The sequence below is a fragment of the Micromonospora sp. NPDC050417 genome (assembly GCF_044458865.1).
GTDB lineage: Bacteria > Actinomycetota > Actinomycetes > Mycobacteriales > Micromonosporaceae > Micromonospora_G.
Window position 1 is genome coordinate 55,218 of the sequence record NZ_JBITIH010000018.1, and the last position, 54,964, is coordinate 110,181.

A 54,964-nucleotide genomic window follows, 5' to 3' on the forward strand; every position below is an offset into this window, starting at 1 on the left:
CCGGGCGGTTTCCCGGGCCCGGGCGCCGAGCTGGCGTGCCGCCACGGGCTCGTCGATCAGGCGGGTCGCCGCCGCCAGCAGGGTGTCGACCCGGGTGGAGAGCACTCCCGCTTCGGGTGGCACCGCCGCCACCGCCTCGGTGGTGGCCAGAACGACCACCGGCATGCCGATCGCCATCGCCTCGATCAGGCTCAGGCCGAGCGACGTCCACCGGCACAGGTGCAGGTACGCCCGGCGGCGTCCGAGTTCGGCCTGCATCCGGCTCTGCGGCAGGTCGTCGTGGGTGGTCAGCCGGTCGGCCGGAAGTCCGAGATGGTCGCCGAGTCCGGTCACGCCCATGCCGAAGACGTCGAGCGGCGCCACCTCGGCGAAGAGCGGTAACAGGTCGGTGCCGGTGACCCGGCCCCGGCGTACCGGTTCGTTGATCACCACGGCGAGGCGGTCGAGTTCTCCGGTGTAGCTGGCGACCGGGTCGACGATGCCGTGCTCGACCACGGTCGTGCGGGTGCCGCCGGTGTCCCAGAAGAGCGAGTTGAAGTGGGTGACGTGCGCGATGAGCAGGTCGTCGCGGTCGGCCATCGGGTGCCGGCTGTTCGGCACCGCCCCCTCCTTGGGGGTGTTGTGCTCGACGAAGATCGCCGGTATGTCGCGTCCGATCCGCCGCCGCAACCAGGTGCCGGCGAGTTCGAACTCCTCCGGCCGCTGAAGGATCACCAGGTCCACATCGGCGTCGGCCAACTCCTGGGGGGTGACCTCCTCCACCGTGTCCGGCCAGGGATAGGTGCGCGCCCGCCCGAGCCCGTACGGACCCCGGTCCGGGGTGACCGGCACCAGGTAGCGGTGCTTGCCGTGTACGAACGAGGTGGTCCACGACCCGTGTACGTGCCAGAGCAGGATGTTCATGCGGCGCCGCCGTGGACCCGGGCGGGTGCGGCTCCGCCGTAGACCGGGGCGGGTGCGGCTCCGGAGATCGGCACCGGGTCGGCACCGGCACCGAGCAGGCGGACCGCCGCCACCACGCTCGCCGGCTCGACCGAGGAGAGGCACGGGTGCCCGAGCACCGGGCATGAGGTCGCCCGGGTGTGCCGGCAGCCGGCGGCGGCGTCACCGAGGCGCACCGTCGGCACCCGGTACGGGCCCCACTGTCCGAAGGAGACGGTTGGTGCGAAGAGGCTGATCACGGGCGTACCCAGGGCTGCGGCGAGGTGCGCGGGCCCGGTGTTGCCGACCACCAGGCACCCGGCGCGGGCGATGATCGCGGCGAGGCCGGTCAGGGACGTCTGGCCGCCCAGGTCGACGCCGGCCCGCCCGGCGACGCGGGCGCTCAGCGCCCCCTCACCGGGTCCGCCGGTGACCACGACCCGATGTCCGGCCTCCGCCAGCGCGGCGACGATCCGGGCGCAGAGTTCGGGCGGGCAGGCCCGCGCGGCGACCGACGAACCGGGGTGCACGACGACGTAGCCGGGTTCGGCGAGCGCCCCGTCACCCGGCAACGCGTCCAGACAATCGGCTCGCAGTCGCAGGGTCGGATCGTCGTCGGGAGGCAGCGGAAACCCGGCCGCGGCGGCGAGGGAGAGAGCGCGCTCGGTCTCCGGGATGCCCAACGGCACCCGGTGTCGTACGTCCAACAGTGAGCCCGGGTAGTCGTCGCTGATGGCCGAGATCCGCTCGACCCCGGCCATCCGCAGCACCAGCGCCAACGGCAGCGCCGACTGGTGGAAGGAGGTGAAGAGTACGGCCTCGTCCGCGCCGACCTCGGTCAGCCGAGCGGTCAGCCGGTCCACCTCGGCCCGGTCGACGGGGGTCGGTTGCGGGTCGATCCAGGGCAGTGGCCACTCGATCAGCTCGTCGATGCCGGGCAGCAGTTCGGCTGCCGCCCGCCCCCGGGGGCCGCAGAGCATCACCACCCGGTCGGCGCCGGCCGCCACCGCCCGGATCGCCGGCCCGGTGACCAGTACGTCACCGGCCGAGTCTGGCCGGGCCACCAGAACGCAACGCGGGCGCCCACGGTGGGCGCCCGCGGCCGGGGCGGCAGCCGCACCGATGTCCGCCCGCTCACCGCCACCGGCGACAAGTCTCTGACGTCGCAGGATCAGGTCGACGGCTCCTGGTAGGTCACCGGCGACCGCGGGCGCGGCGGCGACCTCCTCGGGTCGGGTCTGCGCCGTGGGGACGAGAATTCCGGCCGCACCGGCGGCCCCGGCGGCGGTCATGTCCGCGCCGATGTCTCCTACCAGGACGCAACGGTCGGGTGTGGTGCCGAGCGCACGGGCGGCATCGGCGACCATGGCGGGTGAGGGTTTGCGGCAGCGGCAACCGGCGACGCCGGGACCAGGCTCGGCGTGCGGACAGATCTGCCAGCTGTCGAACGGGCCGAGCAACTCCTCCACCCGGGCGTTGACGCGGTCGAGGTCGCTGCGGCTGAACCGGCCCCGGGCGATCCCTGACTGGTTGGTCACCACGCCGAGGCGCAACCCGGCGGCGCGTAACCGGTCGAGCGCTTCCCGGGCGCCGGCCACCGGGCGTACCAGCGTCGGGTCTCCGTTGTACGGGACGTCGTGCACCAGCGTGCCGTCCCGGTCGAACAGAACCGCCTCGAACAGCACCGGTGGACAGCCTGCTCCACCCGCCTCAGGTCGCCCCTGCGCGAGGCCGGCGATCGTGCCGCCTGACCTGCGCTGATGCGGGTCGACCTGATCGTTTCGCACGGGGGGCGGGTTCCCTCGGGCAGAAGGAGTAAACATCATTTCCGCCCGTCCACCGGACCGCCCAGCCCCGCCCTCCGGCGGCTGCTGCGGCCTGGCGCGCGGCTGCTTCTCGCCCACTACGCGCTCCGCACCGGTACCCGCGACAGTGCCGCGTTAACCGGATCGTGGCCGATCCGCCGTCGGCGCGTTGGACAGGGAGAGGGCAAAGTCGGTAGCGGGGTCGCGGATCGCCACTTTCCGTCACGAGCCAGTCGGGGCGGTGTGACGCATCTGACCGGGGGCGGCGCGAGTGTTCGGCTCCTGGCTACACCTGGATCACGCGGTGTCGCGACCGGCGATCGCGCTACAGAAGGGTGTAAACAGGATGTACGTGGTTGGCCCGGTGGTCGCACCGGGGTGGCCGGGTGATTACCCTCTCCCTGACCGCTGTCGGCAGAACGAGGATGTCTGTAATGATCGAGCCCGTCCAGTTGCCATCCCCTTGGCGTGATGAGCGGCTGACTGTCGTCGTCCCGACCTACAACGAGGCGAACAACCTGCCCGTGTTGGTCGAACGGCTGCTAGCACTCCCCCTGCCCGGGCTGAGCATCCTGATCGCCGACGACAACTCCCCGGACGGGACCGGCGACGTGGCGGACAAGCTTTCCGCCGAGCATCCCGACCGGATCCAGGTGGTGCACCGGCCCGGCAAGGAGGGGCTCGGACGGGCGTACGTCGATGGAATCAGCCGGGCGCTCGCCGGCGGCGCACGGTTCGTGGCCCAGATGGACGCCGACCTGTCGCACCCGCCGGAGGCGCTGCCCGGCATGCTCGGCGCACTGCTCTCCACTCAGGCTGGTGTGGTGATCGGGTCGCGCTACGTGCCTGGTGGACAACTCGACGAGGCGTGGCCGCTCTACCGCCGGGCGCTCAGCGGATGGGCCAACCTCTACGTACACACGCTGTTGCAGGTCCGGATTCGCGACCTCACCGCCGGCTTCAAGATCTGGCGGGCGGACGCGCTTCAGGCGATCGGCCTGGAGCGGGTGCAGTCCAACGGCTACAGCTTCCAGGTCGAGATGCACTACCTGGCGACCAAGCTCGGGCAGACCATCCTTGAGGTGCCGATCCGGTTCGAGGAGCGCCGGGACGGCATGTCGAAGATGACCACCGCCACCAAGATCGAAAGCGCGTTGATGCCGTTCCGGCTCCGTACCCGCCACCGCAACATCGCACCGTAGTTCCCCTGCTGGGATCCGTCCGACGCACGGGCAGGAGCCTGCCCCCGGTCGCCCCCGGGGCGGCCCTGCCCGCATGTGCCCGCCACCGCCCGACGCCGGCCACACCCCGTGGCTCTCCCCACCCCGGGGCTCTCGGAGCCCGGCCCCACAGCACCAACCAGGCGAAACGGCGTTTGTCACGGTCAGACCGGGGCATCCAGCGCGCCATGTACGAGGTACAGCAACTCATCGACGGCGTCTGGGGCAGCGGTCCCGACGACGGGGCGCTGGTGATACTCGACCCGGCCGACAACGCCGAGGTGACCCGGGTGCCGGAGGCGACCGAAGCAGAGGTCGCGGCGGCGGTCAAGGCCAGCCGGGTCGCTACGGCGCAATGGTCGTCCACCCCGGCGGCAGCCCGAGGCGCCGCCCTGCACCGGGTCGCGGACCTGCTCGAATCCTCCGCCGAACAACTCGCCGAGGCCCAGACCGCCGAGATGGGGCGGCCGATCGGCCTGGCCCGGGGCGGCGTCGAGGCCGCCGTCGGCACCCTGCGGCAGTACGCCGAACTCGGCCCGATCCACCGGGGGCGGGCACTCGCCGGCAACCCCGAGGCGATCGACCTGATGGCGGTGCAGCCACGGGGCGTGGTCGCGGCACTGACCCCCTGGAACGACCCGGTAGCGGTCTCCTGTGGCCTGCTCGGCGCCGCGCTCGTCACCGGCAACACGGTGATCTACAAGCCGAGCGAACGGAGCCCGGTCAGCGGTTGGCTCCTCGCCCGGCTCTTCGCCGCGCATCTGCCGGCGGGCGTGTTGTCGCTGCTCACCGGGGGCGCCAGGGTGGGTGCGGCACTGGCTTCGGCGGAGGTGGACGTGGTCGCACACGTCGGCTCGTCGGCCACCGGCCGGTCGATCGCCGCCGCGTGCGCCACCAGCGGGGCGAAGGCGCTGCTGGAGAACGGGGGCAGCGACGCGCTGATCGTGGACGACGGGGTCGACCCGGTCTGGGCCGCCGAACAGGCCGCACTGGGCGCCTTCACCAACTCCGGTCAGCTCTGCGTCGCGGTCGAACGGATCTACGTCCTTCGCCCGGTGGCGGACGCCTTCGTCGCGGCGCTCGTCCAGCGGGCCGAAGCGCTCCGGGTGGGCCCCGGACGGGACGAACAGACCGAGATCGGACCGATGGTCGACCGCCGACAGCGACTCCTGGTCGACGCCCAGGTACGGGCCGCCGTCGCCGACGGTGCCCGGGTGCTCACCGGCGGCATCGCACCGGACGGTCCGGGCGCCTTCTACCCGCCGACGGTGCTGGTCGACTGCACGGACCAGATGGCGGTGATGCGCGAGGAGACGTTCGGTCCGGTCGCGCCGGTGCTGGTGGTCGACTCCTTCGACGAGGCACTGTCCCGGGCGGCGCAGTCCCCGTACGGGCTCTGCGCGACGGTGCTCACCGGGTCGATGAGCCACGCCCAGCAGGCATGGAGGGAACTGCCGGTCGGCACCGTGAAGATCAACAATGTCTTCGGTGGGGCACCCGGTGGGGCCGCACACCCCCGCCGTGGCAGCGGCCAGGGCTTCGGGTACGGCCCCGAACTGCTCGACGAACTGACCGCGACGAAGGTGGTGCACATCGCCGCTCCGGGCGGGCCGACCGGACACTGGTGAACCGGCCGGCCCGCCACCGGAGAACGCGCTCGGACTAGCGACCCCGGGCCTTGGCCGTCGCCCGGTTGTTCGCCTTCTGGATCGCCCCGACCAACTCCGACTTGTTCATCCGGGAACGACCCCGAACGTCCAGTTTCTTCGCCACATCCATCAGGTGCTCCTTCGAGGCGTTGGCGTCGACCCCACCGGCGGTCGGTGCCCGTCTGGCCGGACCACCACCGGCCGCCTGCTCGTCACTCGGACCCTTGCGCCCCTTCTGCTCCCAGTGGTCGCCGACCTTCTCGAACGAGTGCTTGACCGCCGCGTACGCGGTCCGGTGCGCGCGTTCGCCCTCGCCGTACGTCTCCACCGCCGAATCATGGGTTTTCACCCAGGTGTCCTGGGCCTTGTCCGGCGAGCGTCGCAACGTACTGGGAAGCACCTCACGTCCCGGCATGGTCATCCTCCTCGGTCTCGGAACAGCCCCGACAGATCGCAGGCCAACCCCCTTCCTTCCCGCGCCCCGTACGGGCAAACGCGTTTCCCCAGGTCTGGGCCGATCCGTTGGCGTTTCGGTTTACCCCTGGGGCGCCGGGGTAGCGCATAGGACATGGACCGGGGCAACAGCAAACACGGACCGCGGCTAGACGACGAGATGAGCCGGGAGGTAGCCAGCACGGTGAACAACACCGCCGGCTCCCGAGCCGAGGAGTGGCGTGAACCGGAACCGGCCGGCGAGGACCAGCCGGCATCGACCAGAGCGCCGAGCGCCGACACCCGCTCGGGCGCGCCGCAGGGGATGACCTCGGTCGAGGTCGAACAACGTAGCCAACTCGGCCGATTCATCAGCCTGTCGGCGCTCCCCGGGGACCGGACGACGCTCCTGCGCAGCGCCGAGGAGAACGAGGCACCGGACGAGGTGCTGGCCCAGTTGAACGGCCTCCCCCCGGACACCGAGTTCCGCACGGTATCCGAGGTGTGGGCGGTGCTCGGGCACGCGAACGAGACGCAGCGCTGGTGAGCCGCTGCGCGTCACGCGCCAGCGGACACCGACAGAGCAGGAAGGATGTCAGATGAGTGCGGTAACCGAATCCGTGGACGTGGCCGTCCCCGTACGGACCGCGTACGACCAGTGGACCCAGTTCGAGGACTTCCCCCGCTTCATGGAGGGAGTCGAGGAGGTCCGGCAGATCTCCGACACGATGACCCACTGGAAGGTCGGGATCAGCGGGGTCGAGCGCGAGTTCGACGCCCGGATCACCGAACAGCTACCCGACGAACGAGTCGCCTGGACCACCACCAACGGCACGAACCAGGCCGGGGTGGTGACGTTCCACCGACTCGACGACCGGCACACCCGGGTCACCCTCCAGCTCGACTTCGAGCCGCAGGGAATCACCGAGAAGGCCGCTGACAAGCTCGGCATGGTGGACCGCCGGATCAGGGGCGACCTGGAGCGGTTCAAGAACTTCATCGAGGCACGCGGCGGCGTCGAGACCGGCGCCTGGCGCGGCCAGGTGGACCGGCCGCAGCCGTAACCACGCAAGCGTCGTCACGGTGCCCGCCGGGGACTCGCCCCGGCGGGCACCGCCGGTTTGCCTCCCGGGCACCCGGGTACGGCCAGGGTATGACCGACAACGACAGTTCCGTCTGGCGCGACGAAGAACGCATCCCCCTGTCCGAGCTGGAACGCGCGATGGGCGCGTCGACGCCGGACGGCCAGGTGGACGACATGACCGGCAACGACGCGGGCGCGGAGTCGGCGTACGGTCACGGCGCCGAAGCGGCCAACGGGCACCCGTCATCCCGCGCCGACGAGGGCGAGATGACCGACCCGGATCGGGCGTACCGCCCCTCCACCACGGGTCGTAACGGCCCCTCCTGAGCGGTGTGTGCCACCTTGGTCCTGCGGCGCACACCTGATGTCGGGCGCGGCGGTCACGCCACCGCGTCCGGAACCCGGCGGCGGGTGGAGACGAGGTAGACAGCGAGCAGGATCAGCGACAGGACCAGCAGGGACGGCCCGAGCGCCTCGACGGTGACCCGGCTGAGCAGCACCCCGATGCCGGCCGGTAGCAGTGCCCCGCCGAGGCCGGCGGCGCCGATCTGGAGACCGATCGCCCGGTCCGCGTGCACCGCCCCGACCCGCTCGGCAGTGGTGAGGGTGAGCAACGGGAAGACCGGCGCGGCGGCGAAACCGATGATGGCCAGCCCGACGACCGCCAGCCCGGCCGGCCCGGGTACGGCCACCAGCGCGGAGCCCACGGCCATGCCGATCAGGCTGCCGCGCAGCACCTGCCCGCTGCCCAGACGCTCGGCCACCAGCCCCTGCACCACCCGACCGACGAAGAGGCTGCCCCAGTAGATCGAGACACAGATCCCGGCGACCGCCTCGCTGAGCCCCCGCCCCTCGGTGAGCAGCAGGAAGGCCCAGAGTCCGGCCCCGACCTCCACACCCACGTAGACGGCGAACGCGACCGTCCCGGTCCAGACCGCCGGTAGGCCGAGGGTCGCACCGATCCGCACCCGTGCCGGACGAGCCGGCGGCCCGGAGGCACCGTGCGCCGCCGGCACCGCGCTCCGCCGGTCGTCCCATGCCCGTACGGTGAACACGAACGCGAGGGCGAGCAGGACCTGGGCGGAGGCGACGATGCCGTAGCCCCAGCGCCAGGAGAGCCCGGCACCGATCACCGTGGTCATGATCAGTGGTCCGATCGCCACGCCAAGCCCGAAGAAGGCGTGCAGCCAGTTCATGTGCCGGGGGCCGAAAGCGCTCGCCGCGTACGCGTTCAGACCCGAGTCGACCGCACCCGAGCCGAGCCCGAGCAGCAGCGCGGCGCCGACCATCAGGGGGAGCATGGGCGCTCCGGCGTAGCCGCTGAGGGCGAGGCTCGCCAGCGCCGTGCTGCCGGCGAGCAGCCAGCCGACACCGACCCGGGCCAGGGTGAAGCCGGCCGCCACGCTGGAGGTGAGGTAGCCGACCGTACCGGCGGTGAGCAGGAGTCCCACCGACTCCGTCGGCACACCGAACTCCGCCCGGATCGAGGGCCAGCCGACACCGAGCAGGCCGTCGGGCAGACCGAGGCTGACGAACGCGAGATAGGCGAGGAGCAGCAGGGCGGGGCGCGGGGTGGTGGTCGACACAATGCGCGATCTTTCCGGATCGCCCCGGGGGTAAGGAAGGGCCCCTTGTTATCGCATTCTGTATAGGAAGGGGCCCTTCCTAACATCCAGGGAATCGGAGGATTGCCGCTTCCCCGTGTTGGGGTGCCGTACACCTCTAAACCGGACAGGTCAGTCAGAATCGGCCGATCGGGTGACGGCGGAGGCAGATCCGCCAGGCAGAATTCGTCAGATGCATCAGGGCCCCGGTTTTCTCTCCGCGCGTCAACGCCGCTGGGCATGGTTCGGCTTCCTGCTGACCGCGCTCCACGCGCCCCTCGCCGCCCAACTGCTCCCCGACGCCTCGTGGCTGTTCAGCATCGTGGTCGCGCTGATGGTGGCCACCGCGATCCTGGCCGACGACGCGATGCGCCGCCAGCCAGCGGAGCCCAGCGCCGCCGAATAGTTCCACCGGTCCCGGCACGAACCCGCCCGCGAGGTGCCGCTACCGGGTTCCGTCGTCGTCCGCGCTCACCGGCCGCTCCGGAGCCGGCGCCAGCAGGTCGGACGGATAGCCACCCAACTCCTGTGCCGCCGGTGCCGGTTGGTACGCGGTCGCGCCGTCCGAGCCGGTCTGCACAGTGGTGAACCCGTCCGAACCGGCCTGGAGGGTGGAGAGCCCCTCCGGCGCCGGCTCGTACGGCCCGGCCAGCCCGCCGGCCTCCGACCCGTACCCGGCAACGAGCTGGTAGTCGGCGGAGGCCGCGTCCACGCCCGGGTCGAAGGGGGCGAGTCCGTTCACCCTCGCCGGATCGTCCCCGATCAGAAGCGGACGTACCGGGTCGTAGCCGGCGAGACCGTCCGGGGCCGGGGAGGTCGGCATCTCCGCCAGGGGCGGGTCGGGAAAGGCCGGTACCGCCGCACGGGCGGGGATGGTGGGCTGTGCGAACGGCCCCAGGTCCCCGGGCCGGGGATAGGTCTCACGGTTGGCCCGGCGCAGCCGGGATTCACTGGCGAGACGGCTCAACCAGCGTTCCCACCGCACCTGCATCGGCTTGACCAGTCCCCCGCCGATCCCGACGACCAGGATGCCGCCCACGGTGGCGAGCAGCGTGACGAGCACCGGGCCGGTGACCCCGGTGGCGACCCCGGTCTGGACGAAGGCGGCGATCACGCCGAGCCCCACGACCAGCAGTGAGACCACGTCGGCGAGCGGGCGGCCGTACGTGACCGCGCCGATCGTGTCGCTGACCAGGTCGTGCACCGCGTTGGCGATCACCACCGACACGGCGACCACGACCAGCGCGACGAACGCCCGTGGCAGCCACGCCACCACGGCGGTGATGAGGTCATGGGCCGGGTTGGGGCCCCAGATCGCGAAACCGAGTTGCAGCGTGAAGAGCAGGATCAGGTAGTACCCGAGTCGGGCGAGGACGGCCGCGGGCCGGTACCGGGTCCGGGCGACCAGCCGCCCGAGGCCACCGCGTTGCACGATCTGGTCGAAGCCGAACCGGTCGAGAAGGCGCAGCGCCATCCGCAGCACGAACCGGGCCAGGAGCCAGCCCAGCATGAGAATGCCGACGCAGCCGATCAGCCGAGGCACGAAGACCAGCACCGAATCCCACGTCTCGGCGAGCTGGGCCCCGACGTCGACCCGCCGGAGCGCGAGGATCGTGGGCATGGTGTCCCTCCTGTCACCTGGACTACCGCTGCCCGCGTACCCGGACCGCCCTGGTTCATTCCGTACCCCTGACCTCACCCCCGTCGGCCGGTCGTCGGCTGCCGGGAAACGCCGCGACCAACTCCCGGAGCGGTCGATCGGCGGGGTGCTCGGCGGGGCCGGCTAGGCTGCTCGCATGCCAGGCTCGGTCGGGCGGGTTCCCGCTCCCCCCTCCCGTTGGCCCGGTCCGTCGTCGACACCGGGCAGCACGGCAGGACCCGAGGCGGCTGCCAGGGCCGGCGAACCCACGACCGGCGAACCCACGACCCGCGAACCCACGACCGGCGCGCCCGCGACCGGCCGCCCAGCGGAGGCCGTCTGGGCGCAGACACCACTCGGCCCGGTGGAGCAGTGGGCTCCGGCGCTGCGTTCGGTGCTCGACCTCGTCCTCTCCGCGCCGGTGCCGATGGCTCTCGCGTTCGGCGACGAACTCGCCCTGATCTACAACGACGGCTTCGCCGAGCTGATCAGGGACCGGCACCCGGCCGCGTTCGGCCGCCCCGCCGCCGAGGTCTTCGCCGAGGCGTGGGAACTGGCCGGGGTCGGCGAGGAGATCGAAAGGGTCTACCGCACCGGCATCCCCTACCTGGAGCGGGAGGGTGCGCTGCCGGTCGGCCGGGTACGCGGTTCGGACCAGGTCGACCAGGTGGTGCTGACCCGTAGCTACTCGGCGGTCCGGGACGAGCACGGGCAGATCATCGGCCTGTTGATGGTGATCGTCGAGACCACCCAGGTGACCCGGCGCCTACAGAGCCTGAGCGAGCTGGCAGTCGCCCTCTCCGGCACCCTCACCCTCGACGACGTGGCCCGGTCGGCCCTGCGCTACGCCCTGGCGTCGTTCGACGCCGACCAGGTCGGTATCGCCGTCGACGACGGCGCCGACTGGCGGGCCGTACGGCGGGTCCGGGGTGAGCTGCTGGACGAGGCGGACGAACGGCTTCCGCCGCTGTGGCGCAGCTTTCCCGCTGACTCGGCCGCCCCGCTGGTGGTCGCCGCCGCCACCGCCGCCCCCCGTTTCTGGGCGGACGGACGGCCACTGCTGCCGACCGCGATCGACCGGCACGACGAGAAGATCCGGGCGCTGGCCGTACTGCCGCTGCGTACGCCCTCGCTGGGCGGCGCCCTCGCGATCGGCTACCGCACCGCACACCCGTGGTCGCCGGCCGAACGCGCCCTGCTCACCGCCGGGGCGGAACTGGTGGCGCAGGCCGCCGAACGGGCCCGCCGGTTCGAGAACCAGCACGGCACCGCCCAACTGCTGCAACGCAGCATGCTGCCGGAACAGTTGCCGGACCTGCCCCGGCTGCGGCTCGCCGCCCGGTACGACGCCGGGGTGGACGGCAACGCGGCCGGCGGAGACTTCTACGACGCCTTCCCCCTCTCCGGCGGACGGCTCGCCGTCGTCCTCGGTGACGTGGCCGGGCACGACGTGCACGCCGCCGCGCTGATGGGCCAGGTCCGGGCGGCCCTGCGGGCGCTGGCGCTCAGCGACCCCGATCCGGCCGCCGTCCTCTCCGGCCTGGACCGCCTGGTCGGGAGCCTCGGTACGGAGGCCCGTCGGGACGAACTGTTCGTGACGGTCGTGTACGGGGTGGTCGAACCCGCCACCGGGCTGATGACGCTCGCCAGCGCCGGGCACCCGGCTCCGCTGCTGCGCCAGGCACCGGCCGGCGTCCCACCCACCGCCCGCTACCTCGACGTACCCCCCGGTGCCCCGCTGGGACTCGGCGGCAACCGCCCGACCAGCACGGTGCCGTTCGTGCCCGGCGACACGCTGCTGCTGTTCAGCGACGGTGTGGTGGAACGGCGGCAGCAGAGCCTGAGCGCGGGGTTCGCCACCCTCGCCGAGGCCATCGCCGGGGCGAGCAGCGGCGACCCCCGTACGCTCTGCGCGGTGGCGAGTCGGGCCGTGCCGGGACCGACCGAGGACGACGCCGCGGTGCTGGCGGTGGAGCACGCGTTGACGCCCAGCCGCTCGGCGTCGCTGGAGATGCCGGCGGAGCCGACCGCACCCGGGCGGGTACGGCAGTGGCTCACCGCCCAGCTCACCTCCTGGCGGGTGCCGGAGTCGGTGATCGGGGCGGCGGTGCTCTGCACCAGCGAGCTGACCACCAATGCGCTGCTGCACGCGGGCACGGCGGCCCAGGTGGAGATCGACCTCAGCCCGGAACGGCTGCTCGTCTCCGTGGCCGACCAGGGCACCCGGGGCACCGTGACCCCGACCCGGGCCGACACTCTCAGCAGTCGCGGACGGGGTCTCGGGCTGATCGAGCAGCTCAGCGACGCGTGGGGGACCGACCCGACCGTACGTGGTTCGACCGTCTGGTTCGAGATACTCATACCGGAGGGTGACCCGAGCGGTAACGGGTAGGGGGCGGCATGGAGATCGACAGACCCGCCGGGGTCCTGTTCGACGTGGATGGCACGCTCGTCGACAACGCGTACCTGCACACCGTGAGCTGGTGGGAGGCGCTGCGCCAGGCCGAGCAGGAGATCCCCATGGCAGCGATCCACCGCGCCCTCGGCATGGGCCCGCAACGGCTGCTGGAGCACCTGCTCGGACCGGAACGGGACCGGGACGCGGACGAACGGATACGGTACGGACACGACAGCCTCTTCGCCGAGTTCTGGGACCGGCTGAGGCCGCTGCCCGGGGCGGCGGACCTGCTGCGGGCGTGCGCGGCACGGGGGCTGCGGGTGGTGCTGGTGACCTCGGCGGACGAGCGGGAACTGCCGGCGCTGCGTGCCGCGCTCCTCGCCGACGACGTGATCGGGAGCATCACTACCTCGGTCGGCGCGGACTCGCCACCGGGAGCGGACCTGCTGGCGACTGCCCTGGACCGGGCCGGTCTGGACCGGGAGCGGGTGGTGTTCGTCGGTGACTCGGTCTGGGACGTCGCCGCCGCCGGCCACCTGGACATCCCCTGCATCGCGTTGACCTGCGGCGGCACCGGGCGCAGCGAACTCGCCGGGGCAGGTGCGGCGGCCGTCTTCGACGATCCCGCCGCACTGCTCGCCGGGCTGGCCGACTCCCCGGTCGCCGCGCTCGCCTGAGCGCCGCCGGGCGTCGCGGTCACCAGTCCATGTGCAGGCGTACGGTGGTCGACTCGTTGGTGGTGTGCACGTCGACCAGGTCGCAGAGGTGATTGACCAGCAGCAGCCCGCGCCCCTGTTCACTGGTGGGCGAGGCCGGGAGCCGGCCGGCCAGCCGATCGGTCAGCACACTCGTGCCGATCACTTCGCTGACCATCCCACTCGGCTCGGCCCAGACCCGCAGCACCGCCGGTTCGCCGCCGTGCACCACCGCGTTGGTGGCGATCTCGTTCGTGGCCAGGCGCAGGTCGGCGACCCGGTCGGGGGCGAGCCCGGCCTCGGTGGCGAGTGCGGTCACCAGCGCCCGCATACCGGCCATCCCGGCCCGGTCGAACAGGAGCGTGGACGGGGTCAACGCCGGCTCGGGCAGCGGCAGGTTGAACGCGTCGACCACCGCCTCCGGACTGCCGTAGCCGGCGCTGGACTGGCGTACTCCGGCCCGGATCAGCACCGGATGGGTGCTGGCCGCGTCCGCGATCACGTCGGCGTCCAGCCCCACCGCGTCGTACGGGCAGAGGATGCTCGCGGGCTGGTCGGCCAGGGCCAGGTTGACCAGTGCCTCGTGCTGCACACATCGCGGGTACGCGAGCGCACGCCGCTCGGGCCAGATCGGTTCGACGACGATCCGTACCCGGCTGGTGGGGTGCTCGGCGACGAAGGCGTAGAGAATCCCCGGGATGATCCACGACGGGTTGCGCCCGGCGATGCCCATGTCGAGGAAACGCACCTCGACCTCTCCGTCGGAGACCGTGTCGATCTCGTCGCGGAGCAGGTCGAGCCGGGGTTGGGGGACGACGACCAGAACCGGTTCGGCGCGGGTGACCCCGCCCGCGATGAAGGCGTACAGCCCGGCCCGGTAGTCGTCGTGACCGTGGTAGAACAGGGCTTCGTGGCGCAGGGCGCCGGACCGGGACACGGCGCGCGGCACAATGGTCATCCGTCGCACCACCGACGCAAGGCACACCCCCCGTTGTCCGTACCTTCGTTGGCACCATACGCGGGGTGGTCGGATCCGGCACACCGTGATCGGATAGCCGTCTTTTCCTACCAGGAGTGACCGTGCCGAAAACGTCTCATCGCTATGCGCTCTCTCTCACCTGGACGGGTGACCGGGGCAGCGGCACGAGCGACTACCGGGCGTTCAGTCGGGCGCACGAGGTGACCGGGCCCGGGTTGCCGCCGCTGCTCGGCTCGGCCGATCCGGTGTTCCGGGGCGAGTCCGGGCGGTGGAATCCCGAACAGTTGCTGGTCGCCGCGCTCGCCCAGTGCCATCTGCTGGCGTACCTGCACCTCTGTGCGACGGCCGGGGTGGTGGTCACCGGCTACGCCGACGAACCGGAAGGGGTGTTGACCCTGACCTCCGGTGGTGGCGGGCACTTCACCGAGGTGGTGCTTCACCCCCGGGTGACGGTCGCGGCGCCGGATCAGGTCGAGCGGGCGGTGGCCCTGCACCCGGAGGCGTACCGGCGCTGTTTCATCGCCAACTCGGTGAATTTCCCGGTCCGGCACGAGCCGGTGGTGTCGATCGGCTGACCGCGTCGTGGCGGGGTGCCGGGCTGGTGTCCGTGTCCGTGGGTGACGGACACCAGCCCGGCGGTGACAGGTGCTGGTCGGGCCCCTGACCGTCAGGGCGAACCAGGGCGGCTCAGGTCAGGGCGGGTCGGGTGGGTCAGGGCAGGGTCCAGCGTTGCGCGCCGCTGCCGTTGCAGTCGTAGATCTGCAACTGGGTGCCGTTGGTGGTGCTGGAGCCGGGGATGTCCAGGCAGCGCCCGGACTGCGGGTTACGCAGACTGCCGTCGGCCTGGACGGTCCACTGCTGGGCGCCGGTGCCGTTGCAGGTCCAGAGGTGGATCTTCGTGCCGTTGGTCAGCCCGCTGGCCTGTACGTCCAGGCACTTGCCGAGCCCCCGGATGGTGCCGTCGGTGCCGACCGTCCAGCGCTGGTTGGCCGCGCCGTTGCAGTCCCAGATCTGGATCCGGGTGCCGTCGGCGGTGCCGCTGGCGTTGATCTCGGCGCACTTGCCGAGGGCCTTGACCTCACCGGTCCTCGGCGTGGTGGGTCCGCCGGTGCCGATGCCGGGACCGACGAAGGTGTAGCTGTCGACGTCCAGGAAGGCCCCGCTGCCGCCGTTGAAGACCAGGAACAGGTCGTGGGTGCCGTCGTCGGGGCGGGTCACCGGGGCGGTGACCTCGACGTAGTTGTCCCAGCCGCCGGTGTTCGGCACGGTCACCCGGGCCACCTCCGGACCGGTGGTCGAGTTGTAGCGGAAGGAGACCGTGCCGCCGCCCCCGCCGCTGCTGACCCGGGCCTTCACCGAGTTGATGCCCTTCAGGCTCACCGCGTGGTGCTTGACCCACTCGCCGTTCTGGATGTCACCGAGTCGCTTGCCACCCTCGGCGGCGGCCTGGTCGATCACCTGCGGCCCGCCGAGCTGTACGAAGTGCTCCGCCTGCCACTGCTTGGGCCAGAGTGTGATGGTCTGCTCTCCGGTCAGCGGCACCGACCCGGTCGCGCCCTGGTCGGTGTAGGTGGCCCGGACCACGAAGAAGAGCACCGAGTCGGGGCCGGCGTGCACGGGGCCGGTGTTGAAGGTGGCGCCGCAGCCGGTGCCCTCACCCTCCTCGTGGGCGTGGTCCTGGTGGCCGAGGGCAACCCGGACGATGACTCTGGAGCAGTCGATCGTCCCTTCCTGCGGGTCGGTCGCGGTCGCGGTGACGGTGAAGTTCTGGCCCCAGTCGAACATGCCGCCGGCCGGGATCGCCGAGATGGTGACGCTGGGCCGGCTGTTGCCGACCACGATCGGCACCAGCGTGGTCGCGGAGCGGCCGGTGCCGTCGCTGACCGTCAGCCGGGCCCGCTTGTCACCGTTCGTGGTGTACGTGTAGGACGGGTTCGCCGCGGTGGAGTCGGTGCTGCCGTTGTTGTCGAAGTCCCAGGCGTACGTCAGCGGGTCGCCGTCCGGGTCGGAGCTGCCGGCGCTGGAGAAGGTGACCGCGAGCGGTGCCGGCCCGTTGTCCCGGTTGACGCTCGCCTGGGCGATCGGTGACCGGCCGCCCTGCACGTAGTTGATTTTGTACAGTCCGGCGTCGGCGGCGCCGGAGAAGTAGCCGCTGCCGTACTCCAGCAGGTAGAGCGAGCCGTCCGGGCCGAACTCCATGTCGATCGGGTGGACCAGGTTCATGCCCGCGAGTACGGGTTCGATGAGGGTTGGCGTACCGGTGGCGGGGTTGCCGTTGTTGAACTGGACCTCCTTGATCCAGTTGCGGCAGTACTCGGAGATGAGCAGCTTGTTGTCGTAGTACTGCGGCCATTTCACGTCCGAGACCAGGTTCGGGTCGTAGTGGTAGACCTCGGTGTGGTTCGGCGAGCCGCAGCCGCCGGGGTTGTCCAGGGCCGGCCATTCCCGGCTGCCGCCGTGCTGCTCCCAGACCAGGGCGGGCTTGGCCGGCGGCAACTGCGCGATGCCGGTGTTGCGCGGGGAGTTGTTCACCGGACCGGCGGTCCCACCGCAGGGGAACCAGCTCCGGGGCGCGTTCGCGGCGAAGTCCCAGTCGTTGTAGGCGACGTTCGGACCACCGCAGTACGGCCAGCCGTAGTTGCCGGGACCGGTGGCGCGGTTGAACTCGTCGTAGGCGGCGGGACCCCGGTTCGCGATGGTGGCACCGGCGTCGGGGCCGACCTCGCCCCAGTAGAGGGTGTTCCCGGCCCGCTTGTCGACCCAGACCCGGTACGGGTTGCGGACCCCCATCACGTACACCTCGGGGCGGGTACCGGCGGTGCCGGCGGGGAAGAGGTTCCCGCTCGGCACGGTGTACGTGCCGTTGTTCTCCGGGTGGATCCGGTTGATCTTCCCGCGTAGGTCGTTGGCGTTGCCGCTGGTGCGCTGCGCGTCGTACTGGGGGTCGCGGGAGGGCCGTTCGTCGATCGGCGCCATGCCGGCGCTGTCGCCGCCGGAGTTGGTGTTGTCGCCGACGGCGAAGTAGAGGTTGCCGGCGCTGTCCCAGCTCATCGAACCGGCGGAGTGGCAGCAGAGGTTCCGTTCGGTCGGCCACTCGATCAGCATGTCCTCGCTGGCCGGGTCGAGCACGTTTGTGCTGGTATTGAAGGTGAACCGGGAGATCCGGTTGACCAGCGGGGTCACCTTCGGCGAGTAGAAGAGGTAGACCCACCGGTTGCTGGCGAAACTGGGGTGGAGGGTGATGCCGATCAGGCCGTCCTCGAACCGGGCGTCGAGCTGCACGGTCAGGGCGACGGTGGTGACCCGGGTGGTGGGGTTGTAGAGCCGTACCTGGCCGCCGCCGGCGGTGGTGCCACGGTTGATGTAGAGCACTTTGCCGTCGGGGAGTACGGAGAGTTCGATCGGTTCGCCCATGGAGAGGCCACCGTCGAGTGTGACCTTCTCGAAGGCCGAGGTGGCCGGCGGCGCCGCGGCGACGACGGGGGCGTCGGCGGGGGCTGCCGGGGCCACGGCGGCCGGCGCGGCGGCTGTGGCGGCGCCGGGTGGCGCGGCCCCGGCCGGGGCGGCCCAACCGCCCAGGCCGAGCACGGTGAGCAGGGTGATGGCGCCGGCGAATGGTCGGCGGGGGATGCGTCGCACGAGTCCTCCACAGCACGAGGGGGGATCTCGGTGCCGCTCCCGCCGACCGGAGGAGACACCGCAGTGGAGCAGACATTAGCGTCTTTCACTGCGATAGCCCAGAAGTTTCCGATGCGTAACCAAAAGTTGGCGCCCCATCGACAGAAGTCGACAGACACAAAGGACGCCCACCTGGATCGGGCGACGAGAACATCCAGGTATGTCACTTTGAGCTGACACGGGGTCTTCACACGACGGCAACACCGCCGGTACGGTGGTCGATATCCATGGGAGCGCTTCCATGCACAAAGCTCGATCTCTAATTCGGATCCGAAACCACCCCACCTCCGGAAAGGAGCACCACATGCGCAGACGATCCGCGGTCACCACGGCCGGGGCCAGCGCCATCGTCGCGGCGCTCGCCGTCGCCTCCGTGGTCGGACTCGACCTGCTGCGACCACACGCCGCCGCTGCCGCCGACTCGGCGTTCTACGTCGACCCGGCCACCAACGCCGCCACCTGGGCCGCCGCCAACCCGGGCGACTCCCGCGCCGCCGTCATCCGGGACCGGATCGCCAGCGTGCCGCAGGGCCACTGGTTCGCGACCTACAACCCGACCACCGTACGGTCGCAGGTGAACGCCTTCGTCGGCGCCGCCGCCACAGCAGGCAAGATCCCGATCCTGGTCGTCTACAACATCCCGAACCGGGACTGTAGCGGCGCCAGCAGCGGGGGCGCCCCGAACCACACCGCCTACCGCCAGTGGGTCGACGAGGTCGCCGCCGGCCTGGCCGGGCGCCCGGCCAGCATCGTGCTCGAACCGGACGTGCTGGCCCAGATGAGTAGCTGCCAGAACGCCAGCCAGCAGGCCGAGACCAGGGCCTCGATGGCGTACGCCGGCAAGAAACTCAAGGCCGCCTCGGCCCAGGCCAAGGTCTACTTCGACGCGGCCCACTCGGCCTGGCTCGCCCCGGCCGAGATGGCCGCCCGCCTGGTCGCCGCCGACATCGCCAACAGCGCGGACGGCATCTCGCTCAACGTCTCCAACTACCGGACCACCGCCGAGTCGGTCACGTACGGCAAGAACGTCGTCGCGGCCACCGGGATCTCCCGACTGAAGATCGTCGTGGACACCAGCCGGAACGGCAACGGCCCGGCCGGTGCCGAGTGGTGCGACCCACCGGGGCGGGCGATCGGCACCCCCAGCACCACCAACACCGGTGACGCGGCGGTCGACGCGTACCTCTGGGTCAAGCTGCCGGGCGAGGCCGACGGCTGCATCGCGGGCGCCGGGCAGTTCGTCCCGCAGCGGGCGTACGACCTGGCGGTCGCGGCCGGTCCCCCGCCGACCACCACACCCCCGGCGACCACCCCACCGCCCACGACTCCCCCGCCCACCACACCGCCACCCACGACTCCGCCGCCGACCACTCCCCCGCCCACCACACCGCCGGCCGGCGGTTGCCGGGTCGTCTACACCCCGAACCAGTGGACCGGTGGATTCACCGCCGACCTACGGCTGACCAACGGCAGCACGGCGGTCAGTAGCTGGACCCTCACCTTCACGGTCGGCTCGACAGTGCGTCTGAGCAACGGGTGGAACGGCACCTGGAGCCAGTCCGGCACCCAGATCACCGTCCGGAACGCGGCCTGGAACGGCAACCTCGCGGCCGGCGCCACCACCAGCGTCGGGTTCCAGGGCACCTACAGCGGCACCCTGGCCGCACCGACCGCGTACACCCTCAACGGGGCGGCCTGCACCAGTTGACCCTTCCGGGAGGTAACCGGGCCCCGCTGACGAAACCGGGCAGCGGGGCCCTTCCGTGTCCCCGACCCGGCGCCGACCACAGGTTAGCGCCGCAGCCGGGCGGGAACCCATCACGTTGACGAAGGAGGCAGCTGATGACCACACCCTTGAACCCGAGCGGGCGAGCGGCGGTGCCGGGCCTGCCGTTCGGCGGCAGCTCCCTGCCGCTGGGTCCGAGCGGCGGGATCTCGATGCCGGGTGGCGGCGGGCCGGAAGCCGGTCGGACAACCGTGACCATGGCGTCCTATCCGGACTACTCCGGGGCACAGCAGGCCGTCGACTTCCTCGCCGACAACCGGTTCCCGGTCGAACGTACGGCCATCGTCGGGACCAACCTGGCGTTGGTCGAAACGGTGCTGGGGCGGTTGACGACGGCACGGGCGGCACTGGCGGGTCTTGCCACCGGTGCCTGGTTCGGACTCTTCATCGGCCTGTTGTTCGGCATCTTCACCGTCGGCAACTGGTGGGCGGTGATCGTCGCCGGTCTGCTGATCGGTGCCGCATGGGGTGCCATCTTCGGTGCCATCGCCCACGCCAGCACCGGCGGTCGACGAGACTTCACCTCGGCGGCCACACTGCGGGCGAGCGAGTACGCGGTGACCGTCGACGCCGACCTCGCCGACCAGGCCCGGAGCGTGCTGAGCCGGATGAACTGGCAACCAGCCGGCGCCCACTGACGCGGTGCCGACGAAGAACCCCGTCCACCGGACGGGGTTCTTCTCGTGCGTCCCCGCACCGGCGGCCCGAGATCAAGGCTGCTCCGGGCGCTGGTCCCGGATGGCCGCGTGCCGGATGAGGCGTCTCGTCTCCTCCTCAGGAGCGGTTCCGGCCGCCAGGAGGATGTCGGTGGCGGTGGCTCCCACCTGGGCCACGATGACGCTGCCGGAGAAACCGACCCCCTGCGCGTACGCCTTGTTCGCGGCGGTCACGGCGAGCAGCGCCAGTTCCCGGGCGCCCTCCGGCTTCAGCCCCTCCTTCAGCTCCTCCCGGAGCAGTCCCACGGCGTCGCCGAGATGTCGTACGGCCACCGCCAACCCCTCCGGCAGCCGCTCCGTCCCCTCGATTGCGGCAAGTGTCCGCCGCACCAGGGTTCCGGCGTCGTGGACGATCTTGTCGAGGTAGCGCAGGCTGGCGCTGTAGCGCAGGATCGCCCGTCGCTGGCGCCATCGCAACGGCGCGAACCGCACGGTCTCCCGCCCGCTGCGCAACGCGTCGTCGAGGTCACCCATGTACTCCCTGATCCGGGAGAGCCGGTCCAACACGGCGCCGGCCCGGGCCGGGTCACGGTCGGTCATCGCCGCTGCGGATTCGCGCAAATCCCCGGTCACCGCCTCGAACACCGCCTTCGCCGCCCGGTCCACCGCACGCATGGGGTTGAGCGGTATCAGCAGCGTGGCGACGACGAGCCCGGTCCCGCCACCGATCAACGCCTCCATGAAGCGGGGAATGACCGGATCGGTCATCTGCGGCTGGAAGGCGACCAGCAACACCGCCGTGGAGGCCGCCTGGGTCAGCACCGCGGCGCCGCCGCCGAGCAGCGTGGCGAAGAGGATGGCGAGTGCGACGATCAAGGCGATCTGGACGGAACCGACACCGATCCACTCCACCAGCAGGTCTCCCACGGCCACCCCGATGGCGATGCCGATGAGCAGTTCGAACGTACGGCGGACCCGTCCGTTCAACGAGACGGCAAGGGTGCTGATCGCCGTGACCGGCGCGAAGACCGGGACCGGGTTGCCCATCAGGTCATGGGTGAACAGCCACGCCAGCCCGGCGGCCACGGCGGCCTGTACGGCGACCAGAGAGGTGTCCCGAAGGTCCCGCACCCGTTGACATAGGACATGACCCGACCGTTCACGAACCGTCGTCATGGGGGGAGCTACCCGTACCGCCCTCGGATGAACCTCGTGAACGGGTACGACAGGCGCCGATCCGCCGACCGTCAACCGGTGGTTCGTGCCTACTCGTACCTGAGTTCCCCGGCCCTGATCTCGGCGCTGACCGTGTTCTCTGCTGGCGCGAGCGGGCACGCCCAGCGGTCGTCGTACGCACACGACGGGTTGTAGCCGTAGTTGAAGTCGAGACGGATCCGGTCCTCGGCCAGCACCGTGACGCCCCGCCCGAAGGTGCCCTTGACCGTGTCGGTGAGGTAGCGGCCCCCGCCGTACGACTCCGGACCGCAGGTGCCGTCGCGGAAGGGGAGGAACAGTCCGCCCCCGTACGCCTCGATCCACCAGAGGGTCAGCGGACCCCAGGGCGTCTGTGCCACGCCCACCCGGCGGTACGTGACCACCCCGTCGGGCCCACCGGTGTCGATCCGCAACCGCCCCTCGGCGGGACGGATCGGCACCTCGACGACCGCCTCCGGGTTCTCCGGGAAGTAGCGCACACCGGTGAACGACGGCCGCCGCCCGGGCGGGATCGGCGACTGCGGGTGCCGGGCGAAGAGTTCGTCGCGGGCGGCGCGGAAGCCGGCCAGGTCCAGGTCCGACAGGTAGAGCCGGGCCACCTTCTCACGCCAGTCGCTCAGCTCAAGTTCGTCCACCCGGCCCAGGCTAGCGCGGTCGCGGCACCGCCGGGCGGGTCACTCGTCGGTGGCCAACCGGGCGTGGAGGTGCTCGTCGTAGCGGCGTTTGTCGCCGTACCGGTGGGACTCGCGCAGGGTCCCCTCCAGCGCGTACCCGGTCTTCTCGGCGACCCGGCACGAACTCGGGTTGGCGACCGCGTGACAGAGCTCGATCCGGTGCAGGTTCAGCCGCTGGAACGCCCAACCGGTCACGGTCGCGACCGCGAGGGCGGCAAGGCCCCTGCCCCGGGCCGGGGCGACCGTCCAGTACCCGATCACGGCGTCGCCGTCGTAGATCCGGTGCAGCGAGATCGAGCCGAGCAGTGCCCGGGTGGAGGGTTCTGCCAGGGCGAACGAGGCGTGGTCCCCGCTCGACCAGTCGGCCCGGCGGCGGACCCACTCACGCGCGCCCTCCATGCCGGCCGCCGCGCTCGGCGTCGAATTCCACTGGGCGATCGCAGGTTCGCGCATCGCTGCCATCACCTCGGCCGCGTCGGTGAGCTCCCAGGAGCGCAGCAGCAGGCCGGGTACGGATATCTCCACGGGTTCCACGGTCGAGCAGTCTCGCATCCCCGGCCGACGGCCGTCCGTACTTTTCCGCCCGACACCTCCCCCGGAAAGATCGCTTCAAACCCGTACGACAGCTCTTTCCGAGCTAGCAATGTCCGCACGGACCTCGCGAGGATGTTTGTTTCTAATTTGAAAGAGTGCTACGTTACGACGGTGACCCAGAGCTTGAACAGCGCCCAGCTCGCCTGCTGGCGCGCCTACATCGAGTCCAGCCAGCGACTGTTCAACCAGCTTGAGGACGAGCTACGCGCGGCGAGCGACCTGAACCTCGCCGACTACCAGGTGCTGGTCCTGCTCTCGGAATCCCCGGGCCAACGACTCCGGATGGGCGAGCTGGCCGGCCGCCTGGTCTTCTCACCGAGCCGGCTGACCTACCAGATCTCCGCGATGGAGAAACGTGGCCTGGTCACCCGGCAGCCGTGCCCGGACGACCGGCGTGGCAGCGAGGCCGTGCTCACCGCCGCCGGCCTGCTCACCCTCCAGCAGGCCGCCCCCCAGCACGCCGCATCGGTCCGACAACACCTGATGGACGACCTGAGCGAGGCCGAACTCGCCGCCCTGACCCGGGTCTTCGAACGGCTCGGCGAACGGCTCTCCCCCACCCGATCCTCCTCCACCCCCACCACCAGCTAGGAGTACGACGATGCCCGCGAGCCGGTGAGGTCGACGGCCACCAGGGACCCGGTTCGACCCACACGCCGATCACCATCACCCACGTCACCGTCCAGCCCGGCGCGAGCGTCGACCTGCCCTGGCGCTCCGACTTCAACGCCCTCGTCTACGTACTCGGCGGACGCGGCACGGTCGGCACCGAGCGCCGGCCGGTGCAGACCGGTCAGCTCGCGGTGCACGGTCCCGGTGAGGCGCTTCGCTTCGGCGCGGACGCGGCACAGGACTCGCACACCCCGGCGCTCGACCTGTACATCATGGGTGGTCAGCCGATCCGTGAGCCGGTCGCGCAGTACGGCCCGTTCGTGATGAACACCCGCGGCGAACTGGCCAAGGCGTTCGAGGACTACCAGGCCGGCCGCCTCGGCGTGATCCCCGCCGCCCGCCTGCCGCACACCAACTGAACCAACCCGCCCACCCCGATTGCGTTAGGAAGGGCCCCTAGTACTACCGGAAGCGATAACAAGGGGCCCTTCCTTCGCCCTCAGGCGGAGACGGCGAAGATTCCCGCCACACCGAGCACCACCATCAACAGCACCGCAACCAGCGCTCCGCGTTCGCCTTCGACCGCCTGCTCGGGCTGGTCCGGCTGGCTGTCGACAACCTCGCTTGCCATGCTGTCCTCCCCTGTCCCTGTCTCGATCGGACGGTCTGGGCACGCCGGCGTACCGGGCTCACCGGGTCCTTGCGGATACGGGGGCGGTGCGCCGGCGTGCTACGGGTCGGCGCGAACCGCAGGGGTCCGGTCGATCCGTCGGCTGTCTTGCTGGCGGCCGGGAGGGGGCCCTCCAGGCACAGCGACGACAACCTGGGATCGGATTAGCCGTTCCGAGGGCATGGAAACCCGGACGAGGGACGAATTTCCCAGTTCTTCGTACGAGGCCACCCGAGGTGTGCAGGGCATGCCCGGTCTGTCCCCATAAGTACCCTGATGTCCAGTCTGATGAACAGTGGTGATGCCTGTGGTGGCGCCAATGGTGATGTCGGTGGGACACGTGACCTGGGAGAGCGCCGACGTTTACCGAATTTTCCGAATAGTTCATGTGTCAACTATCCGTCCTTGCCTCCATTTTGGACGCGCCGTAGCGTCGCGGCTACCCCACGTTCGCCGGTAACGGAGGCACCGCAAGTGACCGATCTCGTCGCGCCACAGCTTGTCGTGAACAGCCGGATGATCTACTTCGGCTGGTTGCCGGCGGACCCCGACGCGGTCGCGGCCCTGGTGCCGAAGGGGCTGAAGCCCGCCGCCAACCGGCAGGTCTTCATGAACCAGTACGTCGTCGACGACGCCGGCCAGACCTCCGGCTTCGGCGCCTACTCGCTCACCTACCTCGGACCCGACCTGGCCGACCTGGACGCCCCCGACGGCGTCACCCCGGGCCGCTGGTGGACCCACTACCTCAACTCCAGCCCGGTCGTGCGCGCGTACGCCGCCGAACGCGGCGCGCCAGCGAGCGTGGGCAGCACGACGATCGAGGTCAAGGGCCGGCGACTCGTCGCCACCACCGAGGCCGACGGCGTACCGGTGATCCGGACCACGGCCCGGGTCGGCCGGACCGGCGACGCGATCAACCGGGGCCAACTGCGCTACATCACCAAGGTCGGACGCAGGAAGGTCAGCGGGCTCTACCCCTTCGTGGCCGAGCCGGTCGACCCGTTCGAGATCGAGTCGCTGGAGTTCCTCGAACCGGAGCACTCGACCTACGCGCTCCGCCCGGCGAACCCACTGGAGATCACCTGGGGTTTCTACTCCCCCCGGTCATCGTTCGCGTACCCGGGCGGCGAGGGCACACTGCGCTGACCGCCCCGCTCAGGCGGGGCCGGTCGGCGGCAGCGGCCCACGCCACGGTGTGTCCGCCGACCGTCCCGAGGCCGCCGAGCGCTCGACCTGTCGTCGCTGCGCCGGTGGCAACAGATCCCACCAGCGCTGCCGCAACGTCGCCAACTCCGCCGGTGCGACCCGACCGGGCAGCCGCAACCGGGCCAGCCCACCGTCGGGAAAGACGTCCAGCCGGACGTCGGTCGCCGGACGCACCTCGGGCAGCGGAAACCGGTGCCGGGTGTCGGGCTGCAGCCGGACCCGGGGCAGCAGCTCGAACCAGGCCCGCTCGTCGGCGGGATCGGCCGACCGGGCGTCGATCCCGCGCAGGGACGCGGCGGCGGGCGCATTGCCCTTGAAATGACTCGTGTCGAGCTCGACCAGACGCACCCGGCCGGGTGCCACGAGGCGGACACGTACCCAGTCGTTGCCCGAATCCCGGCGCCGGGCGGTCTCCCACCCCTCCCCCATCACCCGGGCCAGACCGGGGGCGACGAGCTGGTGCGGAGAACCGTAGAACCGGTTGCTGCAATCGGTCACCCGGCCGCCGTACTCCAGCGCCGCGAGGTCGACCGAGCCGTCGGGGAAGAGCCGAGGATCCGGTACGACGGTCCCGTGCACCCGCAACCGGGCCACCCCGCCGTCCGGGTGGATGGTGAGCCGCACATGGGTGAACCGCCTCGGATCACGTACGGGGAACGGGTTCGCGGTGTCGCCGTGCACCGCCGAACGCGGCACGATCGAAATCCAGTCGGCGGCGGCCAACTCCTCCGCACCCGGGTAACCCTCCAGTCCGCACGCCTGCACGGAGACGTACGGCGGGAAGTTGCCGGTGAAGAAGGAGGTGTCCACCACCACCCCGGAGATCACACCGGCCGCGCCGAGCCGGACCACCGCATGATCGGAACCGGGTTCCCGGCGGCGTCGGGTCTCCCAGCCGTCGTACACCTGGCCCTTGGCGCCGAAGGTCTGCGCGGTGAACGTCGGCGGACCGGTGTTGACCAGGTTGTCCCGGGCGGCGAAGAACTCGTCGTTGGCGTCGACCACCGATCCGCCGAGCAGTCGGGAGGCGAGGTCGGGCAGCTCGGTGAAGTCGGCCATCAGGCCGGGCCCCGGCGCAGGAACCGTCCCCGGGGCGGCTCGCCCGGCCGAACCGGGTCGCCGCGCAGCCAGGTCGCGCGCACCTCACCGAAGAGCTTGCGCCCCGCGTACGGGGTGATCGGGTGACGGTGCCGGAGCAGCCCCGGCTCGACCGTGAACCGGCCCTCCGGTGCGAACGCCACCAGGTCGGCGTCGGCTCCGGGCTCGATCCGGCCCTTCGCCGGCAGTCCGGCGATCTGCGCCGGCCGCTGCGCCATCCACCGGACCACGTCGGCCAGGCTGTGCCCACGGGCACGGGCTTCGGTCCAGATCACCGGAAGACCCAGTTGTAACGACGCGACCCCACCCCAGGCGGCGGCGAAGTCGCCCCGGTCGAAGTTCTTCAACGCCGGTGGGCAGGGCGAGTGGTCGGAGACGACACAGTCGACGAGCCCGTCGGCCAACCCGGCCCAGAGCGCGTCCCGGTTCCCGGCGTCCCGGATCGGCGGGCAGCACTTGAACTCGGTCCCCCCGTCGGGCACCTCCTCCGAGGTCAGCGCCAGGTAGTGCGGGCAGGTCTCGACCGTCACCCGGACCCCGCCCCGGCGCGCCTGCGCGATCAGGGGCAGCACCTGGGCGCTGCTCAGGTGCAGGATGTGCACCCGCGCCCCGGTCCGCCGCGCGGCGGCGAGCACCGTGGCGACCGCCCGGGTCTCGGCCTCCGGCGGGCGTGAGGCGACGAAGTCCGCGTACCGCCCCGAGGTCGGCGCCGGTAGGAGCGACGCCGGGTCCTCGGCGTGCACCACGAAGAGAGCGTCCACTGTCTCCAGTGCCTGGCCGAACCCGACCGGGTCCAGCGGCGGGAACTCCGGCACCCCGGAGTCGGCCAGGAAGACCTTGAAGCCGAGCACCCCGGCGGCGTGCAACGCGGGCAGGTCGGCCAGGTTGCCCGGCACCGCACCGCCCCAGAAACCGACGTCGACGTGGCACCGGCCGGCGGCGGACCGACGCTTGGCGCGCAGCGCGTCCGCGGTGACGGTCGGCGGCAACGAGTTGAGCGGCATGTCCACGATGCTGGTGACACCACCGGCCAGGGCAGCCCGGGTGGCGGTGGGAAAACCCTCCCAGTCGGTGCGGCCCGGCTCGTTCACGTGCACGTGGGTGTCGACCAGGCCGGGCAGCAGGGCCAGTTCACCGAGGTCGTCCCCGGCCACCGCGTGGTAGTCCTGCACCGCGACGATCCGCCCGTCGCGCAGGCAGACCGCCGCCGGGCGCTCCCCCTGCGGCGTCACCACCCGACGCGAGCGCAGCACCAGGTCGTAGCCACCGTCGTCCCGCTCACCACTCATGCCCTCACCTTCCCGCTGGTCGTACCGCTGCGGCCTACAGCGCCGCCAGTTCGGACCGGTCGAAACCGGCCTCGTCGGGGTCGAGCGCGCCGCAGTCCAGTCCACGCAGCAGGAACCCGGCCAGTGCCCGCGCCGTCGCCGGCTCGTCCAGCACCCCGGTCGAACGCCGCTCCAGGTACGCCCGCAGCCGTCCGGCCGCCGCGACCCTGCCCTCACGGAAGAAGCCGTACGTGGCCGCGTACCGGGTCGGCAACTGCGCCGGGTGCATGTCCCAGCCCTGGTACAGGCCCTGTTCCAGGGATCGACGGACGAGTGCGGCGTGCAGCTCCCAGGCTGCCCGAACCTCGGCCGGGGTGCCGACCGGCAGCACGTTGGTGGAGCCGTCGGAGAGACGTACCCCGGTGCCGGCGGCGACCACCTGCATCACCGCCTTGGCGAAGTCCGCCACCGGGTGCGCCATGCTCTGCTGGGCCGCCGCGACCCCGATCGCCGCGCTGTAGTCGTAGGTGCCGTAGTGCAGTGCGGTGCAGCGCCCCTGAGCCGCCCCGATCATGCGGGCGACGGTGGCGGTGCCGTCCGCGCCGAGTACGGCCGGCGGTGTCTCCACCTGCACCTCGAACCGCAACCCGTGGGCGGGCAGCCCGTACGCCGCCTCCAGCCGCTCGCAGAGCAGGACCATCGCCTCCACCTGCACGGGGCTGCTCACCTTCGGCAGGGTCACCACGAAACCGTCCGGTGGTGTCCCGCCCAGCGCCTCCAGGAAGATGTCCAGGGTGCGTACGGCACGGCGGCGGGTCGGCCCCTCCAAGCTCTTGATCCGCAGTCCGGAGAAGGGCAGCGGGTCGGCCTTGCGCAACGCCGTCGCCGCCGAGCGCGCCACCGTGTCCTCGACCTCGTCGGTGGGCGTGCCGTAGCCGTCCTCGAAGTCGATCCGCAGGTCCTCGATCGGTTCGCGGTCGAGTTTGCGCACCACGCGTTCGTGCAGCTCGGGGCGGTACGGCGCCGGTGGGTGCGCCGCCAGCGCGGCGATGGCGGCGGCGCCCCACTCGCGTACCACCCCGGGGTGCATCCGGTTGGCCGGCAGGTAGACGGTGTGCACCGGCTGCCGGCCCTGTGCCGGCCCCGGATAGCGTCGGGTCAGCTCCGCGTCGACCGGCCCGAGCCGGGTGTCCAACTCGGCGTGGACCGCTGGGTCGAGACGGCTCATCGCCCCGGCCGTCCGTGCTGGTCGTGTCCGCGATCGTGGTGGGACATGGTCGGCAGCCTCCGTCCCGGGGTGACCCGGTGCAGTGGATCCTGAAGCCCACCGTAGCCGTTCGCGCCGGGCCAGTCAGCAGTCCCGAGCGTCATCCAGGTAAACCTTTCGATCAACGTGATCGACGCCGGCCCGGCGCGGAGCCCCGATGAGCAGGGCTGTGGCCGTTCCGGCGGTCACAAACCCGCGACCCTCGGCCCGAAATGCGCGACGATGACGGCATGTCGAACGAAGAAGCCGGCACGTACGTGAACCCCGGCGGGGAGTTCACCCGTGACCAGCGCTACATCGCCACCCGGATCACCGCCGACGGCCGGGACGGCTACCCGGTGGAGCCGGGCCGGTACCGTCTCGCGGTCGCCCGGGCCTGTCCGTGGGCAAGCCGGATGATCATCGTCCGCCGTCTGCTCGGGCTCGAAGACGTGCTGTCGATGGCCCTGGCCGGGCCGACGCACGACGTACGGAGCTGGACCTTCGACCTCGACCCCGGCGGCCGGGACCCGGTGCTCGGCATCGAACGGTTGCAGGACGCGTACTTCGCCCGCTTCCCCGGTTATGAGCGGGGCATCACCGTGCCGGCGATTGTCGACGTACCCACCGGTCAGGTGGTCACGAACGACTACACCCAGATGTCGCTGGACCTCTCCGTCGAGTGGGCCGCGTACCACCGGGCGGGTGCGCCCCGGCTCTACCCGGAGGAGCTGCGCGAGGAGATCGACGAGGTCAACCGGGTGGTGTTCAAGGACGTGAACAACGGCGTCTACCGCTGCGGTTTCGCCGGCTCGCAGGAGGCGTACGAGCGGGCGTACACGCGACTGTTCGACCGACTCGACTGGCTCTCCAACCGGCTCACGAACCAGCGTTACCTGGTCGGTGACACGATCACCGAAGCCGACGTGCGGCTCTTCACGACGCTGGTCCGGTTCGACGCCGTCTATCACGGCCACTTCAAGTGCAACCGGCAGAAGCTCACCGAGATGCCGGTGCTCTGGGCGTACGCCCGCGACCTGTTCCAGACCCCCGGCTTCGGCGACACCGTCGACTTCGACCAGGTCAAGCGCCACTACTACGTGGTGCACAAGGACATCAACCCGACCGGCATCGTTCCGTCCGGTCCGGAGCTGCGGAGCTGGCTCGACCCGCACGGTCGGGAAGCGCTCGGCGGTCGACCGTTCGGCGACGGCACCCCGCCCGGACCGGTTTCCGCCGAGGAGACCGTCCCGGTCGAGCACACCCCGTACGCCTAATTCCCGCTCCTCGCGGGTCCGGCTGCCGGTGGTCACCGCATCCACGGTGACCGCCGGCAGTCGGGGACGGTCAGCGGGCGGCGGCGGCCCGGTCCAGGTCGGCGCGGGTGAGCAGCGAGCGCAGCGCGATCCCGTCACGGGCCAGGGCCTCCGCGCCGCCCTCCTGCCGGTCGATGACGCAGAGCGCGTGCTCGATCTTCGCGCCGAGTTCGCGGAGCTGGCCGGTGGAGATGGCGATCTGACCGCCGGAGGTGACGACGTCCTCGACGATGAGCACCCGGGCACCGGCGACGTCGGCTCCCTCGGCCAGCCGGGCGGTGCCGTACTCCTTCGCGGTCTTGCGGACGAAAGCGCAGGGCAGTCCGGTGTGCCGACCGAGCGCGGTCACCACGGGGATGCCGCCGAGTTCCAGGCCGGCGAGCACCTCGGTGTCGGAGGGCACGAGCGCGGCCATCTCGGCGGCGAGGGCGTCGAGCAGGACCGGGTCGGCCTCGAACCGGTACTTGTCGAAGTATTCGTCGGCGACGCGGCCCGAGCGGAGCACGAACCTGCCGCTCAGGCGGGCGACGGCATCGACCCGCTGGGCAAGATCAAAGAGAGTCACAAGGGACCATCATGGCAGAGGCACCCTGTTCGCCACCGATGGTGGACCACGGGACGCCCCTTCCCCTGCTGGACCGAGGCCGGCTGATCCAGTCCAGCCGAAAGATCGAGTGACGTCGGGTCAGTAACCCAGGCTCAGGTTGTGCTGCTCAAGCGCGCTCTGGATGATGTCGAGCGCTTTCGGCCCCAAGCCGTGCAGCTTGGCCAGGTCGGCGCGCGGCACCCCGGCAAGGTCGCGCAGGGCCGTGTAACCGGCGTTGTTCAAGGCCCGCGTCGCTGGTGCACCGATCTTCGGCAGGGTGTCGAGGGAGGAATCCACGCTCTTCATCATGTCGCGTCCGACCCATGGCCGCACCGCTATCACGCGGCGCGCCGCGATCAGCGGGCGCGTGACGAGGCGTTCTGCACCGACGCCCGGCTGATCTTGCGGTGCGTTGACGTCCGTCTTCCCGGCGGCAGCCCCGTCCCCGCTCCGTGCGGACAGCCGGAAATGTGTTTCTCCGATTGCAGGCACTCCATAGGATCTCCGGTGATCAAGGAGGAAGACGCAGTGGGCGATTTCCAGCAGTTCGTGACGGATGTGACTATACGTCTGTCCGCGATGTCCAAGGACGAGTTGTACGTCGTCGGCGACGGTCTCGACCGGGACTCACTCTGGCTCACCTTTCTCGACTCCTTTCCCGCCGGCGCCAATCCCCGGTTCCGTGAACGGTCCGAGTACGACTGCTCGACCTGCCGCGGGTTCATCAAGAACTTCGGTAACGTCGTCGAGATCCACAACGGACAAATCCGCTCCGTCTGGTCCGGGGTGTCTGCATCCGACCCGGTCTTTTCCGTCGTCGCCGCCACAATGGACGACTTCGTCGGCACGCTGCCGTTGTCCACCATCTTCCGGTCCACCGAGGCGCAGTACGGGACAAGGATGACCCGGACGCTGCGCGACGGCCAGGTCGAGGTGTGGCACCACCTGCACGGCCGGGTGGAGAAGCGGCATCGCATCAAAGACGTCGGCGCGGCACGGGGCGCCTTCGACGCTGCGGTGCAGGTGTTCCAGCGTGGCCTGGCCGAGTTGACCCAGCACGCTCTGGACACCGTCGTCGACCTCATCGACGACAACGCCCTCTACCGCGGCGCGGAGCATCGTCGGGCGGTGACCGAGTTCCGGTCACTGCAGAACCGGTGGACGAAGGCGACCGACAGACGGGCCTTCATTTTCGCCAACGCCATGAGTCCGGCGGCCCGCTTCCGCAACACGGTGATCGGCACCCTCGTCCAGGATCTCTCCACGGGAGTCGACCTGGAGCAGGCGGTCCGGTCGTTCGAGACGAAGGTGGCACCGCAGAATTACCAGCGCCCCACGGCGTTGATCACCCCGGCCATGGTCAAGGCTGCCATGAAGACCATCGACGAGTTGGGCATCGAGGAGTCGTTGCAGCGACGGTTCGCCCGGCTGTCCGACGTGTCGGTCACCAACGTGCTATGGGTCGACAACGACACACAGTCGCGCATGAAGGACGGCATCGAAGGGCTGCTCATGCAGGCGGCCACCATGAGGTCGGCAGGTGCGCGCCTTCGTGACGCGAAGCCGGAGGAGACTCCCGTGGTCACCTTCATGAAAGACATCCTGCCTGGCGCCGCGACCATCGACCTGTGGGTCGCCAACAGCCACGAACCGCACTTCGTCAGTCTCACCATTGGCCAACACCCGGCCGCCCCGCGGCTGTTCACCTGGGACAACGATTTCGGCTGGTCCTACAACGGCAACGTCACCGACTCGATCAAGGAGAAGGTCAAGCGGGCCGGCGGCAACGTCACCGGCAAGCTGCGGGTGAGCCTGTCCTGGTTCAACCACGACGACCTCGACCTGCACGTGTTCGAACCCAACGGCGACCACATCTGGTACAAGGACAAGCGCAACAAGCTGGACGTCGACATGAACGCGGGCGGGACGTTCTCGCGCGAGCCGGTGGAGAACGTCACCTGGACCGACAACGTCCCCGACGGCGAGTACCGGATCGAGGTGAACCAGTTCCACAAGCGGGACAGCACCGAGGTCGGCTTCGTGATCGAGACCGAGAGCAACGGGAAAATCGAGCACTACAGCCACGAGCGGGCGGTCGGCCACAAGGAGACCGTCGAGGTGGGCCGGATGACGATCGCCAACGAGGTGATCACCGCGTTCCGGCCGGGTAAGGACATGCAGCCGGGTAGCGCAGGCAAGAACCTGTGGGGAATCACCACCGAACAGTTCGTGCCGGTGTCCACCATTATGTACTCGCCGAACTACTTCGACGACGGTGAGGTCGGCAACCGCCACTACCTCTTCATCCTGAAAGGGTGCGTGAACGACCAGCCGACCCGGGGAATCTACAACGAGTTCCTCCGCGGCGACCTGCAACCGCACCGCAAGGTGTTCGAGGTTCTCGGCGACCGCACCAAGTGCGAGCCGTCCCCGGATCAGCTGTCTGGCCTCGGCTTCAGCTCCACGGTCCGCAGCTCTGCGGTCGCCAAGGTGACCATGACCGACGGCCGGCGCCACCTCATCAGTATCCAGTTCTGATTTCCTACCCAGAAAGTATGAGAGAGGCCATCGTGACCATTTTTGAAAAGGCCACGCGGGGGAAATTCCGCTACCCGTCGGCCAAGGGACTGCTGACCACGGAACAGCTATGGGAGCTTCCGCTGACCGCCAAGTCCGGCTTCAGCCTCGATGACGTGGCCAAGGCGGTCAACGCCGAACTCAAGGCCATCGACACCGAGTCGTTCGTGGCCACCGAGACCAATCCGGCTAAGGCAACCTTGGAGACCAAGTTGGAGGTCGTCAAGCACGTCATCGCCATCCGCCTCTCGGAGGACCAGGCGGCAAAGGCAGCAGCAGCCAAGAAGCTGGAGAAGGAAAAGCTGCTGGCAGTCCTGGGCCGCAAGCAGGACGCGGTCCTGGAAAACCTGACCGAGGCAGAGCTGCTGGCCCGAATCAACAACCTGTAGCCCGCTGACAATCAGCGTCTGCCAGCAGGCCCGCACACCGCCGAGAAGTACGGTCGCCATGCAAGGCTTGCGCGACCAGGCCGGCTCCCACGGCCACTTCTCGGCGAACTCACATCAGTACGACAGCGAGCGCGCGACGCCCTCTCACCGGCTACGAGCGCGCGTTCGACCACTGGACGATGGCGTACGGAGAGTGATGGGTCGTCGGTGGACAGCGCGGATCGCGGCGTGAGCGTGCACCCGATCTTGCGGCCAACGTTACCGAATCGCGGCAGATGTGCGCTTCTCGCGAGGGGCGGTTGCCTTCATGAGCGGAGCCGAGAATGGATACCTGGTTGCGGCGCGTCACCAGCTTCTGTCAAGATCCGTTCGTTTCGGTCGAATGTCGGGGTAGCAGTCGACACTGGGCCACGAGCGCAAGGGCATCGACGTGAGTGTGTCTGAGTCTGCTGACCCGGCAGTACCGAGGGTGCGTCCCCACCTCGCGCGCACTGTAGGTCTCGCTCGCCATGTGCTGTTGGACTTTGACGGCGTAATGTTCGACGTACAGGCGGCCATGGGTCCCGAGGCCCGGGAGCGCGCGGTCATTGAGTTGTTGGCGAATCGGGAACACCGGCCCCGGCCCTTGACGTTCGGATGGTTCGGGATCCACCAGGCGCTGTTGTACCTCGCCGAGTGCGAACCCGATCACGCCATTGAGGCGGAAGCACTCGTGTCTGATCTGGAATTGGATGCGGCACTCACCGCCCGCCCGGCGCGGAGCCTGGATCAACTGTTCGCTGCGTGTGCTGCCGCCGAGCGCAAGGTGGCCGTGATCAGCGACCTTTCCGAGTACGCCGTGCTGGCTGCGCTCCGAGCGCATGGCTTGGAGGCGCCCGTCGCCGCCGTCGCCGCTCGACAAGGTCTCGACCTGTCCGCATTTGACGCCGCGAGCACCGCGCAAAGGGCGGCCCTGCTGCTCGGCGTGCCGCTTGCGACCTGCCTAATCGTGAGCGGTCAGTTCAGACGGCTCTACGCTACCCGGCAGGCCGGTGCTGTTGGACTCGGCTGCGAATGCGGGCGCGACCCACGCAAACACCTGGCCGACGACCAAACCCCTGTCGTTTCGAATCTTGCAACCCTGAGCCACGCATTACTCGCCCGATAGCTCAGACTGCCCCAAGCCCTCTTCACCTGAACTCCGTCGTAACAGAGATGGCTATGCTCCTCGCCGTGACCTTGACCTCGCCGGTGCCACCGTTGGAGCTTCGGAGTTTGTTTCCCGGCATCGAGGCGTTCGGTAGGACAGCGACGCGGATGCACCCGCGGCCAGGGACACCGGGTCTATCTGACAGCCATGTCGGAGGCATGCTGCTGTGGCCGACCGGTGAGCCGTGGCCGATGTGTCGAGCATCCCATCCTGTGCCGACCGAGACCCAGGTCCCGCCGCAATCCACCGCTGCGCTGCAAGCGCCGGGCGCCGAGGTACATGAGGTTCCTGGGGGAACGGATTCCTGGTTTCGGCGGGATCAGGACCACGGGGCCGGCACGGTACTGATGGGTTCCGAGGCCGCGACGGAGCCGATCCCGCGTCCGCTGGCGCCGGTGGCGCAACTGCGTGCGGCCGATGTTCCGGATCTACACTGCCCCATCGATACGGACCTGTTGCAGGTGCTGTGGTGCCCCAACAGGCACCACGTTGACGCTTCGACGGGGCCGCTGGTGCAGTTGAGATGGCGTGCGTCGTCAACGGTCGTCGACGCGTTGCCCGCGGCGCCGGTCCCGGCCGTACGCGAGGAGCAGTACCTGCTACGTCCGTGTGTGCTGCATCCCGAACAGGTCACGGAGTATCCCTGGTGGCAAGAGCTACCCGCGGAGCTCGGGCTCCAAGTCCGCGACTTCGACGACAACTGTCGCCTGGGCGAGGACAGCTACTTCTCCGTTTCCCAGGCACCCGGGTGGAAAGTCGGCGGCTACGCGACCTGGGAACTCACCGACCTCCTTCCGATGAACTGCCCACACTGTCACAAGGCGATGAGCCTCCTTCTCACGGTTAGCTCGACCGAGTCGCCAGGCAACAGTGTCTGGCTACCCGTTGAGAACTCTCATCTCCAGCCATCGCGAACCAACCCGGAATGGATGGCCGCCTACGAACCCACCGGCGTTTCCGTAGGCCGTCATGGGAGGTTGCAAATCTTCATATGCATGACCTGCCCCGACACACCGATTCGTCAGAACATCCAGTAACCGACTCGGCGTCCGCTCATCGACACGAGCGTGCGCTCGGCAACTGGACGATGACGTACGGAATGTGACGGGGTGTCGGTGCCCAACGCACCAGCTCGGCGGCTACAGAAGAGTGAGCGCGGCGGCACCGATCCGAAGCACGGTGACCTTGCCCGATCGAGGGCGGGGCGGTAGCCGGGCTGGCTGCCGTCGTCACTCGCCCTGCTGCCGACTGCCCGGCGTACGGGACGGGTCGTGGCCCACTCCATAGCCGGCGTGAATCTCCACCGCGCTCACTCCTAGCGCGTCGAGACCGCGGTTGAGCTCGCGGTACGCCCTGAACTCCGCCGTTACGTACTGCTCGCCCTCGACTGCGGTCGAGGGAGCCCAGCCGCTGCGGCCCAGCGCTGTCATCGCTGTCTGCATGGCCACCCATGGGCGGTGTCCGGTGACGCCGACCAGCGCATACACCCGGGTGAACGACACCGGCGGACTGACCTCGACAGGGCCGGGGCCGTCACAGGTCCGCCTGCCGACCCGTTGGGCGAGTGTTGTGGCCACCTCAACGGCACGGTCCGCATCGCTGGCCAACACGTCGACCACAAGCGCCACGCGTGCCGTTGCTTGTTCTCGTATCAAGGCCTGCAGTTCGGTGGGGAGCTCCTCCGCCTCGGCCTCGGTCGCAACGCCGCCATCGGTATTCGCTTCGGTGTCCTCCGGCGGGGCGGCATCGATGTCACCGGCGGCGTCGACGTCGAGCCAGTATCCGGTGTTGCGGAAATGAGCGGCCGCCTCGCGCCAGGCGAGATGGGCCGGCTCGGTGCCGCCGCCGGACACCGGCGGGGCCAGCTCACTGCCGGACAGGAACCCCCGTACGAAGTACCGGGTCTGCTCGGAGCAGTCGCCGATTTCCCCCTTCGACACCTGGGTACGGATGCCGCGCTCTGCGCAATAGGCGAACATGCGTCCGGCGAACGTGTGCGGGTTGCCGTCGAGGAGGTAGTGCCGTCCGCATCGCTCGGTGTCGAACCACAGATTGGGATCGACGTCCGGCGGCAACGGCGGACGAGCAGGCAAGGACATTCCACAATAGTAGGAGCGCGTGTGCCAGAACGGCCGACAGCCCGGACGGGATTCAGCGGTAAGCCTGCTCACAGCGGCTGCACGGCCTGGTCTCCCAGGCAACCGCACGCTCCCTCGCCAACGGCGCCGGCTTCCTGGCAAAGATCGGTACTCAGGCTTCGACCTACAGAACCGCATCAGCCTGAGTCCACTGCGCAACTCGAACCGGCAGCGAAGGTCGCGCCGACGCCCTCATCGACACGAGCGTGCGCTCGGCAACTGGACGATGACGTACGGAGAGTGACGGGATGTCGGTGTCCAGCGCCGTACGCCCCCGCGTGCCCCGCCGGAACCGACTCCGGCTCCGGGCCAGGAAGCCGGCCACGAGCCTTCGGTTTCCAGCGATGCGCTGGGTCGGTTCCCGTACGCACGCAGGAGCAGTGCCCCGCCCTGCAATGACGGAGCAGGACACTGCTTGTTGCGCCTACCGGACGAGCTTGTGAAGCCTGTGCCGCTACCACCAGACCGGTCAGAGCCATGGTGACAACGACGCAGGCGATTCCCCGCGCAGTGCTAGTCCTGCTTCGCCTGGTCGACGAAGCCACGCCACGCGTCCGGCGTGAAGGCCAACACCGGGCCGGACGGATCCTTGCTGTCGCGGACGGCCACTACCCCGGGCAGGTTGTCGGCCACCTCGACGCAGCCCCCGCCTCCCGTGTTGCTCCTGGTGGACTTCCGCCACCGAGCCCTACTGAGGTCCATGCTGGCTCTCAATCTCCTTGATCAGGGCGATCGATTGATCTTCGGGAAGGGCGATGCCCCGCACGCCTTCCCACCTCGCCAAAAGCGTAGCCACTCCCTCCTCGGCGGCGACCGGCGATCCGCCGAGTTGGTGGTCCAGGTGGCCGACCCACGTCCCGTCCGCAAGCATCACCAGCATGAGCGGTCCGGACAGCCCGATATGCAGGCCGGCGGTCAACGGCACGATGTTGAGATGGACGTGCGGCAGTTCGGCCATGCGCAGCAGGTAGGCGAGTTGCTCTCCCATGATCGCGTCGCGGCGGCGCAACGCCGACTCGTCAATGACGGCGATGACCTGGGGCGGGCGCTCGCGTCTGAGGATCTCCTGCCGCTCCAACCGGGCGGATACCCGCTGTTCAACCTCAGACTCCGGGCGGACGTCATCCATGCGCAGCACCGCGCGGGCGTAGTTCTCGGTCTGGAGCAGGCCGGGGATCAGCATCGGCTCGAAGAATCGGAGCTGCCTTCCGTTGCGCTCGGCCTCCAGGTAGGGCTTGAACCAGGTCGGCTCGCCGTCGTCCTGCGCTGACCTCAGCAGGGACTCGAACAGTCCGCCGGTATCCAGGATCTCGTCGGCCCGTTTGGCGTACGGCAAGTCGATCAAACGGGTGCCGGTCTCCACGGCAGACACGGTCGAGCCCGAGTAGTTCGCGCGCTTGCCGAATTCGTCCTGCGACATGTTGCGCAAGGCGCGCTGCCTGCGGAGCTGGTCGCGAACAAAGGCAAAGGGGTCTTCGCGTTCCATTGCGCCTCCAGAGAATCAACGATGATCGCCGAGCGCCATCAGGGGTCAGGCACGCTCGTCCAGACCCGCACCTGGACCTGCGCGAACGTCTTTCGAGCCTAGCTGTGTCGATACAAGACTGTCATTCGACGGTCCCGCTCGAATCCACATCCCTCGAATGTCGCCCGCATCCACAAGGACGGGCGGGACTGCGCGGGGTCACTGCGGAACTCCCTACCGGAGTGACCCCGCTTCCCACTCATCAAGGAGCTGGCATGTTCGTCTACCTGGCCTGGATCGACTGGATCTTCAGGTTGCCCCCGGCGACGGCCGCGCCGCCTCCCCCACCCCCGCCGCTCCCGGTCAGGGCCAACCAGCTCGGGTGGCGTCCCTGTCGTCCCCATCCCGGAAGGAATCAACGGCGATGACGATCCTCCAGATTGGGCACGTGCTCCATCTCCAACCGGCGGACTACGAGTGGGAGGGCTACGAGCGGGGCGGCAAGCCCAAGCAGCCGTTGCGCATGAGGGTCACCCACGTACCCGATCGCCTTGCCCTGTTCGTCGCTGAGTGGATCAGCCTGAATGGAGTTGCGATCCTGGACGACGGCACTGACGGCGAGAAGCTGGAGCTGGCGGTGCACCACCGGGCAATGCCCGACCATCCCCGGCTCGACCTCGCCACACCGCACTTCATGGCGCCGCTCAGGCACCTGGACAGCCGATGACCGGCGGCCTGATCGTCCCCGAGTTGGCCGAACACACGCCGCTCCGGCCGCTCTGGATCTGCCGTGTCGACGCCTGCCCCTGGCCGTGCCCGGACGCCCGGCTCAACCTGCTCGCCTCCTACTACCCCCATCGCAGGCTGGAGCTGTACCTCTACCTCGGCGCCCAGTTCATCTCGGGCTTGGCCGACCTTGACTCGATCGTCGTGGACCTGGGCGAGCGGCCCGACCCGCACGGCCTGCACTCACGCATCCTCGGCTGGGTCGCCGCGCACGACACCAAACGAAGGCAGCGCCGCCGTTCGATTTAAATAAAGGAATAGTACGTATTCCCTCTCTGCCAGCACCCTGCCGCCCCAATGAATGCCACCCCTGCTCGGATCTGAAGTCATTGAATACCATCGATGTATACTTACGAAAAGGATCCCAACGTGACCGCCCTGACGAAACCCTTGCGCCGCCTCTTGGTGGCAACACTGACCCTGGTGGCCGCACTCGCGGTCATCGTCCTCCCACAGTCCCCGGCTTCGGCCTGGGCGAGGATCCCCGGCGGGTGCGAGTCCCCGACGACAGCGGTCAAGTGGTCCGACCAAACGGGCGGGGGCAACTACGGCTCCCCCGCTCACGCGGCCATCGCGTCGTGGGAGGCCACCAGTACCCCGCTCAGTTTTCAACTGGTTGGGGATGGCACGCATCACCTGGCGGTGAACAAAACAAACTTCGGTGCCGACGACGAATACGCCGGCATCATCTACACCTCGGTTGGAACTCGCCTCCCGACGTGCAGTGGCACCGGTGCGCCGTGGCCGGTCAAAATCACCGCGTTCCTGAATACGGCGTACACGGACGGCTACCCGGCTCAGGGGAAGCAATCCGTCTACGCACACGAGATCGGACACTTCCTCGGCCTCGGTCACACGGGGGTTGGTCCGTGTGTCAGTTACCCACTGATGCTCAGCGGCTACGCGACTCGATACGGATCGTGCGGCATCTACGCACCGAGGAGCGACGATATCAACGGAATTAACGGTATCTACTGACGAGATTGTCTGAACGGATGCAATCAATCCGCTTGAGCTGAAAGGCTGACTTCATGAGGCAACGAACAAGCAGAATCGCACTCGCGATAGCTGGGGTGTTGGCTTTCGCTGGGACGGTCGGGTGTAGCTCCGGGGACACGACCCCGAGCCAGCCCACGACGACCACCGCCGGGGGCGAGTTGCACGCGGACCGGACGAAGGACTGGACGCGCGCCGAGATCCGCGACAAGGCGGCGGCGGTGGTCCGGGTGCGGGCCACCAGCAGCAGGGAGGACCGAGTATGGGCGGAGGACCTGAACCCGGATACCGCGATTCCCGCGACCGTCACGACAGTTGCTGTTATCGACACCTACAAGGGCGAAGCGCCTTCGACGCTACCGATCAAGCAGATCGGCACCTCGAAGGCGACGAGTGAGGACTTCTCCCCACTGCTGGAGGTCGACAAGGAGTACCTGCTGTGGGTGTTCCCCCGGAGCATGTGGCCAGGTGAGGCCGGCGAGCAGACGTGGGCGATTGCGGGTGGACAAGGCATCTACCGGCTGGCAGTAAGCGCTGATGCTGTGCCTCGGTATGTGTACGCCGGTCCTGGCACGGCGCCGCTGGGCCAGGAGTTGGCGACGGCTGACGTCGAGTCGGGGGCGTTCCTGAGATAGCGCCACGAGACGCCCCTCCCCCTGTCGGTCGACACCCGCAGGGGCGTGGCGACCGCAGAGCGCACCCCCGCGCGCTCGTAGGCGGAAGCCAGCGCCCGATCAAGGGGGCGGGGAAGCGGGAGGGGAGCGGTAACGGGCCGCTCCCCTCCTTGCTGGTCAGGCGTTGACTGGTTCAGCTCCGGAGGAACGTCAGCAGGTCGGCGTTGACCTGATCCTGGAGCGTGGCGGTCATGCCGTGCGGCGCACCCGGGTAGTAGATCTCCTGTGCGCCCCGGATGAGCTTGGCCGACTTCGGCGCCGCGTCCTTGACCGGCACGATCTGGTCATCCTCGCCGTGCATGACGAGAGTCGGTACGTCGAACTTCTTCAGATCCTCGGTGAAGTCCGTCTCGGAGAACGCCTTGATGCTCTCGTACGCGTTCTTGAGCCCCGACTGCATGCTCCAGAGCCAGAACTGGTCCAGTATCCCCTGGGAGACCTTGGCACCCTTGCGGTTGGCGCCGTAGAACATCAGGGCCAGATCCTTGTAGAACTGCGACCGGTCCTTGACGAGACCGGCACGCAGTTCGTCGAAGACGCTGATCGGCAACCCCTCCGGGTTCGCCTCCGTCTGGAGCATCAGCGGAGGCACAGCGGAGATCAACACCGCCTTCGCGACCCGACCGGTGCCGTGCCGACCGATGTAACGGGCCACCTCCCCGCCCCCGGTGGAGTGGCCGACGAGGGCGGCGTCGCGGAGGTCGAGGGTCTCGATCACGGCGGCGAGGTCGTCCGCGTACCCGTCCATGTCGTTGCCGGCGGACGCCTGGCTCGACCGCCCGTGACCGCGTCTGTCGTGGGCGACGACCCGGAACCCGTTCTGGACCAGGAAGAGCATCTGGCCGTCCCACGCGTCCGCGCTGAGCGGCCAGCCGTGCGAGAGGGTGACGACCGGACCCGTACCCCAGTCCTTGTAGTAGATCTCGGTGCCGTCTTTCGCGGTGATGGTGCTCATGGTCGCCATTCCTCTGCGGGCAAGGTTCGCGAGTCTCGGCGGAGGTCCGTCCCCGGACACGCCGGCCTACCTGACTCTAGAGGGCTCCGACCACCTCTGACCTGCACTTCCCCGATCGTGGAGCCGCCCGACGAGACCGGGGGTGCCGCGACCAGCGGCACCCCCGGGCCTTCAGTCCCGCCAGTAGTAGTGGGCGTTGGTGTCGTCAAACCGCCCACCGCTACGGCAACAACGGCCGAAACCGGCGCCCGGAACCGCACGGGCATGGATCCCTGCCGCCTAGTTTCTCGACCAGTTCCTTGTCGACACCGACGACCCGGTGCCCCCGTTTGACCTGCGACTCGCTAGAGGAAACCCCCTGCGGCGCTTACTGGTCGACTCAAAAGGACGCCTCGGCGTCATAGTCGTGGCTCATGGTGATCGCCTCCTCGCTCGTCGGACAGGCAGTCGAACGCTAGCCCTCCACAGCAGGCGGGTCGAACCCTTTTTCCACCCCATGCCACGGCGTACGGCCACCCCGTACCACGGCCAGAACCTGAGCCCTCGGCCGGGCGCCCCCGGAGCGCCGCTCTGACACCCGGCCGCCGTCGCGCGCCGCTTCAGTTGAGGGGTGCGATCAGCAGTGGGGTCGCGCGGAGGTCGTCCAGCGTTCGCGGCAACCCGGCCAGCGCGCAGAGCACGCGCATGTTGATGTGTATGTCCTCGTCGGCGTCGAACCTACCCGCCGCGTCGATCGCCGCGCGCACCTCGGCCGGCAGGTCCCCGTCGGGCTCGGCCAGTTCGAACGAATCCAGGACGACCTCGATGGTTCCGTCGACCGCGTACGCGAAACCGGTCTGTCCGTTGATGGTGGTGTTGCTGGTCGCCGCGATTCCACCCTCGGTCGACAGCGTCTGTGCGGCGAGCGGCGGCGGGCGCTCGGGAAGGTGGAACGAGAACAGCGTGTAGCCGAGATCGTCGTAGACGAAGGTCCAGTCGCCGGTGCGTCCGGCGATCAGCACAGCGGTGGGATCCGCAGGCCCGATGGCCGCCCGGGGGATTGTCGAGCTGTCGGGACGCTCGGTGGGCAGCACACACGGCTTGATTGCTTGCCGGTCGGCACCCAGCAGCACCAGCGCGTCCGCCGGGTCGAGATGACGGACGACGTGCACCAGGTGGTTCGGATCGGCGTGTTCCTGCCAACCGAGTTCGGCGATCCAGACCGGGCAGCCGAACTCGTCCAAATCTCCCGGCCCGAAGCCCTGTCCAGACACGATGTCCTCCCGGTGAATGTTGGCTCGCCGCCGTTGGCACCGGACGGCGTTCCGCAGGTTAGCAAACAGACTTATCCGCCCAGACGGGGTGTGCGAGGGCTTTCGCGGCGGTACCGGGTTGTGTTGGCGATTGTCGTCGTGGTGGCACTGGTGGTTGGGGCGGCCATCGCCAGCGCGGCGGTCACGTTCGGCTCCCGGGAGGCGCGACAACCGGCGACGCCCCGCACGTACGAGGTGCAGATCCGCCCCTGACGGCCGACGTCACGGCCGAGCAGAAGACCGCGGTGAGGTCGGCGTTGACCAGCATCTACCCGGCGGGTGGGGCGGTACGCCTCGAAACCCGCGCTACGGCCACTTCGCCGTCTGGAGCAAGGAAGGCATCTTCACCGAACTCCACTACGACCTCACCGGCCTCGTCCGCGACCACCACGCCCGCACGATCCACCCCACCGCATCCATCATGGACGGCCAGGGCGTAAGACCTCTACCAACGTGCCCCTGTCCGCACAGGGCACTGAGCCATTCCGAGCAAGCTCCGTGGTCAGCTCCGCATCGCGCTGAGGTGCGAGGTACGGAGGCGGCGGATGCACGGCGATCGCCGTGGCCCGAGCACCGCGCGTGGGCGTGGGGTCGGGTCGGACCTCGACACCGACCCCGGAAACGGCGGTCAGTTGTTGTGGCCGCTCAGGTCGCGGTGCACGGCGTCCTCGGCGTCGGTCGAGACGCTCAGCTCGCGCCAACGGTCAATCTCGGCGATCTTGGCTTCGTCGGCGGCGCGGATGAGTTGCACGGCGTCCGAGCCCAGCGGCAGCCGCAGCGGCGGCTCCGGCATCCGCGCGACCTGCAGGATGACGTTGGCGCCCTTGGTCGGGTCACCGTTGAGCGGTCCGCCTTCCTTCAGGTGCGAGATCATGTAGCCCACCGTGGAGCGGTAGTCCTCGCCGGGCTCGATGGTGGCCATCGACGAGCCGGCCCAGTCGGTGCGGAAGCCGCCGGGCTCGATGATCGTGACCCGTACACCGAAGGGCTTCACCTCGGCGGCGAGGGCTTCCGAGAAACCTTCCACCCCGAACTTCGACGTGCCGTACGCGGCCAACCCGTAGCCGGGCGCCCGTCGTCCGCCGATGGTGGAGAACTGGATGAAGTGCCCCGAACGCTGTTTGCGGAACACGGGGATCGCGGCCCGGGTCACGTTGATCACGCCGAACAGGTTCGTCTCGATCTGCGCCCGGAACACGTCCGCTGGCGTCTCCTCGATCGAGCCGAGGGTGCCATACCCCGCGTTGTTGACCACGACGTCGACGCGACCGAAGGCGTCGACGGCGGCCTGGACGGCGGCCTTCGCGGCGTCGTCGTCCGTGACGTCCAGGGCGACGCCGATGACCCGGCCCTGCCCCTTCTCGACGAGGTCGGCGACGTCGTTCGCCCGCCGGGCGGTCGCGACGAGCAGGTCGCCGCTGGCGATGACCGCCTCGGCGAGCGAGCGGCCGAGGCCGCGGGAGGAACCAGTGATGAGCCAGACCTTCTCGGACATGAGTGGTGGTGCCTTTCGTGGAGGTTGTGCGGCAGGGCCGCAAGGTGAGGAATGCGCGGGGTGCGTCAGGCGAGGAAGCCGCCGTCGACCGCGAGGTGGGCCCCCGTGACGTACGACGCGTCGTCGCTGAGTAGGAAGGCGACCGCGGTCGCGATCTCCCGAGGGGTGCCGAGGCGCTTGGCGGGGATGGTGGAGGCGATGTGCTCGACCTCGCCTTTGCCGGCGTCGAGCATGGGTGTGTCGATCACGCCCGGTTGCAGCTCGTTGATCCGGATGTTGCGGGCGGCCCAGTCGCGCGCCGCCGAGCGGGTCAGACCCCGCGCGCCATGCTTGCTTGCCGAGTACGCGGCTCGCTGTGGCAGCCCCCGGTCGGCGAACACGCTTGAGACGTTGACGACCGCACCGCCTCCGCACGCGGCGATCGCCGGCAGTTCGGCCTTCATGGAGTAGTACAGCGACGACAGGTTGGCCGTGAGCGTGCTGTCCCAGACGTCGAGGGGCAGGTTCGGCAGGTCATGGTTCTCGCTGGAGACGCCAGCGTTGTTGACGGCGTGGTGCAGCCCGCCGAACCGGTCGACGGTCACCTGCACCGCGCGCCGCAGCGCCTCGGGGTCGGTGACGTCGGTGGGCAGTACGAGCGCCTCGCCGCCGTTCGCGCCGATGCCGTCGGCCACCGCCCGCAGCGGTGCCTCCCGGCGCCCGAGCAACGCGACCTTGGCACCGCGTTGGGCGAGCAGTTCGGCGATGGCCGCGCCCATTCCGGTGCCGGCACCGGTGACCAGGGCCACGTTGCCGGCGAAAGCGAACTCTCCCATTGCTCCATCTTCCTGCGTCATGGTGACTGTTTGAGGGTAATGACCGAATCATGGTCAATTAATGACCAGTCAGTCACTGTCTGAACCGTACTCCGGCGGGCCGGGCATCGTCCACTGACCGGTCAGTCACCGGTAGGCTGGGGGGATGAACAGCTCACGGATCAGCCGCGACAAGCTCCTCGGGGCCGCCGCCGAGGAATTCGGCGAGCGAGGCATCGCTGGAGCGCGCGTGGAACGCATTGCGGCACAGGCCGGGGTGAGCAAGGGGCTGGTCTACACCCACTTCGGCAGCAAGGACGAGCTGTTCGACGCGGTCTTCGCGGACTACGTGCTCGAGACCATGCGGAGGGTCCCCTTCACCGCGGCCGATCTTCCGGAGTACGCCGGACGCCTGCACGACTGGTACCTGGCCAACCCCGCCGCCGCGCGCCTGTCCCGCTGGTACTCGCTGGAACGGGGGAACGACGCGCAACTGGAAACGGTCAGCACGTCCAGCGCGGCCAAGGTGGAGGCGATCACCACCGCTCAGGAGCAGGGCCAGGTCAACCTTCGCCTGGACGCCCCGACCATGCTGCTCGCCGTCCTGACCTTGGCGTCCATGTGGGCGGTGAAGCCACCCGAGATCACCATGCTCGCCGACCGCACCCGGGGGGCCGCAGTGCGCCGACGGGCGGTGGTCGAGGCGGTACGCGCCCTGACGGCGCCCTGAAGCCTTGAATTAGCATGATAATGACTAAATGGCCCGGTGCCTGTTGACGACTCGACGGTCAGCGGTAGGTGCCGGTCGGGACACGCCGCCGTCAACGACCACCTCGCGGAAGTAGCGGACCCATTCCGGTCGAGTGCCGTCGGCGTCGGTGAAGCCGTACGCCTGGGCCAGCTCGCTCCCCGGACGGATGGCCGACGCAGGCAAGAAGATCGTCGACCGCAAATGCGGCATCACCACCGACACCCTCGGCCCACTCCTCGCCGTCGTCGTCACCGCCGCCAGCGTCAGCGACAACGCGATCGGCATCGACCTGCTCGACCAGGCCACCACTGCCTACCCCACCCTGACCAAGACCTGGCGCCCCCACCCCGCCGCCAAGAGGCAGCGGCGTCGGCGCCGAGGTAACGGTTCGCCGCCAGGCACTCCACAGGGGCCGTGACATGATTGGCGGCATGGGACAGCAGCAGGACGTCAACGGATCTGACCGTCACAGTGGGTCAGGCACCACCACCGGTGGGAGCGTCGACGCGCGGCTCGCCCTCGCGAACAACCCCGCGACACCGCAGATGAAGCTCTACGACCTGGCCTCCGACCCGTCGCCGCTGGTCCGCAAGGCGGTCGCGGGGCGGACCGACGCACCCGCGCAGGCACTGCGCCCGCTGGCCCGAGACCATGATCGTCACGTCCGCGAGGAAGTCGCGCGGAACCCGTCGACCTCCGTCGGCAATCTCGTGCGCCTGGTGAAGGACGCCGACCGGTGGGTCCGCTGGGCCGTCGCCGGCAACCCGGCCTGCGACGAGTCGGTCCGCCAGATCATGGCGAAGGCACCGGACAAGGAACTGCGTGGTCTCCTCGCGGAGGTCCGCACCCTGGAACCGGAACTCGCCGCCCTCCTCGTCGACGACGTGTCACCCGAGGTACGCGAACGACTCGCCACCCACACCCACGATCCCGACGTGATCATCGCCCTGCTGGCCGATCGCACCGTACGGGTGCGCAAGGGGCTCGCACGCAACGCGCGGATTACGGCCGAGCAGCGCGCCAAGCTCGCCCGGGACCCGGCGGTCGACGTCCGCGCGACACTCGTACGCACCCTCGAACTGGACGAGGCCGACCTGGAATCGCTGGTCAACGACCGTTCCGAGCAGGTCCGGCTGGCGATGGCGACATCGGAGCTCATCCCGTCGCACATCCGGCAGGCCCTTGAGGAGGACGCCGACGAGTCGGTGGCCACCGCGGCACGCGACTACGGCCGGAAGCCCGCCGCCTCCCCGACGGTACGCACCCCGCGCGTCGGTCACCGGCGCCCCGGGACCGGCTCCGCAGGATCGACGACGGCGAGCCGGGCGGCCCGCAGCCGGAGGTAGTGCTGCTCGGGCAGGCTGGTGGTCCGGCCGGCCGCCGCACGGTAGTTCTCCACCGCGCCGGGCCGGTCGCCGAGCATCTCGTACAGGTGCGCGCGGGCCGCGAAGAGGCGGTGGTTTCCCGACATGCGCGGGTCGCTGTCGAGCGCCGCGAGCGCGTCGAGGCCGGCGGCCGGGCCGTGCACCATCGCGGTGGCAACGGCCCGGTTGAGGGAGACGACGGGGCTGGCGGAGTGCTGTTCCAACACCCCGTACAGGGCGAGGATCTGTGGCCAGTCGGTCTCCTCGGCGGTCGGGGCCTCGTCGTGCAGGGCCGCGATGGCGGCCTGGATCTGGTACGGGCCGACCGGGCCGACCGGCAGCGTCCTGGTGATCAGGTCCACCCCCTCGGCGATGGCCGCCGCGTCCCAACGGCTGCGATCCTGCTCGGCCAGGGAGATCAGCTCGCCGTCCGGCCCGGTACGTGCCGGGCTGCGGGCCTCGGTGAGGATCATCAACGCGAGTAACCCGGCGACCTCGCTGTCACCGGGGAGCAGGGCGTGCGCGGCCCGAGCCAACCGGATCGCCTCACCGGACAGCTCGACCCGTCGCAGCGCGGGACCGCCGCTGCTGGTGTGCCCCTCGTTGAAGATCAGGTAGAGGACGTGCAGCACCGCGTCGAGCCGACCGGACCGATCGTTCGCCTCCGGCATCCGGAACGGAATCCCGGAGGTCTTGATGCGCTGTTTGGCCCGACTGATCCGCTGCGCCATCGTCGCCTCCGGCACCATGAAGGCACGGGCGATCTCGGCCGTGGTCAGACCACCGACGGCGCGCAGGGTCAGCGAGATCGCCGAAGCCGGCGAGAGCGCGGGATGGCAGCAGAGGAAGAGCAGGACCAGCGTGTCGTCCCGGTCCGCCGCCACGTCGAGATCGGCGGCCGGGGCGGACCGCAGGTCGTCGGGCTCGCGTCGGGCCGCGAGATCCTCCCGAGCGCGCCGCGCCTGCTCGCTGCGCACCAACTCGATCATCCGGCGGTAACCGACCTGGATCAGCCAACCTCGCGGGTTGTCCGGCAGACCCTCCCTCGGCCACTGGGTCGCCGCAGCCAACAGTGCCTCCTGCACCGCGTCCTCTGCGGTGGCAAAATCGCCGAACCGGCGGGTGAGTACGCCGACGACCTGCGGCGCCAGCTCGCGCAGCAGGTCCTCGACGTGTCGAATATCGTTCAGGTGATCACATCTCCTGGCGCGGTCACATTTCCTGGCGCGGTCACATCTCCTGGCGCCGTCACATCTCCTGGCGCCGTCACATTTCCTGGCGCGGTCACATCTCCTGCGGCGGCGCGGACATGATCGGCCGTACCTCGATCGGCATGTTCAACGGGTGACCACCGGGGCCGGGCGCGGTCGACAGGTGCGCGGCGATCTCGACCGCCCGGTCGGAGGTCTCGCAGTCGACGATCCAGTAGCCGGCGAGGAACTCCTTCGTCTCGGCGAAGGGCCCCTCGGTGACGACGGGCGCCCCGCCGACGCCCGCCCGTACGATCCTGGCCTGGTCCGCGCCGGCCAGGCCCTGCCCGTCGACCATCTCCCCGTTGGCGGCGAGCTTGGCGTTCGAGTCCCGCATGAACCCGATGTGCGCCTGGATCTCCTCCGGGGTCCAGGTGTCGATCGACGGGAAGTCGGCCGTCGCGGCACTGAACTGCATCAGCAACATGTACTTCACGTTCTGCTCCTCGCAACCCGCGCCCATCACCGGCGCTCTCATGGTCAGGTAGAAGCAGGCGCCGTCTTCTCGACATCCTCGTACAGAATCTTCAAGATTTTTCCCCGGGCGATGTTAGGAGGGGGCCCTTCCTATACCGAAAGCGATAACAAGGGGCCCTTCCTTACATCAGGTGGTGGGGGCGGATGGGGATGGTACGGAGGGGGCGGTTGGTGGCGGCGCGGATGGCGGCGACGACGGCGGGCGTGGACGAGATGGTCGGCGGCTCCCCCACCCCACGCAGCCCGTACGGCGCGTGCGGGTCGGCCAACTCCAGCACGTCGACCGGCATCGGGGGCGAGTCGAGGATGGTCGGGATCAGATAGTCGGTGAAGGACGGGTTACGGATCAGACCGTCCACCACCTGGATCTCCTCCATCACCGCAAGCCCCAGCCCCTGGATGGTGCCGCCGTGGATCTGCCCGAGCACCGCCTGCGGGTTGACCGCCCTGCCGACGTCCTGCGCGGCGGCGATCTCGACCACGCGTACCAGGCCGAGTTCGGTGTCCACGTCGACCGTGGCCCGGTGGGCGGCGAAGGCGTACTGCACGTGGGCGTCGCCCTGGCCGGTGTGTGGGTCGAGCGGATGGGTCGGCCGGTGCCGCCACTCGACGGTCTCGTCCAACGGCTCGTCGCCGACGACGTCGGCCAGGTCGGCGACGACCACCCCGGCCTCGGTGACGATCCGGCCGTCGTGCAGCCGTAGCTCGGCCCCGGCTGCCAGGTCGGCCCCGGCTGCCAGGTCGGCCGCGGCTACCAGGTCGGCGGCGCGGGCCAGCAGCTTCGCCCGTACCGCCTGGCAGGCGGCGCGGACCGCGCCGCCGGTCATGTACGTCTGCCGGGACGCCGACGACGACCCGGCGCTGCCGACGGAGGTGTCGGCGGTGGCGACGGTGACCCGGGGTACGCCGAGTTCGGTCCGGGCGATCTGCGCCTGCACGGTGACCAGCCCCTGGCCGACCTCGGCGGCGGCGGTGTGCACCAGCACCGCCGGCGTGCCGTTGATCAGTTCCAGTCGGACCCGGGCGGTGGCGTAGTCGTCGAAGCCCTCGGAGAAACAGACGTTCTTGATTCCGATGGCGTAGCCGACGCCCCGGACCACACCCTCGCCCCGGGTGGTGTTGGCGACCCCGCCCGGTCGTTCACGCGGGTCGGCGGCGGCCGGTGGCGGCGGCGGGCGGTCCCGGACCAGGGCGAGCAGCCGGGCCACCGGTGCCGGCCCGTCGACGAGTTGCCCGGTCGGCATGGTCGCCCCCTCGACCAGGGCGTTTCGGGTACGCAGTTCGACCGGGTCGAGACCGCACGCGGCGGCGAGGGAGTCCATCTGCGACTCGTACGCGAAGCACGCCTGGACGGCGCCGAAGCCGCGCATCGCCCCGCACGGCGGGTTGTTGGTCCACACCCCGTACGCGTCCATGGTCACGTTCGGCACCTGGTAGGGGCCGATGCCAAGGGTGGCCGCGTTCGCCACCACCGCCGGGGTGCTGGAGGTGTACGCGCCCCCGTCGAGCAGAATCCGGGCCCGGACGTAGACGAGCCGACCGTCGCGGGTGGCGCCGTGTTCGTACCGGAGGGTCGCCGGGTGTCGGTGCACGTGGCCGAAGAACGACTCCTCGCGGGAGTAGACCATCTTCACCGGCCGGCGGGTACGCAACGCCAACATGCTCGCGTGCACCTGCATGGAAAGGTCCTCGCGGGCGCCGAAGGCGCCACCGACCCCGGCCAGGTGCAGCCGTACCAGCTCCGGTGCGAGGCCCAGGGCGGCGGCAACCTGCGCCTGGTCGACGTGCAGCCACTGGGTGGCGATGTAGAGGTCGACGCCGCCGTCCTCGGCCGGCACGGCGAGCCCCGACTCCGGGCCGAGAAACGCCTGGTCCTGCATGCCGACCCGGTACTCACCGGTGACCACCACCTCGGCCGTCGCCACCGGGTCACCCCGGCGCACCGGCACGTGGCGTACCAGGTGGCCGGCGGTGAGCGCCGCCTCCGCGTCGACGACCGGGTCGAGCACCTCGTAGTCGACCACGATCCGGGCCACCGCCCGCCGGGCCGTCTCCGGGTGGTCGGCGGCGACGATGGCGATCGCCTCGCCCTGGTAACGCACCTCGTCCCAGGCCAGCACCGGCTGGTCGGCCACGTCCAGGCCGTAGCACTTCGCCCCGGGCACGTCGTCCGAGGTGAGCACGGCGTGCACCCCGGGCAACGCCAGCGCCGCGCTGAGGTCGAGGCCACGCAGCCGAGCCCGGGGGTACGGGCTGCGCAGGGTGGCGCCCCAGAGCATGTCGTCGGCCCAGAGGTCGGAGGAGAAGGCGAACTCCCCGGTCACCTTCAACCGCCCGTCCGGCCGGCGCGGGCTCTGCCCGACGCCCCCGTCGACCACGGTGGACACCGTGGGGATGTCGGTCGCTCGGCTCATGCGCGTGCCTTCCGGATCAGGGTCCGGTGCGCCCGTCGGGTACGCCGTACCAGGTCGCGTTCGTCGGCGGTACGCAGCTCACCCCGTTCGACCACCGGTGCTCCCCCGACCAGCAGCAGTTCCAGCGGGGCGGGCGGGCCGAGCACCAGCGCGGCGACCGGATCCTCGATGCCGGTGTGGCCGAGCCCGTCGAGCCGCCACAGGGCGAGGTCGGCGAGCTTGCCGGGCTCGATCGAACCGATCTCACCGGCCCGGCCGAGGCAGCGGGCACCGCCGATGGTGCCGAGCGCGAGGGCCTGCCGGGCGGTGAGCGCCGCCGGGCCGCCCCGGAGCCGGGCGGCGTAGAGCGCCTGGCGGAGTTCGGCGTCGAGCTGGTTCGTCTCCTGCGAGGCCGGCCCGTCGACCCCGAGTCCGACCGGGACACCGGCGTCGAGCAGGTCCCGGACCCGGGCGGTGCCGGCCCCGAGCCGGGCATTCGAGCTGGGACAGTGCGCCACCGACGTGCCGGTCGCGGCGAGCCGGGCCACCGCCCGGTCGTCGAGGTGGACGGCGTGCGCCAGCCAGACGTCGTCGCCGAGCCAGCCGAGCCGTTCGGCGTACTCGACCGGGGTGCAGCCGTACGTCTCGCGGCAGTAGTGCTCCTCGTCGATCGTCTCGGCGAGGTGGGTGTGGAGCCGTACCCCCCGACGCCGGGCCAGGGCGGCGGCCTCGGTCATCAGTTTCGGGCTGACCGAGAAGGGCGAGCAGGGTGCGACCGCGATCCGGAGCATGGCGTTGTCGGCCGGATCGTGAAAGCGGTCGATCGCCTCCTCGGTGGCGGCCAGCGCCGCCTCGGTCTCCTCGACGATCTCGTCCGGTGGCAGGCCACCGGCGGAACGGCCGAGGTCCATCGAGCCACGGGTGGGGTGGAACCGCAGCCCGATCTCGGCCGCCGCCGCCACCTGCGCGGCCATCAGGTCGCCCGCGCCCCGGGGATGGACGTAGAGGTGGTCGGTGCTGGTGGTGCAGCCGGAGCGGGCGAGCCAACCGAGTCCGGCGGCGGTGGTCGCGGCGACCACGTCGGCGTCCAGCCCGGCCCAGACCGGGTAGAGCGCGCGGAGCCAGCCGAAAAGTTCCTCCTCCTGGGCGAGTCCCCGGGTCGCCCACTGGTAGAGGTGGTGGTGGGTGTTGACCAGACCGGGCGTGACCAGGCATCCGGTGCCGTCGACCCGGCGTACGGGGCGGTGGTGGCGGCCGGCGTGACCGGGGCCGACGGCGACGATCCGCCCCTGGTCGACGACGACGTGTCCGTCGCGGTACTCGGTCGAGTCGGCGTCGACGGTGGCCACCGCGCAACCCTCAATGATGATCATCGTGACCGTCCGGTTCGCTGGGCGTCGACACGGGCGTGGCGGCGGCGAGCCGTACGGCCGCCATGATGTGCTCGTAACCGGTGCACCGGCACAGGTTGCCGGCCAACGCCTCCCGGATGTCCTGGTCAACCGGGGCCGGGTCGCGGGCGAGCAGGTCGTGCACCGCCACCATCAGACCCGGCGTGCAGAACCCGCACTGGACGGCGCCGGCCGCGACAAAGGCGCGCTGGACCCGGTCGAGCGTGCCGTCCGGTCCGGTCAGGCCCTCCACCGTACGCACCTCGCGATCCTGCGCCTGTCCCGCCGCGACCAGGCACGCGCAGACCGGCACACCGTCCAGATAGACCGTGCAGGATCCACATTCGCCCTGTTCACAAGCGTTCTTGGCACCGGCGAGACCGAGTCGTTCACGGAGCAGGTAGAGCAGGCTCTCGCCGGCCCAGACGTCGTCGGCGGTGCGCGGCTCACCGTTGACCCGGCAGGTGACCCTCATCGTCGCCCTCCTTCGCGATGCTCCCGCCAGGCCCAGTGCAGGGTGCGACGGGCCAGGACGGCGAGCGCGTGCCGGCGGTAGGCGGCAGTGCCGCGTACGTCGTCGATCGGGGTTGCCGCCGCCGCGACCAGGTCACCGAAACGGCGGGAGAGCGACTCCGGCAGCGCCCCGGCGTCCTCCCAGGACAGTTCGGCGGCGAGCAGTTCCTCGGCCGGTCCGGCGGTCAACGGTGTCGGCCCGGCCGAACCGATGCCGGTGCCGATCCGCCGGGCCAGCGGCTCCAGGGAGAGGGCGAACGAACAGACGGCGATCACCATCGCGTTGCGGGTGCCGACCTTCGCGAACTGCTGCGGACCCCCGGCCGGTGGCACCAGGATCGCCGCGATCAGCTCGTCGGGTGCCCGTACGCTCCGCTTCGGCCCGGTGAAGAACTCCGCCACCGGAACCCGGCGGGTGCCGCGTACGGAGCCGAGTTCGACCAGCGCGCCGCACGCGAGCAGCGGCGGGTGGGCGTCCCCGGCCGGTGAGGCGGAGCCGAGGTTGCCGCCGACGGTGCCCCGGTTGCGGATCTGCGGTGAGCCGACCGTGCGGGCGGCCAGCGCCAGGCCGGGCAGGCGGGCGCCGAGTTCGGTGATGATCCGCCGGTAGGTGACCCCGGCGCCCACCCGGATCAGGTCCCCGTCCCCACCCCACTCGGTCAGCTCCGCCACCCGCCCCAGGTCGAGCAGGGCCACCGGCCGTCGGCGGTCGAAGTTCAGCTCCACCATCACGTCGGTGCCACCGGCGATCGGCAGCGCCTCCGGATACTCCGCCTTGGCGGCCAGTGCCTCGGCCCAGTTCGCCGGCGCCAGGAACTCCATCACCCCACCCCGTCCCCGGCCCGGGTGACGGTCCCCTCGATCAGCCCGTACGGCCGGTCGGTGGCGACGAAGACCTCGCCCGGGTTCTCCAGCCCGAACGGCGCCAGGTCGACCAGCAGGTGGTGCCGGTTCGGCAGGGCGAGCCGTACCTCGGTGACCTCCGGCCGTTCGGCCAGCACCCGGTGCCCCATCGCGTAGAGGGTCTGCTGCAACGACAGGCTG

55 protein-coding genes and 2 pseudogenes (2 of these 57 only partly in view) are annotated in these 54,964 nt (G+C 70.0%); 27 read left to right on the plus strand and 30 right to left on the minus strand.

Annotated features, from left to right (window positions below; translation table 11 throughout):
• A protein-coding gene (locus ACIBF5_RS22730) for a glycosyltransferase (protein ID WP_396814718.1) crosses the window boundary here: on the minus strand, positions 1–903 show its 5' portion. The gene continues 75 nt to the left of window position 1, outside the view; 903 of the gene's 978 nt are visible here — the first part of the coding sequence; the start codon lies at positions 901–903; the stop codon falls past the left edge of the window.
• Positions 900–2,744, minus strand: coding sequence for an HAD-IIIA family hydrolase (locus ACIBF5_RS22735; RefSeq protein ID WP_396814720.1), 1,845 nt, complete (start codon positions 2,742–2,744; stop codon positions 900–902). The genes ACIBF5_RS22730 and ACIBF5_RS22735 overlap by 4 nt, the downstream gene beginning before the upstream one ends.
• Positions 2,745–3,160: 416 nt before the next feature.
• Between ACIBF5_RS22735 and ACIBF5_RS22740 the strand changes: the two genes are divergently transcribed.
• The gene (locus ACIBF5_RS22740; RefSeq protein WP_396814722.1) at positions 3,161–3,928 is read left to right on the plus strand and encodes a polyprenol monophosphomannose synthase; all 768 of its coding nucleotides are present in this window, start codon (positions 3,161–3,163) and stop codon (positions 3,926–3,928) included.
• 206 nt (positions 3,929–4,134) lie between these two features.
• Entirely contained in the window at positions 4,135–5,574 is a 1,440-nt protein-coding gene (locus tag ACIBF5_RS22745) for an aldehyde dehydrogenase family protein (RefSeq protein WP_396814724.1), read from the plus strand.
• Positions 5,575–5,608: 34 nt separating this feature from the next.
• On the opposite strand, the gene ACIBF5_RS22750 is transcribed toward ACIBF5_RS22745, so the two are convergent.
• Positions 5,609–6,010: a ChaB family protein gene (locus tag ACIBF5_RS22750; RefSeq protein ID WP_396814726.1), complete on the minus strand. Its 402-nt coding sequence runs from the start codon at positions 6,008–6,010 to the stop codon at positions 5,609–5,611.
• A gap of 153 nt (positions 6,011–6,163) precedes the next feature.
• Between ACIBF5_RS22750 and ACIBF5_RS22755 the strand changes: the two genes are divergently transcribed.
• From ACIBF5_RS22755 to ACIBF5_RS22765, 3 genes are all read left to right on the plus strand, one after another.
• The gene (locus ACIBF5_RS22755) at positions 6,164–6,574 is read left to right on the plus strand and encodes a DUF2795 domain-containing protein (RefSeq protein WP_396814728.1); all 411 of its coding nucleotides are present in this window, start codon (positions 6,164–6,166) and stop codon (positions 6,572–6,574) included.
• A gap of 52 nt (positions 6,575–6,626) precedes the next feature.
• Positions 6,627–7,091, plus strand: coding sequence for an SRPBCC family protein (locus ACIBF5_RS22760; RefSeq protein WP_396814730.1), 465 nt, complete (start codon positions 6,627–6,629; stop codon positions 7,089–7,091).
• A gap of 89 nt (positions 7,092–7,180) precedes the next feature.
• Entirely contained in the window at positions 7,181–7,438 is a 258-nt protein-coding gene (locus tag ACIBF5_RS22765; RefSeq protein ID WP_396814732.1) for a hypothetical protein, read from the plus strand.
• Positions 7,439–7,491: 53 nt separating this feature from the next.
• On the opposite strand, the gene ACIBF5_RS22770 is transcribed toward ACIBF5_RS22765, so the two are convergent.
• A complete protein-coding gene (locus ACIBF5_RS22770; protein WP_396814734.1) occupies positions 7,492–8,697 on the minus strand; it encodes an MFS transporter in 1,206 nt (401 codons plus the stop codon).
• Between the two features lie 211 nt (positions 8,698–8,908).
• On the opposite strand from ACIBF5_RS22770, the gene ACIBF5_RS22775 reads away from it, so the two are divergent.
• A complete protein-coding gene (locus tag ACIBF5_RS22775; protein ID WP_396814736.1) occupies positions 8,909–9,121 on the plus strand; it encodes a hypothetical protein in 213 nt (70 codons plus the stop codon).
• A gap of 39 nt (positions 9,122–9,160) precedes the next feature.
• On the opposite strand, the gene ACIBF5_RS22780 is transcribed toward ACIBF5_RS22775, so the two are convergent.
• A complete protein-coding gene (locus tag ACIBF5_RS22780; protein ID WP_396814738.1) occupies positions 9,161–10,336 on the minus strand; it encodes a hypothetical protein in 1,176 nt (391 codons plus the stop codon).
• Between ACIBF5_RS22780 and ACIBF5_RS22785 the strand changes: the two genes are divergently transcribed.
• Genes ACIBF5_RS22785 through ACIBF5_RS22795 form a run of 3 tightly spaced genes read left to right on the plus strand, consistent with a single transcriptional unit; the run spans position 10,335 to position 13,429 of the window.
• Positions 10,335–10,502, plus strand: coding sequence for a hypothetical protein (locus ACIBF5_RS22785; RefSeq protein ID WP_396814740.1), 168 nt, complete (start codon positions 10,335–10,337; stop codon positions 10,500–10,502). The genes ACIBF5_RS22780 and ACIBF5_RS22785 overlap by 2 nt on opposite strands.
• Positions 10,503–10,511: 9 nt before the next feature.
• The gene (locus ACIBF5_RS22790) at positions 10,512–12,746 is read left to right on the plus strand and encodes a SpoIIE family protein phosphatase (RefSeq protein WP_396814742.1); all 2,235 of its coding nucleotides are present in this window, start codon (positions 10,512–10,514) and stop codon (positions 12,744–12,746) included.
• An 8-nt stretch (positions 12,747–12,754) separates the two neighbouring features.
• Positions 12,755–13,429 carry an HAD family hydrolase gene (locus ACIBF5_RS22795; protein ID WP_396814744.1) on the plus strand — a complete coding sequence of 225 codons (675 nt, stop codon included), beginning with the start codon at positions 12,755–12,757 and terminating at the stop codon, positions 13,427–13,429.
• 19 nt (positions 13,430–13,448) lie between these two features.
• Here ACIBF5_RS22795 and ACIBF5_RS22800 read toward each other — a convergent pair whose 3' ends face one another.
• Positions 13,449–14,405: an anti-sigma factor RsbA family regulatory protein gene (locus tag ACIBF5_RS22800; RefSeq protein ID WP_396814746.1), complete on the minus strand. Its 957-nt coding sequence runs from the start codon at positions 14,403–14,405 to the stop codon at positions 13,449–13,451.
• 122 nt (positions 14,406–14,527) lie between these two features.
• Between ACIBF5_RS22800 and ACIBF5_RS22805 the strand changes: the two genes are divergently transcribed.
• Positions 14,528–15,001, plus strand: coding sequence for an OsmC family protein (locus ACIBF5_RS22805; RefSeq protein WP_396814748.1), 474 nt, complete (start codon positions 14,528–14,530; stop codon positions 14,999–15,001).
• Between the two features lie 136 nt (positions 15,002–15,137).
• On the opposite strand, the gene ACIBF5_RS22810 is transcribed toward ACIBF5_RS22805, so the two are convergent.
• Entirely contained in the window at positions 15,138–18,065 is a 2,928-nt protein-coding gene (locus ACIBF5_RS22810) for an RICIN domain-containing protein (protein WP_396814750.1), read from the minus strand.
• 343 nt (positions 18,066–18,408) lie between these two features.
• Here ACIBF5_RS22810 and ACIBF5_RS22815 point away from each other — a divergent pair, with 343 nt between their 5' ends.
• Positions 18,409–19,812, plus strand: a complete 1,404-nt coding sequence (locus ACIBF5_RS22815; protein ID WP_396814752.1) for a glycoside hydrolase family 6 protein — start codon at positions 18,409–18,411, stop codon at positions 19,810–19,812.
• 134 nt (positions 19,813–19,946) lie between these two features.
• Entirely contained in the window at positions 19,947–20,528 is a 582-nt protein-coding gene (locus ACIBF5_RS22820; protein ID WP_396814754.1) for a general stress protein, read from the plus strand.
• 72 nt (positions 20,529–20,600) lie between these two features.
• Here ACIBF5_RS22820 and ACIBF5_RS22825 read toward each other — a convergent pair whose 3' ends face one another.
• The 3 genes from ACIBF5_RS22825 to ACIBF5_RS22835 form a co-directional block, all read right to left on the minus strand.
• The gene (locus ACIBF5_RS22825; RefSeq protein ID WP_396814756.1) at positions 20,601–21,677 is read right to left on the minus strand and encodes an aromatic acid exporter family protein; all 1,077 of its coding nucleotides are present in this window, start codon (positions 21,675–21,677) and stop codon (positions 20,601–20,603) included.
• Positions 21,678–21,811: 134 nt separating this feature from the next.
• Positions 21,812–22,396: a DUF1684 domain-containing protein gene (locus ACIBF5_RS22830; protein WP_396814758.1), complete on the minus strand. Its 585-nt coding sequence runs from the start codon at positions 22,394–22,396 to the stop codon at positions 21,812–21,814.
• A gap of 39 nt (positions 22,397–22,435) precedes the next feature.
• A complete protein-coding gene (locus ACIBF5_RS22835; RefSeq protein ID WP_396814760.1) occupies positions 22,436–22,960 on the minus strand; it encodes a GNAT family N-acetyltransferase in 525 nt (174 codons plus the stop codon).
• Positions 22,961–23,140: 180 nt separating this feature from the next.
• On the opposite strand from ACIBF5_RS22835, the gene ACIBF5_RS22840 reads away from it, so the two are divergent.
• Together ACIBF5_RS22840 and ACIBF5_RS22845 are read left to right on the plus strand one after the other, a co-directional pair.
• A complete protein-coding gene (locus tag ACIBF5_RS22840) occupies positions 23,141–23,620 on the plus strand; it encodes a MarR family winged helix-turn-helix transcriptional regulator (protein ID WP_396814762.1) in 480 nt (159 codons plus the stop codon).
• Between the two features lie 20 nt (positions 23,621–23,640).
• A pseudogene (locus tag ACIBF5_RS22845) lies at positions 23,641–24,060 on the plus strand (pirin-like C-terminal cupin domain-containing protein); the annotation flags it as partial.
• Between the two features lie 80 nt (positions 24,061–24,140).
• Here ACIBF5_RS22845 and ACIBF5_RS22850 read toward each other — a convergent pair.
• Positions 24,141–24,272 carry a hypothetical protein gene (locus tag ACIBF5_RS22850; RefSeq protein WP_281278654.1) on the minus strand — a complete coding sequence of 44 codons (132 nt, stop codon included), beginning with the start codon at positions 24,270–24,272 and terminating at the stop codon, positions 24,141–24,143.
• Between the two features lie 513 nt (positions 24,273–24,785).
• Between ACIBF5_RS22850 and ACIBF5_RS22855 the strand changes: the two genes are divergently transcribed.
• Positions 24,786–25,457, plus strand: coding sequence for a hypothetical protein (locus ACIBF5_RS22855; protein WP_396814764.1), 672 nt, complete (start codon positions 24,786–24,788; stop codon positions 25,455–25,457).
• A 9-nt stretch (positions 25,458–25,466) separates the two neighbouring features.
• On the opposite strand, the gene alc is transcribed toward ACIBF5_RS22855, so the two are convergent.
• Genes alc through ACIBF5_RS22870 form a run of 3 tightly spaced genes read right to left on the minus strand, consistent with a single transcriptional unit; the run spans position 25,467 to position 29,111 of the window.
• Positions 25,467–26,576 (minus strand): allantoicase, encoded by a 1,110-nt coding sequence (alc, locus tag ACIBF5_RS22860; RefSeq protein WP_396814766.1) that lies wholly within the window; start codon positions 26,574–26,576, stop codon positions 25,467–25,469.
• Positions 26,576–27,904, minus strand: coding sequence for an allantoinase AllB (gene allB, locus ACIBF5_RS22865; protein WP_396814768.1), 1,329 nt, complete (start codon positions 27,902–27,904; stop codon positions 26,576–26,578). The genes alc and allB overlap by 1 nt, the downstream gene beginning before the upstream one ends.
• A 34-nt stretch (positions 27,905–27,938) precedes the next feature.
• A complete protein-coding gene (locus ACIBF5_RS22870; protein ID WP_396814770.1) occupies positions 27,939–29,111 on the minus strand; it encodes a DUF6986 family protein in 1,173 nt (390 codons plus the stop codon).
• A 269-nt stretch (positions 29,112–29,380) separates the two neighbouring features.
• Here ACIBF5_RS22870 and ACIBF5_RS22875 point away from each other — a divergent pair, with 269 nt between their 5' ends.
• Positions 29,381–30,406: a glutathione S-transferase family protein gene (locus ACIBF5_RS22875; protein ID WP_396814772.1), complete on the plus strand. Its 1,026-nt coding sequence runs from the start codon at positions 29,381–29,383 to the stop codon at positions 30,404–30,406.
• A 70-nt stretch (positions 30,407–30,476) separates the two neighbouring features.
• Here the strand turns inward: ACIBF5_RS22875 and pyrE are convergent, their stop codons facing one another.
• Positions 30,477–31,010: an orotate phosphoribosyltransferase gene (gene pyrE / locus ACIBF5_RS22880; protein ID WP_396814774.1), complete on the minus strand. Its 534-nt coding sequence runs from the start codon at positions 31,008–31,010 to the stop codon at positions 30,477–30,479.
• Positions 31,011–31,559: 549 nt separating this feature from the next.
• On the opposite strand from pyrE, the gene ACIBF5_RS22885 reads away from it, so the two are divergent.
• The 4 genes from ACIBF5_RS22885 (at position 31,560) to ACIBF5_RS22900 (ending at position 36,223) form a co-directional block, all read left to right on the plus strand.
• Positions 31,560–33,569, plus strand: coding sequence for a hypothetical protein (locus ACIBF5_RS22885; protein WP_396814921.1), 2,010 nt, complete (start codon positions 31,560–31,562; stop codon positions 33,567–33,569).
• Between the two features lie 32 nt (positions 33,570–33,601).
• Complete coding sequence (locus ACIBF5_RS22890; RefSeq protein ID WP_396814923.1) at positions 33,602–33,997, plus strand: hypothetical protein; 396 nt, start codon at positions 33,602–33,604, stop codon at positions 33,995–33,997.
• Positions 33,998–34,532: 535 nt separating this feature from the next.
• The gene (locus ACIBF5_RS22895) at positions 34,533–35,144 is read left to right on the plus strand and encodes a hypothetical protein (RefSeq protein WP_396814776.1); all 612 of its coding nucleotides are present in this window, start codon (positions 34,533–34,535) and stop codon (positions 35,142–35,144) included.
• Positions 35,145–35,398: 254 nt separating this feature from the next.
• Positions 35,399–36,223 carry a hypothetical protein gene (locus ACIBF5_RS22900; protein ID WP_396814778.1) on the plus strand — a complete coding sequence of 275 codons (825 nt, stop codon included), beginning with the start codon at positions 35,399–35,401 and terminating at the stop codon, positions 36,221–36,223.
• Between the two features lie 192 nt (positions 36,224–36,415).
• Here the strand turns inward: ACIBF5_RS22900 and ACIBF5_RS22905 are convergent, their stop codons facing one another.
• The 3 genes from ACIBF5_RS22905 to ACIBF5_RS22915 form a co-directional block, all read right to left on the minus strand.
• Positions 36,416–37,285, minus strand: coding sequence for a hypothetical protein (locus ACIBF5_RS22905; protein ID WP_396814780.1), 870 nt, complete (start codon positions 37,283–37,285; stop codon positions 36,416–36,418).
• Between the two features lie 552 nt (positions 37,286–37,837).
• The gene (locus ACIBF5_RS22910) at positions 37,838–38,026 is read right to left on the minus strand and encodes a DUF397 domain-containing protein (RefSeq protein ID WP_396814782.1); all 189 of its coding nucleotides are present in this window, start codon (positions 38,024–38,026) and stop codon (positions 37,838–37,840) included.
• On the minus strand, positions 38,013–38,810 hold the full coding sequence (locus ACIBF5_RS22915) for a helix-turn-helix transcriptional regulator (protein ID WP_396814784.1): 798 nt from the start codon (positions 38,808–38,810) through the stop codon (positions 38,013–38,015). The genes ACIBF5_RS22910 and ACIBF5_RS22915 overlap by 14 nt, the downstream gene beginning before the upstream one ends.
• 403 nt (positions 38,811–39,213) lie before the next feature.
• On the opposite strand from ACIBF5_RS22915, the gene ACIBF5_RS22920 reads away from it, so the two are divergent.
• From ACIBF5_RS22920 to ACIBF5_RS22935, 4 genes are all read left to right on the plus strand, one after another.
• Positions 39,214–39,516, plus strand: coding sequence for a hypothetical protein (locus tag ACIBF5_RS22920; RefSeq protein ID WP_396814786.1), 303 nt, complete (start codon positions 39,214–39,216; stop codon positions 39,514–39,516).
• Complete coding sequence (locus ACIBF5_RS22925) at positions 39,513–39,824, plus strand: hypothetical protein (RefSeq protein ID WP_396814788.1); 312 nt, start codon at positions 39,513–39,515, stop codon at positions 39,822–39,824. Before ACIBF5_RS22920 ends, ACIBF5_RS22925 begins: the two co-directional genes overlap by 4 nt.
• A gap of 120 nt (positions 39,825–39,944) precedes the next feature.
• The gene (locus ACIBF5_RS22930) at positions 39,945–40,553 is read left to right on the plus strand and encodes a matrixin family metalloprotease (RefSeq protein WP_396814790.1); all 609 of its coding nucleotides are present in this window, start codon (positions 39,945–39,947) and stop codon (positions 40,551–40,553) included.
• A 53-nt stretch (positions 40,554–40,606) separates the two neighbouring features.
• Positions 40,607–41,206 (plus strand): hypothetical protein, encoded by a 600-nt coding sequence (locus ACIBF5_RS22935; protein ID WP_396814792.1) that lies wholly within the window; start codon positions 40,607–40,609, stop codon positions 41,204–41,206.
• Positions 41,207–41,378: 172 nt separating this feature from the next.
• Here ACIBF5_RS22935 and ACIBF5_RS22940 read toward each other — a convergent pair whose 3' ends face one another.
• The 5 genes from ACIBF5_RS22940 to ACIBF5_RS22960 all read right to left on the minus strand — a co-directional run bounded on the left by ACIBF5_RS22940 (position 41,379) and on the right by ACIBF5_RS22960 (position 45,802).
• Entirely contained in the window at positions 41,379–42,200 is an 822-nt protein-coding gene (locus tag ACIBF5_RS22940) for an alpha/beta fold hydrolase (RefSeq protein WP_396814794.1), read from the minus strand.
• A gap of 220 nt (positions 42,201–42,420) precedes the next feature.
• Entirely contained in the window at positions 42,421–42,495 is a 75-nt protein-coding gene (locus tag ACIBF5_RS22945) for an SEC-C metal-binding domain-containing protein (protein WP_396814925.1), read from the minus strand.
• 304 nt (positions 42,496–42,799) lie between these two features.
• Positions 42,800–43,453, minus strand: a complete 654-nt coding sequence (locus tag ACIBF5_RS22950; RefSeq protein ID WP_396814796.1) for a hypothetical protein — start codon at positions 43,451–43,453, stop codon at positions 42,800–42,802.
• 667 nt (positions 43,454–44,120) lie between these two features.
• The gene (locus ACIBF5_RS22955; RefSeq protein ID WP_396814798.1) at positions 44,121–44,987 is read right to left on the minus strand and encodes an oxidoreductase; all 867 of its coding nucleotides are present in this window, start codon (positions 44,985–44,987) and stop codon (positions 44,121–44,123) included.
• Positions 44,988–45,052: 65 nt separating this feature from the next.
• The gene (locus tag ACIBF5_RS22960; RefSeq protein WP_396814800.1) at positions 45,053–45,802 is read right to left on the minus strand and encodes an SDR family NAD(P)-dependent oxidoreductase; all 750 of its coding nucleotides are present in this window, start codon (positions 45,800–45,802) and stop codon (positions 45,053–45,055) included.
• Positions 45,803–45,947: 145 nt separating this feature from the next.
• Between ACIBF5_RS22960 and ACIBF5_RS22965 the strand changes: the two genes are divergently transcribed.
• The 3 genes and pseudogenes from ACIBF5_RS22965 (at position 45,948) to ACIBF5_RS22975 (ending at position 47,878) form a co-directional block, all read left to right on the plus strand.
• Entirely contained in the window at positions 45,948–46,511 is a 564-nt protein-coding gene (locus ACIBF5_RS22965) for a TetR family transcriptional regulator (RefSeq protein ID WP_396814802.1), read from the plus strand.
• Positions 46,512–46,626: 115 nt separating this feature from the next.
• A pseudogene (locus ACIBF5_RS22970) lies at positions 46,627–46,869 on the plus strand (transposase); the annotation flags it as partial.
• Between the two features lie 94 nt (positions 46,870–46,963).
• Positions 46,964–47,878: a hypothetical protein gene (locus ACIBF5_RS22975; protein ID WP_396814804.1), complete on the plus strand. Its 915-nt coding sequence runs from the start codon at positions 46,964–46,966 to the stop codon at positions 47,876–47,878.
• Here ACIBF5_RS22975 and ACIBF5_RS22980 read toward each other — a convergent pair.
• The 7 genes from ACIBF5_RS22980 to pucL all read right to left on the minus strand — a co-directional run.
• Complete coding sequence (locus ACIBF5_RS22980; protein ID WP_396814927.1) at positions 47,809–49,086, minus strand: RNA polymerase sigma factor; 1,278 nt, start codon at positions 49,084–49,086, stop codon at positions 47,809–47,811. The genes ACIBF5_RS22975 and ACIBF5_RS22980 overlap by 70 nt on opposite strands.
• A 94-nt stretch (positions 49,087–49,180) precedes the next feature.
• Positions 49,181–49,573, minus strand: a complete 393-nt coding sequence (locus ACIBF5_RS22985) for a YciI family protein (RefSeq protein WP_396814929.1) — start codon at positions 49,571–49,573, stop codon at positions 49,181–49,183.
• A 172-nt stretch (positions 49,574–49,745) separates the two neighbouring features.
• A complete protein-coding gene (gene pucD / locus ACIBF5_RS22990; RefSeq protein ID WP_396814806.1) occupies positions 49,746–52,037 on the minus strand; it encodes a xanthine dehydrogenase subunit D in 2,292 nt (763 codons plus the stop codon).
• Entirely contained in the window at positions 52,034–53,389 is a 1,356-nt protein-coding gene (locus ACIBF5_RS22995; RefSeq protein WP_396814808.1) for an 8-oxoguanine deaminase, read from the minus strand. The genes pucD and ACIBF5_RS22995 overlap by 4 nt, the downstream gene beginning before the upstream one ends.
• The gene (locus ACIBF5_RS23000; RefSeq protein WP_396814810.1) at positions 53,376–53,882 is read right to left on the minus strand and encodes a (2Fe-2S)-binding protein; all 507 of its coding nucleotides are present in this window, start codon (positions 53,880–53,882) and stop codon (positions 53,376–53,378) included. Before ACIBF5_RS23000 ends, ACIBF5_RS22995 begins: the two co-directional genes overlap by 14 nt.
• The gene (locus tag ACIBF5_RS23005; protein ID WP_396814812.1) at positions 53,879–54,742 is read right to left on the minus strand and encodes an FAD binding domain-containing protein; all 864 of its coding nucleotides are present in this window, start codon (positions 54,740–54,742) and stop codon (positions 53,879–53,881) included. The genes ACIBF5_RS23000 and ACIBF5_RS23005 overlap by 4 nt, the downstream gene beginning before the upstream one ends.
• Positions 54,742–54,964 carry the 3' end of a factor-independent urate hydroxylase gene (pucL, locus tag ACIBF5_RS23010; RefSeq protein ID WP_396814814.1) on the minus strand. The gene runs 659 nt beyond the window's last position, so 223 of the gene's 882 nt are visible here — the last part of the coding sequence; the start codon falls outside the window, past its right edge — the gene reads right to left on this strand; its stop codon occupies positions 54,742–54,744. The genes ACIBF5_RS23005 and pucL overlap by 1 nt, the downstream gene beginning before the upstream one ends.

Excerpts from the sequence above, each read along its gene's own strand:
- ACIBF5_RS22735 (WP_396814720.1), bottom strand. The coding sequence starts at position 2,744 with ATGTTTACTCCTTCTGCCCGAGGGAACCCGCCCCCCGTGCGAAACGAT.
- ACIBF5_RS22740 (WP_396814722.1), top strand. The coding sequence starts at position 3,161 with ATGATCGAGCCCGTCCAGTTGCCATCCCCTTGGCGTGATGAGCGGCTG.
- ACIBF5_RS22745 (WP_396814724.1), top strand. The coding sequence starts at position 4,135 with ATGTACGAGGTACAGCAACTCATCGACGGCGTCTGGGGCAGCGGTCCC.
- ACIBF5_RS22750 (WP_396814726.1), bottom strand. The coding sequence starts at position 6,010 with ATGCCGGGACGTGAGGTGCTTCCCAGTACGTTGCGACGCTCGCCGGAC.
- ACIBF5_RS22755 (WP_396814728.1), top strand. The coding sequence starts at position 6,164 with ATGGACCGGGGCAACAGCAAACACGGACCGCGGCTAGACGACGAGATG.
- ACIBF5_RS22760 (WP_396814730.1), top strand. The coding sequence starts at position 6,627 with ATGAGTGCGGTAACCGAATCCGTGGACGTGGCCGTCCCCGTACGGACC.
- ACIBF5_RS22765 (WP_396814732.1), top strand. The coding sequence starts at position 7,181 with ATGACCGACAACGACAGTTCCGTCTGGCGCGACGAAGAACGCATCCCC.
- ACIBF5_RS22775 (WP_396814736.1), top strand. The coding sequence starts at position 8,909 with ATGCATCAGGGCCCCGGTTTTCTCTCCGCGCGTCAACGCCGCTGGGCA.
- ACIBF5_RS22785 (WP_396814740.1), top strand. The coding sequence starts at position 10,335 with ATGGTGTCCCTCCTGTCACCTGGACTACCGCTGCCCGCGTACCCGGAC.
- ACIBF5_RS22780 (WP_396814738.1), bottom strand. The coding sequence starts at position 10,336 with ATGCCCACGATCCTCGCGCTCCGGCGGGTCGACGTCGGGGCCCAGCTC.
- ACIBF5_RS22790 (WP_396814742.1), top strand. The coding sequence starts at position 10,512 with ATGCCAGGCTCGGTCGGGCGGGTTCCCGCTCCCCCCTCCCGTTGGCCC.
- ACIBF5_RS22795 (WP_396814744.1), top strand. The coding sequence starts at position 12,755 with ATGGAGATCGACAGACCCGCCGGGGTCCTGTTCGACGTGGATGGCACG.
- ACIBF5_RS22800 (WP_396814746.1), bottom strand. The coding sequence starts at position 14,405 with ATGACCATTGTGCCGCGCGCCGTGTCCCGGTCCGGCGCCCTGCGCCAC.
- ACIBF5_RS22815 (WP_396814752.1), top strand. The coding sequence starts at position 18,409 with ATGCGCAGACGATCCGCGGTCACCACGGCCGGGGCCAGCGCCATCGTC.
- ACIBF5_RS22820 (WP_396814754.1), top strand. The coding sequence starts at position 19,947 with ATGACCACACCCTTGAACCCGAGCGGGCGAGCGGCGGTGCCGGGCCTG.
- ACIBF5_RS22850 (WP_281278654.1), bottom strand. The coding sequence starts at position 24,272 with ATGGCAAGCGAGGTTGTCGACAGCCAGCCGGACCAGCCCGAGCAGGCG.
- alc (WP_396814766.1), bottom strand. The coding sequence starts at position 26,576 with ATGGCCGACTTCACCGAGCTGCCCGACCTCGCCTCCCGACTGCTCGGC.
- allB (WP_396814768.1), bottom strand. The coding sequence starts at position 27,904 with ATGAGTGGTGAGCGGGACGACGGTGGCTACGACCTGGTGCTGCGCTCG.
- ACIBF5_RS22870 (WP_396814770.1), bottom strand. The coding sequence starts at position 29,111 with ATGAGCCGTCTCGACCCAGCGGTCCACGCCGAGTTGGACACCCGGCTC.
- ACIBF5_RS22875 (WP_396814772.1), top strand. The coding sequence starts at position 29,381 with ATGTCGAACGAAGAAGCCGGCACGTACGTGAACCCCGGCGGGGAGTTC.
- ACIBF5_RS22895 (WP_396814776.1), top strand. The coding sequence starts at position 34,533 with ATGTTCGACGTACAGGCGGCCATGGGTCCCGAGGCCCGGGAGCGCGCG.
- ACIBF5_RS22905 (WP_396814780.1), bottom strand. The coding sequence starts at position 37,285 with ATGTCCTTGCCTGCTCGTCCGCCGTTGCCGCCGGACGTCGATCCCAAT.
- ACIBF5_RS22910 (WP_396814782.1), bottom strand. The coding sequence starts at position 38,026 with ATGGACCTCAGTAGGGCTCGGTGGCGGAAGTCCACCAGGAGCAACACG.
- ACIBF5_RS22915 (WP_396814784.1), bottom strand. The coding sequence starts at position 38,810 with ATGGAACGCGAAGACCCCTTTGCCTTTGTTCGCGACCAGCTCCGCAGG.
- ACIBF5_RS22920 (WP_396814786.1), top strand. The coding sequence starts at position 39,214 with ATGACGATCCTCCAGATTGGGCACGTGCTCCATCTCCAACCGGCGGAC.
- ACIBF5_RS22925 (WP_396814788.1), top strand. The coding sequence starts at position 39,513 with ATGACCGGCGGCCTGATCGTCCCCGAGTTGGCCGAACACACGCCGCTC.
- ACIBF5_RS22935 (WP_396814792.1), top strand. The coding sequence starts at position 40,607 with ATGAGGCAACGAACAAGCAGAATCGCACTCGCGATAGCTGGGGTGTTG.
- ACIBF5_RS22940 (WP_396814794.1), bottom strand. The coding sequence starts at position 42,200 with ATGAGCACCATCACCGCGAAAGACGGCACCGAGATCTACTACAAGGAC.
- ACIBF5_RS22955 (WP_396814798.1), bottom strand. The coding sequence starts at position 44,987 with ATGTCCGAGAAGGTCTGGCTCATCACTGGTTCCTCCCGCGGCCTCGGC.
- ACIBF5_RS22960 (WP_396814800.1), bottom strand. The coding sequence starts at position 45,802 with ATGGGAGAGTTCGCTTTCGCCGGCAACGTGGCCCTGGTCACCGGTGCC.
- ACIBF5_RS22965 (WP_396814802.1), top strand. The coding sequence starts at position 45,948 with ATGAACAGCTCACGGATCAGCCGCGACAAGCTCCTCGGGGCCGCCGCC.
- ACIBF5_RS22975 (WP_396814804.1), top strand. The coding sequence starts at position 46,964 with ATGGGACAGCAGCAGGACGTCAACGGATCTGACCGTCACAGTGGGTCA.
- ACIBF5_RS22985 (WP_396814929.1), bottom strand. The coding sequence starts at position 49,573 with ATGTTGCTGATGCAGTTCAGTGCCGCGACGGCCGACTTCCCGTCGATC.
- pucD (WP_396814806.1), bottom strand. The coding sequence starts at position 52,037 with ATGAGCCGAGCGACCGACATCCCCACGGTGTCCACCGTGGTCGACGGG.
- ACIBF5_RS22995 (WP_396814808.1), bottom strand. The coding sequence starts at position 53,389 with ATGATCATCATTGAGGGTTGCGCGGTGGCCACCGTCGACGCCGACTCG.
- ACIBF5_RS23000 (WP_396814810.1), bottom strand. The coding sequence starts at position 53,882 with ATGAGGGTCACCTGCCGGGTCAACGGTGAGCCGCGCACCGCCGACGAC.
- ACIBF5_RS23005 (WP_396814812.1), bottom strand. The coding sequence starts at position 54,742 with ATGGAGTTCCTGGCGCCGGCGAACTGGGCCGAGGCACTGGCCGCCAAG.